Source organism: Paenibacillus piscarius, assembly GCF_022234545.1.
In the GTDB taxonomy this organism is placed as follows: domain Bacteria; phylum Bacillota; class Bacilli; order Paenibacillales; family Paenibacillaceae; genus Paenibacillus_AQ; species Paenibacillus_AQ piscarius.
This window is the reverse complement of sequence record NZ_JAIEUI010000002.1, coordinates 230,687-286,226: the sequence shown is the minus strand read 5'-3', so window position 1 is coordinate 286,226 and position 55,540 is coordinate 230,687. Positions and strand designations below refer to the sequence as shown.

At 55.6% G+C, this 55,540-nt stretch carries 54 protein-coding genes (1 of these 54 only partly in view); 30 read left to right on the top strand and 24 right to left on the bottom strand.

From position 1 onward, the window contains the following. The coding region (locus tag K1558_RS04960) for a hypothetical protein (protein ID WP_420800404.1) at nt 1–572 on the top strand (572 nt) is incomplete at its 5' end. A gap of 109 nt (nt 573–681) precedes the next feature. Beyond that, nucleotides 682–3,921, top strand: a complete 3,240-nt coding sequence (locus K1558_RS04955) for an alpha-mannosidase (RefSeq protein WP_238650288.1) — start codon at nt 682–684, stop codon at nt 3,919–3,921. A gap of 182 nt (nt 3,922–4,103) precedes the next feature. On the opposite strand, the gene K1558_RS04950 is transcribed toward K1558_RS04955, so the two are convergent. Further along, nucleotides 4,104–5,849: an ABC-F family ATP-binding cassette domain-containing protein gene (locus K1558_RS04950; RefSeq protein WP_238650287.1), complete on the bottom strand. Its 1,746-nt coding sequence runs from the start codon at nt 5,847–5,849 to the stop codon at nt 4,104–4,106. 138 nt (nt 5,850–5,987) lie between these two features. Between K1558_RS04950 and K1558_RS04945 the strand changes: the two genes are divergently transcribed. The 4 genes from K1558_RS04945 (at nt 5,988) to K1558_RS04930 (ending at nt 10,850) form a co-directional block, all read left to right on the top strand. Further along, complete coding sequence (locus K1558_RS04945; RefSeq protein WP_238650286.1) at nt 5,988–8,672, top strand: glycoside hydrolase family 78 protein; 2,685 nt, start codon at nt 5,988–5,990, stop codon at nt 8,670–8,672. Nucleotides 8,673–8,736: 64 nt separating this feature from the next. Continuing rightward, the gene (locus K1558_RS04940; RefSeq protein WP_238650285.1) at nt 8,737–9,141 is read left to right on the top strand and encodes an RrF2 family transcriptional regulator; all 405 of its coding nucleotides are present in this window, start codon (nt 8,737–8,739) and stop codon (nt 9,139–9,141) included. 174 nt (nt 9,142–9,315) lie between these two features. Beyond that, nucleotides 9,316–10,248 (top strand): methyltransferase domain-containing protein, encoded by a 933-nt coding sequence (locus K1558_RS04935; RefSeq protein WP_238650284.1) that lies wholly within the window; start codon nt 9,316–9,318, stop codon nt 10,246–10,248. 173 nt (nt 10,249–10,421) lie between these two features. After that, the gene (locus K1558_RS04930) at nt 10,422–10,850 is read left to right on the top strand and encodes a GreA/GreB family elongation factor (protein WP_238650283.1); all 429 of its coding nucleotides are present in this window, start codon (nt 10,422–10,424) and stop codon (nt 10,848–10,850) included. Nucleotides 10,851–10,938: 88 nt separating this feature from the next. On the opposite strand, the gene K1558_RS04925 is transcribed toward K1558_RS04930, so the two are convergent. Next, on the bottom strand, nt 10,939–12,876 hold the full coding sequence (locus tag K1558_RS04925) for an NAD(+) synthase (RefSeq protein ID WP_238650282.1): 1,938 nt from the start codon (nt 12,874–12,876) through the stop codon (nt 10,939–10,941). A gap of 91 nt (nt 12,877–12,967) precedes the next feature. Next, entirely contained in the window at nt 12,968–13,291 is a 324-nt protein-coding gene (locus K1558_RS04920) for an antibiotic biosynthesis monooxygenase family protein (protein ID WP_238650281.1), read from the bottom strand. Between the two features lie 212 nt (nt 13,292–13,503). Here K1558_RS04920 and K1558_RS04915 point away from each other — a divergent pair, with 212 nt between their 5' ends. Beyond that, nucleotides 13,504–14,337 (top strand): MBL fold metallo-hydrolase, encoded by an 834-nt coding sequence (locus K1558_RS04915; RefSeq protein WP_238650280.1) that lies wholly within the window; start codon nt 13,504–13,506, stop codon nt 14,335–14,337. A 432-nt stretch (nt 14,338–14,769) separates the two neighbouring features. Here the strand turns inward: K1558_RS04915 and K1558_RS04910 are convergent, their stop codons facing one another. The 7 genes from K1558_RS04910 to K1558_RS04880 form a co-directional block, all read right to left on the bottom strand. Then, nucleotides 14,770–15,612, bottom strand: coding sequence for a sugar phosphate isomerase/epimerase family protein (locus K1558_RS04910; protein WP_238650279.1), 843 nt, complete (start codon nt 15,610–15,612; stop codon nt 14,770–14,772). A gap of 36 nt (nt 15,613–15,648) precedes the next feature. Further along, nucleotides 15,649–16,344 carry a rhamnogalacturonan acetylesterase gene (locus K1558_RS04905; RefSeq protein WP_238650278.1) on the bottom strand — a complete coding sequence of 232 codons (696 nt, stop codon included), beginning with the start codon at nt 16,342–16,344 and terminating at the stop codon, nt 15,649–15,651. Between the two features lie 14 nt (nt 16,345–16,358). Next, nucleotides 16,359–17,783, bottom strand: coding sequence for a glucuronate isomerase (gene uxaC / locus K1558_RS04900; RefSeq protein WP_238650277.1), 1,425 nt, complete (start codon nt 17,781–17,783; stop codon nt 16,359–16,361). A gap of 36 nt (nt 17,784–17,819) precedes the next feature. Continuing rightward, nucleotides 17,820–19,307, bottom strand: a complete 1,488-nt coding sequence (locus K1558_RS04895; RefSeq protein ID WP_238650276.1) for a UxaA family hydrolase — start codon at nt 19,305–19,307, stop codon at nt 17,820–17,822. A 31-nt stretch (nt 19,308–19,338) separates the two neighbouring features. Beyond that, nucleotides 19,339–20,760 carry a tagaturonate reductase gene (locus K1558_RS04890; RefSeq protein WP_238650275.1) on the bottom strand — a complete coding sequence of 474 codons (1,422 nt, stop codon included), beginning with the start codon at nt 20,758–20,760 and terminating at the stop codon, nt 19,339–19,341. Between the two features lie 141 nt (nt 20,761–20,901). After that, complete coding sequence (locus K1558_RS04885; RefSeq protein WP_238650274.1) at nt 20,902–21,897, bottom strand: LacI family DNA-binding transcriptional regulator; 996 nt, start codon at nt 21,895–21,897, stop codon at nt 20,902–20,904. Between the two features lie 193 nt (nt 21,898–22,090). Further along, nucleotides 22,091–22,309: a hypothetical protein gene (locus tag K1558_RS04880; RefSeq protein ID WP_238650273.1), complete on the bottom strand. Its 219-nt coding sequence runs from the start codon at nt 22,307–22,309 to the stop codon at nt 22,091–22,093. Nucleotides 22,310–22,536: 227 nt separating this feature from the next. Here K1558_RS04880 and K1558_RS04875 point away from each other — a divergent pair, with 227 nt between their 5' ends. Continuing rightward, nucleotides 22,537–23,646, top strand: a complete 1,110-nt coding sequence (locus K1558_RS04875) for a DNA alkylation repair protein (protein ID WP_238650272.1) — start codon at nt 22,537–22,539, stop codon at nt 23,644–23,646. A 70-nt stretch (nt 23,647–23,716) separates the two neighbouring features. Here the strand turns inward: K1558_RS04875 and K1558_RS04870 are convergent, their stop codons facing one another. The 3 genes from K1558_RS04870 to K1558_RS04860 all read right to left on the bottom strand — a co-directional run bounded on the left by K1558_RS04870 (nt 23,717) and on the right by K1558_RS04860 (nt 26,403). Further along, the gene (locus tag K1558_RS04870) at nt 23,717–24,619 is read right to left on the bottom strand and encodes a manganese catalase family protein (protein ID WP_238650271.1); all 903 of its coding nucleotides are present in this window, start codon (nt 24,617–24,619) and stop codon (nt 23,717–23,719) included. Nucleotides 24,620–24,689: 70 nt separating this feature from the next. Continuing rightward, nucleotides 24,690–25,835 carry a metallophosphoesterase gene (locus tag K1558_RS04865; protein WP_238650270.1) on the bottom strand — a complete coding sequence of 382 codons (1,146 nt, stop codon included), beginning with the start codon at nt 25,833–25,835 and terminating at the stop codon, nt 24,690–24,692. A 13-nt stretch (nt 25,836–25,848) separates the two neighbouring features. Then, entirely contained in the window at nt 25,849–26,403 is a 555-nt protein-coding gene (locus K1558_RS04860; RefSeq protein WP_238650269.1) for a hypothetical protein, read from the bottom strand. An 89-nt stretch (nt 26,404–26,492) separates the two neighbouring features. On the opposite strand from K1558_RS04860, the gene K1558_RS04855 reads away from it, so the two are divergent. The 4 genes from K1558_RS04855 (at nt 26,493) to K1558_RS04840 (ending at nt 29,034) form a co-directional block, all read left to right on the top strand. Then, complete coding sequence (locus K1558_RS04855; protein ID WP_238650268.1) at nt 26,493–27,068, top strand: TetR/AcrR family transcriptional regulator; 576 nt, start codon at nt 26,493–26,495, stop codon at nt 27,066–27,068. A gap of 123 nt (nt 27,069–27,191) precedes the next feature. After that, nucleotides 27,192–27,854: a ribonuclease H gene (gene rnhA, locus K1558_RS04850; protein WP_238650267.1), complete on the top strand. Its 663-nt coding sequence runs from the start codon at nt 27,192–27,194 to the stop codon at nt 27,852–27,854. Nucleotides 27,855–27,925: 71 nt separating this feature from the next. After that, nucleotides 27,926–28,594 carry a uracil-DNA glycosylase gene (locus K1558_RS04845; RefSeq protein WP_238650266.1) on the top strand — a complete coding sequence of 223 codons (669 nt, stop codon included), beginning with the start codon at nt 27,926–27,928 and terminating at the stop codon, nt 28,592–28,594. Between the two features lie 35 nt (nt 28,595–28,629). After that, the gene (locus K1558_RS04840) at nt 28,630–29,034 is read left to right on the top strand and encodes a hypothetical protein (RefSeq protein WP_238650265.1); all 405 of its coding nucleotides are present in this window, start codon (nt 28,630–28,632) and stop codon (nt 29,032–29,034) included. A 71-nt stretch (nt 29,035–29,105) separates the two neighbouring features. Here K1558_RS04840 and K1558_RS04835 read toward each other — a convergent pair whose 3' ends face one another. After that, nucleotides 29,106–30,248 (bottom strand): AI-2E family transporter, encoded by a 1,143-nt coding sequence (locus K1558_RS04835; protein WP_238650264.1) that lies wholly within the window; start codon nt 30,246–30,248, stop codon nt 29,106–29,108. A gap of 161 nt (nt 30,249–30,409) precedes the next feature. Here K1558_RS04835 and K1558_RS04830 point away from each other — a divergent pair, with 161 nt between their 5' ends. After that, a complete protein-coding gene (locus K1558_RS04830) occupies nt 30,410–30,883 on the top strand; it encodes a general stress protein (RefSeq protein WP_238650263.1) in 474 nt (157 codons plus the stop codon). Between the two features lie 38 nt (nt 30,884–30,921). Here K1558_RS04830 and K1558_RS04825 read toward each other — a convergent pair whose 3' ends face one another. Continuing rightward, complete coding sequence (locus tag K1558_RS04825) at nt 30,922–31,209, bottom strand: hypothetical protein (RefSeq protein ID WP_238650262.1); 288 nt, start codon at nt 31,207–31,209, stop codon at nt 30,922–30,924. 307 nt (nt 31,210–31,516) lie between these two features. Here K1558_RS04825 and K1558_RS04820 point away from each other — a divergent pair, with 307 nt between their 5' ends. The 5 genes from K1558_RS04820 to K1558_RS04800 all read left to right on the top strand — a co-directional run bounded on the left by K1558_RS04820 (nt 31,517) and on the right by K1558_RS04800 (nt 36,851). Further along, nucleotides 31,517–32,278 (top strand): DeoR/GlpR family DNA-binding transcription regulator, encoded by a 762-nt coding sequence (locus K1558_RS04820; protein WP_238650261.1) that lies wholly within the window; start codon nt 31,517–31,519, stop codon nt 32,276–32,278. Nucleotides 32,279–32,313: 35 nt separating this feature from the next. Further along, on the top strand, nt 32,314–33,225 hold the full coding sequence (gene pfkB / locus K1558_RS04815) for a 1-phosphofructokinase (protein WP_238650492.1): 912 nt from the start codon (nt 32,314–32,316) through the stop codon (nt 33,223–33,225). Nucleotides 33,226–33,270: 45 nt separating this feature from the next. Then, nucleotides 33,271–35,196 (top strand): PTS fructose transporter subunit IIABC, encoded by a 1,926-nt coding sequence (locus K1558_RS04810; RefSeq protein WP_238650260.1) that lies wholly within the window; start codon nt 33,271–33,273, stop codon nt 35,194–35,196. 151 nt (nt 35,197–35,347) lie between these two features. Next, nucleotides 35,348–35,848, top strand: a complete 501-nt coding sequence (locus K1558_RS04805; RefSeq protein ID WP_238650259.1) for a Crp/Fnr family transcriptional regulator — start codon at nt 35,348–35,350, stop codon at nt 35,846–35,848. A 316-nt stretch (nt 35,849–36,164) separates the two neighbouring features. After that, nucleotides 36,165–36,851, top strand: coding sequence for a YitT family protein (locus K1558_RS04800; protein ID WP_238650258.1), 687 nt, complete (start codon nt 36,165–36,167; stop codon nt 36,849–36,851). Nucleotides 36,852–37,050: 199 nt separating this feature from the next. On the opposite strand, the gene K1558_RS04795 is transcribed toward K1558_RS04800, so the two are convergent. From K1558_RS04795 to K1558_RS04780, 4 genes are all read right to left on the bottom strand, one after another. Then, complete coding sequence (locus K1558_RS04795; RefSeq protein WP_238650257.1) at nt 37,051–37,785, bottom strand: class I SAM-dependent methyltransferase; 735 nt, start codon at nt 37,783–37,785, stop codon at nt 37,051–37,053. Nucleotides 37,786–37,843: 58 nt separating this feature from the next. Further along, nucleotides 37,844–38,113 carry a PQ-loop domain-containing transporter gene (locus tag K1558_RS04790; RefSeq protein ID WP_238650256.1) on the bottom strand — a complete coding sequence of 90 codons (270 nt, stop codon included), beginning with the start codon at nt 38,111–38,113 and terminating at the stop codon, nt 37,844–37,846. Nucleotides 38,114–38,240: 127 nt separating this feature from the next. Next, nucleotides 38,241–38,675: a MarR family winged helix-turn-helix transcriptional regulator gene (locus K1558_RS04785; RefSeq protein WP_238650255.1), complete on the bottom strand. Its 435-nt coding sequence runs from the start codon at nt 38,673–38,675 to the stop codon at nt 38,241–38,243. A 107-nt stretch (nt 38,676–38,782) separates the two neighbouring features. Next, nucleotides 38,783–39,811, bottom strand: a complete 1,029-nt coding sequence (locus K1558_RS04780; RefSeq protein ID WP_238650254.1) for an NADH:flavin oxidoreductase/NADH oxidase — start codon at nt 39,809–39,811, stop codon at nt 38,783–38,785. 220 nt (nt 39,812–40,031) lie between these two features. Between K1558_RS04780 and K1558_RS04775 the strand changes: the two genes are divergently transcribed. Next, on the top strand, nt 40,032–40,892 hold the full coding sequence (locus K1558_RS04775; protein WP_238650253.1) for an undecaprenyl-diphosphate phosphatase: 861 nt from the start codon (nt 40,032–40,034) through the stop codon (nt 40,890–40,892). A gap of 166 nt (nt 40,893–41,058) precedes the next feature. Then, nucleotides 41,059–43,359 carry a 5-methyltetrahydropteroyltriglutamate--homocysteine S-methyltransferase gene (gene metE, locus K1558_RS04770; RefSeq protein WP_238650252.1) on the top strand — a complete coding sequence of 767 codons (2,301 nt, stop codon included), beginning with the start codon at nt 41,059–41,061 and terminating at the stop codon, nt 43,357–43,359. Between the two features lie 176 nt (nt 43,360–43,535). Here metE and K1558_RS04765 read toward each other — a convergent pair whose 3' ends face one another. Next, on the bottom strand, nt 43,536–43,688 hold the full coding sequence (locus K1558_RS04765; RefSeq protein WP_238650251.1) for a DUF1540 domain-containing protein: 153 nt from the start codon (nt 43,686–43,688) through the stop codon (nt 43,536–43,538). A 328-nt stretch (nt 43,689–44,016) separates the two neighbouring features. Between K1558_RS04765 and K1558_RS04760 the strand changes: the two genes are divergently transcribed. Further along, entirely contained in the window at nt 44,017–45,153 is a 1,137-nt protein-coding gene (locus tag K1558_RS04760; RefSeq protein WP_238650250.1) for a DUF4349 domain-containing protein, read from the top strand. 149 nt (nt 45,154–45,302) lie between these two features. Here the strand turns inward: K1558_RS04760 and msrA are convergent, their stop codons facing one another. Then, nucleotides 45,303–46,289, bottom strand: a complete 987-nt coding sequence (gene msrA / locus K1558_RS04755) for a peptide-methionine (S)-S-oxide reductase MsrA (protein ID WP_238650249.1) — start codon at nt 46,287–46,289, stop codon at nt 45,303–45,305. 89 nt (nt 46,290–46,378) lie between these two features. After that, complete coding sequence (locus K1558_RS04750) at nt 46,379–46,990, bottom strand: TVP38/TMEM64 family protein (protein ID WP_238650248.1); 612 nt, start codon at nt 46,988–46,990, stop codon at nt 46,379–46,381. A gap of 132 nt (nt 46,991–47,122) precedes the next feature. Between K1558_RS04750 and K1558_RS04745 the strand changes: the two genes are divergently transcribed. From K1558_RS04745 to K1558_RS04735, 3 genes are all read left to right on the top strand, one after another. After that, nucleotides 47,123–47,452 (top strand): hypothetical protein, encoded by a 330-nt coding sequence (locus K1558_RS04745; RefSeq protein ID WP_238650247.1) that lies wholly within the window; start codon nt 47,123–47,125, stop codon nt 47,450–47,452. Between the two features lie 125 nt (nt 47,453–47,577). Beyond that, a complete protein-coding gene (locus K1558_RS04740; protein ID WP_238650246.1) occupies nt 47,578–47,895 on the top strand; it encodes a winged helix-turn-helix transcriptional regulator in 318 nt (105 codons plus the stop codon). Nucleotides 47,896–48,208: 313 nt separating this feature from the next. After that, nucleotides 48,209–48,931: a hypothetical protein gene (locus K1558_RS04735; RefSeq protein WP_238650245.1), complete on the top strand. Its 723-nt coding sequence runs from the start codon at nt 48,209–48,211 to the stop codon at nt 48,929–48,931. A gap of 76 nt (nt 48,932–49,007) precedes the next feature. On the opposite strand, the gene K1558_RS04730 is transcribed toward K1558_RS04735, so the two are convergent. Continuing rightward, nucleotides 49,008–49,454: a hypothetical protein gene (locus tag K1558_RS04730; protein ID WP_238650244.1), complete on the bottom strand. Its 447-nt coding sequence runs from the start codon at nt 49,452–49,454 to the stop codon at nt 49,008–49,010. Beyond that, a complete protein-coding gene (locus K1558_RS04725) occupies nt 49,441–49,653 on the bottom strand; it encodes a helix-turn-helix transcriptional regulator (RefSeq protein WP_238650243.1) in 213 nt (70 codons plus the stop codon). Before K1558_RS04725 ends, K1558_RS04730 begins: the two co-directional genes overlap by 14 nt. A 195-nt stretch (nt 49,654–49,848) precedes the next feature. Between K1558_RS04725 and ric the strand changes: the two genes are divergently transcribed. The 6 genes from ric to tmk form a co-directional block, all read left to right on the top strand. Next, nucleotides 49,849–50,577 (top strand): iron-sulfur cluster repair di-iron protein, encoded by a 729-nt coding sequence (gene ric, locus K1558_RS04720; protein ID WP_238650242.1) that lies wholly within the window; start codon nt 49,849–49,851, stop codon nt 50,575–50,577. A 122-nt stretch (nt 50,578–50,699) separates the two neighbouring features. Continuing rightward, nucleotides 50,700–51,389, top strand: coding sequence for a hypothetical protein (locus K1558_RS04715; RefSeq protein WP_238650241.1), 690 nt, complete (start codon nt 50,700–50,702; stop codon nt 51,387–51,389). A gap of 212 nt (nt 51,390–51,601) precedes the next feature. Beyond that, nucleotides 51,602–54,028 (top strand): nitrite reductase large subunit NirB, encoded by a 2,427-nt coding sequence (nirB, locus tag K1558_RS04710; protein WP_338019669.1) that lies wholly within the window; start codon nt 51,602–51,604, stop codon nt 54,026–54,028. Nucleotides 54,029–54,054: 26 nt separating this feature from the next. Next, a complete protein-coding gene (gene nirD, locus K1558_RS04705) occupies nt 54,055–54,399 on the top strand; it encodes a nitrite reductase small subunit NirD (protein ID WP_238650240.1) in 345 nt (114 codons plus the stop codon). 19 nt (nt 54,400–54,418) lie between these two features. Further along, a complete protein-coding gene (locus K1558_RS04700; protein ID WP_238650239.1) occupies nt 54,419–55,237 on the top strand; it encodes a formate/nitrite transporter family protein in 819 nt (272 codons plus the stop codon). 254 nt (nt 55,238–55,491) lie between these two features. After that, a protein-coding gene (tmk, locus tag K1558_RS04695) for a dTMP kinase (protein ID WP_238650238.1) crosses the window boundary here: on the top strand, nt 55,492–55,540 show its 5' portion. The gene runs 596 nt beyond the window's last position; only the first 49 of its 645 coding nucleotides appear in the window; the start codon lies at nt 55,492–55,494; the stop codon falls past the right edge of the window.

Sequence of the window (55,540 nt, the reverse complement as noted above, 5' to 3'; positions counted from 1 at the left end):
CGGGAATGAGAGGGATAAATCCCTCTGGCCCGGCTGAAAGTGGGCTGGATGCGGGAATGAGAGGGATAAATCCCTCTGGCCCGGCTGGAAGTGGGCTGGATGCGGGAATGAGAGGGATAAATCCCTTTGAGTCGGCTGAAAGTGGGCTGGACGCGGGAATGAGAGGGATAAATCCCTTTGAGTCGGCTGAAAGTGGGCTGGACACGGGAATGAGAGGGATAAATCCCTCTGGCCCGGCTGAAAGTGGGCTGGATGCGGGAATGAGAGGGATAAATCCCTCTGGCCCGGCTGGAAGTGGGCTGGATGCGGGAATGAGAGGGATAAATCCCTTTGAGTCGGCTGAAAGTGGGCTGGACGCGGGAATGAGAGGGATAAATCCCTTTGAGTCGGCTGAAAGTGGGCTGGACACGGGAATGAGAGGGATAAATCCCTCTGGCCCGGCTGAAAGTGGGCTGGATGCGGGAATGAGAGGGATAAATCCCTTTGAGTTGGATGAAAGTGGGCTGGACGCGGGAATGAGAGGGATAAATCCCTTTGAGTCGGCTGGAAGTTGCCTGGAAAAGTTACTTTAAGTAAGTGAGCTAGGCGAGCCAGTGAGGTGCATAAGTGCGCCTGATCTCAGCCCGCCCACCACTTTTGCCCGTGTAATAACACGTGTTATAACATGAGAGGAGAATGTTAATGTTCTGGACAGAAGAAAAGCTTGGCGCGAGGTTGAGGGAGCTTACGGGGTACAGGTACCGTGAGCAGTTTACTCTTGAGGAGTGGCAAGTTACTGAAGATCTTGAAGGGGCGAACGGTGCTTATCCGCCTGCGCTTGAGGGGGGCAGGATGCTGCGGACCGGGGAGTATTGGACCGGCTATGATGCCTACCTGTGGCTGCACCGCAAGGTAACCGTGCCAGCGGACTGGCAGGGGAAGCGTGTTGTCGGGCTGTTCGATTTCGGGCGCACCGGCGGGGGGAATAACAGCGGGTTCGAATCGCTGCTCTACCTGGACGGGAAGCCGTATCAGGGGGTGGATTCCAACCATCAGGAGGTGTTCCTGGAAGATGACGCGGCCGGCAGGGAGCTGGATTTCACCTTCCGCTTATGGTCAGGCCTGAACGGCGACGGCCAGCTGATTCCGCAGGAGCACAAAATCAAACGGGCAGAGCTGGCCTATCTGGATGAGTCCGCCGACAACCTCTATTATACCGGGCGGGCAGCGCTTGGGACCATCAAGCAGCTTCCGGACAGCCAGACCGAGAAGCATGAGCTGCTGGCGGCCTTGAACAAGGCCTTCAACAGGCTGGACTGGTCCAAACCCGGAAGTGCGGCGTTCTATACTTCGGTTCAGGAGGCCGAGTCAAGCCTGCTCGCAGACCTCGCCCGCCTGGAGCGGAAGCATCCGGTGACGGTAACCGCTATCGGCCATACCCACATTGATGTGGCCTGGTTATGGCGCTTAACTCACACCCGGGAGAAAGCGGCCCGCTCCTTCTCCACCGTACTGCGGCTGATGAAGGAGTTCCCGGAGTACATTTTTTTGCAGACCCAGCCTCAGCTCTATGCATACATCAAGCAGGATTACCCGGAGATTTATCAGGAGATTAAAGAGCGGGTAGAAGAGGGCCGCTGGGAAGCCGGAGGGGCGATGTGGCTGGAAGCAGACTGTAATCTGACGAGCGGCGAGTCGCTGGTGCGGCAGATTCTGTACGGGACGAAGTTTTTCCGCGAGGAGTTCGGGGTGGACTGCAAATACCTGTGGCTGCCGGATGTATTCGGCTATAGCTGGGCGCTGCCGCAGATTCTGCGCAAGTCGGGCATTGACACGTTCATGACCACCAAAATCAGCTGGAGCCAGTACAACCGGATGCCGCATGATACATTCCAGTGGAGAGGGATTGACGGCAGCGAGGTGCTGACCCACTTCATCACGACGCCGGAGGGCCCGGAATCGGGGGCCTGGTATTACACCTATAACGGGCTGATCGAGCCTTTCTCTGTGCAGGGCATCTGGGAGCAGTACCGCGACAAGAATCTGAACCGCGAGCTGCTGCTGTCCTACGGCTACGGGGACGGGGGCGGCGGCGTCAACCGCGAGATGCTGGAGATGCGGCGGCGGCTGGATACGATGCCGGGTCTTCCCCAAGTGAAGACGGGCCGGGCAGCGGAGTACTTCGAGCGGCTTCATGAGACGATCGACGCTACGGAAGAGTATGTGCACACCTGGGACGGGGAGCTATATCTGGAATACCACAGGGGAACTTATACAAGCCAGGCTTATAATAAAAAAATGAACCGCAAGCTGGAGCTGCTCTACCGCGAAGCGGAATGGCTGCAGATGCTCTGGGCGGCGGAGAGCGGGAGATTGGACCAGTATCCGGCTGACTCGCTGCAGGAAGGCTGGCAGACCATTCTGCGCAACCAGTTCCACGATATTATTCCCGGCTCCTCCATTCATGAGGTGTATCAGGATTCCCGGGTAGAATACGCCGAAGCGGAGCAGCTTGGTCTGGCAGCGCGGACGGCTGCGGTGGAGGGGCTTGTCGGTCTGCCGTCTGCGGATTCACCTGCCGCGCATGCCGGTCTCCCTGTGGCGTCTGCCGAGGGTTCGCCTGTGTCACAAGCTGGCCTCTCTCCAGCACAAGCCCCGCTGCGCACCGAATATACGCTGTTCAACAGCGCCTTCTTCACCGCTCCCCGGCTGGCAACTGTGCCTCACGATGCAGAGAACGCCGTCTGGACGGATGCCGAAGGCAACCGGCTGAACGCACAGCGCTCCGGCGGACAGTGGCTGGTGGAGACAGCAGCGGTTCCGGCGATGGGCAGTACAGTGATTGTTGCCGCTGAGCCTCACGATTCCGAAGCCGCTCAGCCAGAACCCTCGGTTCCGTTCCGCTGGCAGGATTCCACACTAACCACTCCTTATTATATTCTGGAGTGGAATGCGGACGGACAGCTGAGCCGGGTCTTCGACCGCAGCGCGGCACGCGAGGTGCTGGCACCGCGCGAATGCGGCAATGTGCTGCAGGTGTTCGAGGATAAGCCGAAGATGTTCGATGCGTGGGATATTGATTTATTTTATCAGGAGAAAATGCAGGTCATCAACGATCTGCGCTCCGTCAAGCTGACCGAATGCGGCCCGCTCCAGGCGGTGCTGGAATTCATCTGGAGCTACATGGATTCTACTATCATCCAGAAGGTTAAGGTGTATGCCGGAAGCGCGCGGATTGATTTCGAGACCTACGTAGACTGGCATGAGCAGCATCAGCTGCTGAAGGCGGCATTCCCGGTGGCTGTGCGGGCGACGGAAGCCACTTATGATATCCAATTCGGCAACGTGAAGCGTCCGACGCACTGGAATACAAGCTGGGATTATGCACGGTTCGAGAGCGTGGGCCATCAGTGGGCGGATCTGTCGGAGCGGGGCTACGGTGTCAGCCTGCTGAATGACTGTAAATACGGCTATGACATTAAGGATCATACGATGCGTCTGTCGCTGATCAAATCGGCCACCAGCCCCGACCGGCTTGCGGATCAGGGTGAGCATCACTTCACGTATGCCTTGCTGCCGCATGAAGGGGATTGGGTGGCTGCAGGCACGGTACAGGAAGCATGGGCACTGAACCAGCCGCTGCTGGCTGTGGAAGGAGCCTATACCGCCGGAAGCGGCAAATCCTTAATCACTTGCGATGCTCCGAACATTGCCATCGATGCTGTAAAGCTGGCTGAGGACGGAAGCGGATGCATCGTCCGGCTGCATGAGTATACCGGCACACGCTGCACAGCGGGTGTCAGCAGTGATTATGGCGTCTCCTCCTGGCAGCTGCGCGATCTGATGGAGCGGCCGCTGGACGCGGAGACGGTGGACGGACCTGCCATCCGGCTTGAATTCAAGCCTTATGAGATTCATACGGTTCATTTGACTTTTGCCTGATTCTTAGGCTACATCTGCCGTCAAGGCAGGTTAATACACATCTAAAAGACCGCCATTTCGGCAGGGGAGTTTTCACAACACCCTGCCGGAATTGGCGGCCTTTTTTATGGGCCGAATATATACGGAAAACAGCATATAATTACTGGGGTCAGGTGTTCTAATGTACCACGGTTCCCGCGTACTTACATCCGTTTAATCAGCTCTTCCAACTCAACTACCAGACTTTTGGCAAGCTCAAAATTGTGTTCCTTCAGCGCCAGTTCTACTCTGGTTTCGGCCGCTTGCTTCTGCTGCTCCAGCTCCAGATAATCCTTGTCGAAATGCCGGGCATAGATCATCTTCTTGAACTTCTTGATCGTCATCTTGCGGACCGTCTTCCCGTCAATAATCAGCACGTAGTCCATTCCGTTGACCACGGAATAGAAGTCATGGGAGATCATAAGCACCGCACCCTTGTACTCCCGGATCGCCTTGTCCAGTGCAATTTGTGTGTAGGTGTCCAGATGGCTGGTCGGCTCATCGAGCAACAGGACATTGGCTTTGAGCGCAGATACCTTGGCCAGCTGCAGCAGATTCTTTTCGCCGCCCGACAGGGCTGCTATCCGCTGGTTCAGGGTCTCGCCTTCGAAGCCGTAGCCGGCCAGGTGCAAGCGGATCTCATCATACGTAGCCATCCCGGCCTCGATGAATTCTTCGAGCAGAGTGTTGGAATCGTTCAGCACCTCGCCTTGAAGCTGGGACAGATAAGCAACTGTGGCATCCGGGCTGAAGGCTATAGCATCGTGCCGGCCCCGTGCAATATCGCGCAGCAAGGTGGTCTTCCCGGTACCGTTGGGACCGATCAGGGCGATTTTATCATTAGCCTTCATCTCGAAGCTAACCTTGTCCAGCAGCAGCTCATCGAAGGCGGCCCGGTAATCCTGGACCGTCACAACAGGAGCGTCAGCGTCCTGCGGCTCATGCTCCAAGCCGAAATGAATCTGCGGCTGCTTAATCGCAACGAATGGTGCTTTGATCCGGCGGGCTTCCAGCCTTTCCTGGAACTTCACTCTCGCCTTCAGCGCCCGTCCTCTGGAGGCTTCGGCATTATAGGTTGCGATTGCCCGGAGATTATCGATGATTACATCGTTACGCTCAATCTCTTCCTGTTCGGCGAGGGCCAGCTCCTGCAGCTCGATCTTCGTCTGAAGCAGGGAGAGGTTGTACTCCAGATAGCGGCCGTCGAATTCCTGAAGCTCCTTATTTTCGAGGTGAATGATTTTGTTGAAACAATGGTTAAGCAGATAACGGTTGTGCGTTACAACCAGCAGGATTCCCTTATGAGCATTAATCAGCTGCCTAAGCGCGTTCAGGTTCTCGAAGTCCAGGAATACATCCGGCTCATCCATAATCAGGACGTCGGGATGGGTCAGCATCTCCTTCATGACCTGCACCAGCTTGAATTCCCCGCCGCTCAGGCCGGAGACCTTAAGGTCCCTGTGCTTCATCAGGTCAGCCAGATTGAGCTGCTTGTGAATGATACTCTCGTAATCATCCCCGCCCAATGCCTCCAAAGCGTCAAGAGCTAGCTGATACTTCTCCAGCAGCGGCTCAATCTCTGCCGAAGTCTCCATCTCGGTGCAGATGAGCTGTATTTCATGCTGAAGCTGGAGGAAGGGTCCGGCTATATATTCAAACACGGTGGTGTCCGGAGACAGGTCCGGCTTGGCGAACTGGCTAACGTACCCCATGGTGCAGCCAGGCTCCACCTCAACGCTGCCGTCGAACAGATATCTGTCCCGGTCCATGAGAATGTCGATCAGGGTGCTTTTTCCGCTGCCGCTGGTTCCGATAAACGCGCAATGCTGCGCTTCTTCGAGTGTAAACGAAATGTCATTGTAGAGCTCCTTGTGCGGGAAGGAGAAGCTCAGGTGTTGAACTTTAATCATAGGACTACCTTTCTGTGTTGCTGGAATAGTGACTCTTTCCTATTATACAGGTTACAGGGGCAATCGGGGGTTCTATAATTGGAATGGAATGCGTTTCCTATGTATAAGGCCAATCTTAGAATAGGGCGGGTGGAGACCATGATCACTGTTCACAAATTGCGTGTGGAATACAAGGAGAATCCGCTGGGGCTGGATACACTGAGTCCAAGAATCAGCTGGCAGGTGCGGGCGGATGAGCGGGATGTGATGCAGCAGGCGTACCAATTGCAGGTGGCAGACGGGGCGGAATTCACGAATGTATGGTGGGATTCGGGCAGAGTGGAGTCCGGGGACTCCCTGCATATGGAGCTGAAGGAGCTGGAGTTGAAGTCCAGGGGGCGTTACTACTACCGGGTTAAAATATGGGACCAGCACGACCGTCCCACGGAATGGTCCGGTGCGGCCTGGTGGGAGATGGGGCTGCTCTCACCGGAGGAGTGGCAGGCGGAATGGATTACGGCTCCTCTGGCCTGCCTTGCGGAAGATGCAGAGCAATGCCCGCTGCTGCGCGGGAGCTTCCGGGTGGACCGGCCGGTTGCCCGTGCCCGAATCTATGTGACCAGTCTCGGGCTGTATGAGCTGGAGCTGAATGGTGAACGGGTCGGCGATGCTTATCTGACACCCGGGTGGACCAGCTACAGCCACCGCCTGCAATACCAGACGTATGATGTCACTCCGTTGCTGAGAGCGGGGGACAACGCGGCCGGTGCTTGGCTCGGGAACGGCTGGTACAAAGGGAATCTCGGCTGGGAGCATCAGAAGCATATCTATGGCATTCGGACGGCGCTGCTGATGCAGCTTCATCTTACCTATGAGGACGGCACAGAGCAGATCATAGGGACCGGCCCGCAGTGGAAGGTACTGCCCGGCCCGCTGCTGATGTCGGAGCTGTATCACGGCGAGACCTACGATGCCCGGCTTGCGCAGCACGGCTTCAGCACGCCGGGTTATGATGACACGCTGTGGACAGCGGCCGAGATTCTTCCGTATACCAAAGATACTCTGCTTGCCCAGGAGAATGTTCCGGTCAGGGCGGTCCAGGAACTGGCCCCTGCCGCCCTCATCCGCACCCCGGCCGGAGAGACGGTGCTGGATATGGGGCAGAATATGGTCGGCTGGCTGCGGTTCACCGTGGCAGGCGCGGCCGGACAGGAATATCAGCTGCGCCATTTCGAGGTACTGGATCAGCAGGGAAATGTATATACCGATAACCTGCGGACAGCCCGGCAGACCGTTACGTATATCGCCGGAGGCGGGGGGCGGGAGAGCTTCCAGCCGCGTTTTACCTTCCAGGGCTTCCGGTATGTCCAGCTGATTGGCTTCCCGGACACGCTGGATCTGCAGAATTTCACAGGTGTGGTGTTACATTCGGATATGGAGCCGACCGGCACCTTTACCAGCTCCAATGCACTGCTGAATCAGCTCCAGCACAACATCCTCTGGGGGCAAAAAGGGAATTTCGTCGATGTGCCAACCGACTGCCCGCAGCGGGATGAACGGCTCGGCTGGACCGGCGACGCGCAGATGTTCATCCGTACGGCAGCGTATCTGATGAATGTAGCACCTTTGTTCAGCAAATGGCTTAAGGATCTGTCTGCTGACCAGCGGGAGGACGGCGGCGTTCCTTACGTGATTCCGCAGGTGCTGGGGGAGGAGGCCCATTCCTCAGCGGCCTGGGGCGATGCGGCGGTTATCTGTCCATGGACAATCTACCAATGCTACGGCGACAAGCGGATTCTGGAGCAGCAGTACAGCAGCATGAAGGGCTGGGTGGAGTATATCCGCCGCGAGGGAAGCGGGGGATTGCTGTGGAATACCGGCAACCACTTTGGCGACTGGCTGGGACTGGATAGCAAGCCGGACAGTCACGTTGGTGCGACAGACAAGAGCTATATTGCAACGGCTTTCTATGCCTATTCGGTCCAGCTGCTGGCGAAGACGGCGCAGGTGCTGGGATGGACAGAAGACGTGCAGGAATACTCACAGCTGCATAGCCGGATCAAGGATGCGTTCAACCTGACGTATATCCTACCGGCGGGACCGGAAGGCCCAGCTACCCAGACAGCTTGTGTGCTGGCGTTAATGTTCGGACTGGTGGAGGGGGAAGTGAAGGATCGAACTGTTGCAAGGCTGATCGCACTGCTGGAAGCGAGTAATTACCATCTGACTACAGGCTTCGTCGGGACGCCATACTTAAATCTGGTGCTGGCGGAGGCAGGCCGTTATGATGCTGCCTACAAGCTGCTGCTCCAGACGGACTATCCGTCCTGGCTGTATCCAATTACCCGCGGGGCTACTACGATCTGGGAGCATTGGGACGGGATTAAGGAGGACGGCAGCTTCTGGAGTGCATCCATGAATTCGTTCAATCATTATGCTTACGGGGCAATTGGTGATTTCCTGTACCGCCATGTGGCGGGGATCGAGCAGACAGAGGAGGTGCCGGGCTACAAGCAGTTCGTGATCCAGCCGCATCCGGGAGGCGGACTGACCTCGGCTGCCGCCGGACTGGAATCGATGTACGGGCTGATCCGCTCCGAATGGGTGCTTAGCTCCGGGCGCATGGAGCTGACCGCTGTTATTCCCCCGAATACCACAGCTACGGTGCTATTGCCTGACGCTTTGCTGGCGGAAGTATCGGAGAGCGCAATGGCGGCCGGACAGCCGCTTGAGCAGGTCCGTGGGATTCATTCCGCCGAACAGCTGGCACAGGCCGTTAAGATTACACTCGGCTCCGGGGAATACAGATTTGCTTTTAACTGCACTTGCATTTCCGGGAGATAAAATATATTATAGACAAATGAAGTCTATAATTCGAAGTAAAGCTTATTCGTAAGGTGGCAAAGACATGAAGTATTCGAAAGCGACGAACTACGCGCTGCACACGATGCTGTTCCTGGTTGCGCACACACCAGATAAGCCGATAGGGGTCCAGCAGCTGGCCGACCGCCAGAATGTATCTCCTACCTACTTGTCCAAGATCCTGACTAAGCTGGTTAAGGCAGGACTTATCGAGTCCGCCTCCGGGGCGAACGGCGGGTACCGCCTGCGGCGCAAAGGGGAAGAAATCTCCTTCCTGGATATCATCCATGCCATCGAAGGCACGGCCTCGCTGTTCGACTGCACTCTGGATCATCCCAGCGAGTGCCTGATCCAGCAGGAGATGGTCAAGGCCGAAGGGCAGATGGAGGACTATCTGCGGAGCAAGATGATGTCTGAGCTGGCGGATAAGATGCGGGCATGGCAGCAGTAAGAACTGGCGGATGAAATGTGGTCATGTCGGTATGAACGGGTGCCGGGCTGTATTCTGCGTGGTTCCCGCCGAAACGGCTACCGTCTCTCTATGGGCGGTAACGCCGTTTTTGCCGGGCGTATTGAGGATATTCAGAGTCTGTTAAGTCTGTATTAAAGAGAGGATGAATCAGAGATGAATAATGGATTATTTGATGCAGCGGTATGGGAGAAGGCCTGGCAGGAGGACCCCAAGGCGATGGCCAACAAGTTCAAGGCGATGGGCATGAACCCGCACACAAGCTTCGACCATAAGGCGAAGGTGTTCAATGAGGAGGTATTCAGCAGTGCCGGGCGGGAGCGAAGCGAGCGGATCATTACCTGGATGGAAGGCCAGGGGGTGGACTTTAACGGCCTTACTGTGCTGGACGTGGGAGCGGCCTCGGGCGGCTTCACGGTGCCTTTTGCCAAGAGAGGGGCTAAGGTTACAGCGGTAGAGCCTAATGTTCCCTTATCGGAGCTGTTTCTGGAGAACACTGCCGGAGCAGCTCCCGGACAGGTTGAGCTGGTGCGCGAAGCGTTCGAGGACATCGATATTGCTGCCCGGGGCTGGCTGAACGCCTTCGATCTGGTCTTCGTGTCCATGTGTCCGGCGGTCTTCGATTGGGAGAGTGCGGAGAAGGTGATTAGCTGTGCCCGGCAGTATTGTTATATCAGCATGTCGGCAGGGGTGCAGGAGCATAGTCTGATGAATGAAGTACTGCCGCTTCTGACCGGCCGTGAGGTACATGCGGAATCGTCAGATATGGCCTATCTGCTGCAATTGCTGTATCTGAAGGGGTATAGCTACGAATCCATTATATCCCGGGAAGCCAAAAGTAAAGAGGCCGGCCCGGAAGCAGCGTTTGCTGAAGTGCTGGAGATGCTGCCTTTACACCATTTGGATGATAGTGATACTGTCCGCAAGATTGTACAAGATCATCTGCACACCGCTTATCCGGATGGGAAGGTGGTTATCCGTCAGGGCGGACGGTTCGGCAAGGTGCTGATCCGGCTGCAGGACCAGCAGATGTACAGCCGTGCAGCCGCTGCTTCATCCGGGGCTTCGAACCATTCTGCGAAGCACTGAATTCCGGTAATTTCTCCCTTGTCCATGAGATTGTCTTTCTCTGGAAAGATGCTATCATAGAGAGTAGATCCCCACGCGGGATCTATTTTACTATTTGGGAGGAATGAGGGCTATGAGCAGGAACAAGCGTGTTTTCGGGCATGACCTGATGAAGAAGGTAGGTGAAATCTACTATGAGCCATAGTCTCAAGACGATTTCACTGCGCGAGGAACTTGTACAGCAACTGGTCTATCTTGATGAGCATAAATTCGCTATTCTGGACAGGGGAACCTGGGAGTCGCCGGCAGAGCGGGCCGAGGTACAGGCGATGATTCGGAGGTACCAGGAGACGGTAGAGCAGATTCTGGCCGGTGATGACGTGCCGCTTCAGTGCTCAATGGTGCTGGTCGGGTCGCGGGTGTCGCTGCGCATCGGCCAGGAGACGCTGAAGGATGCGTACCGGATTGTGATTCCCGGGGAAGCGGAGCTGGATGAATTCTGTATCTCGCTCTGGTCTCCGATGGGACGGGGGCTGATTCTGGCCTGTCCCGGGGATACGGTGACGATCCAGACCCCGTTCGGCAGCGATGACGTGCTGATCCTTGATAATGTGTATGATTGATTGGATATGAGTGAGGCAGAGGATTGAAGAAGAGGCGTCCCCGATCATCCTGTGATGATGGGGGACGCCTCTTTGCTGTTATTAGAAACTACAATTCTTCAATTTCCTGTAGCCACAGCGCCGCCGAGGCATCGCTTGGCATCCGCCAGTCGCCGCGCGGCGAGAGGCTGACCGTACCTACCTTCGGCCCGTCCGGCAGGCAGGAGCGCTTGAACTGCTGGGTGAAGAAGCGGGTAACGAACACCTTCAGCCAGGCGATCAGCTGCTCTCTGGGATAGGCACCGCCGAAGGCGTGCTCGGCGAGATAGAGCATTTTGCCGGGGGAGGCTCCTGTGCGCAGCATGTAATACAGGAAGAAGTCATGCACAATGTAAGGTCCGAGAATGTTCTCGGTAAGCTGGACAATCTCCCCCGTCGCCGAAGGCGGCAGCAGCTCAGGGCTGATTCCGGTCTCGATGATGCTGTAGAGCAGCTTGCCCACTGTCTCATCGGCTTCGTGATCCGCATACCAGGCGACCACATACTGGATCAGCGTCTTCGGAATGCCGGAATTCACACTGTACATGGACATATGGTCGCCGTTATAAGTGCACCATCCGAGGGCGAGCTCTGACAGGTCGCCGGTGCCGATGACGATGCCGCCGTTCTTGTTGGCGAGGTCCATCAGAATTTGGGTGCGCTCGCGGGCTTGTACGTTCTCGTACGTCAGGTCATGCACCTCAGGGTTGTGGCCAATGTCCGCAAAATGCTGGAGACAGGCTGCCTTGATGTCAACGACCATCAGCGAGGCACCCAGCGCCTTAATCAAGCCGACAGCATTGTCGTAGGTTCGGCTTGTCGTGCCGAAGCCGGGCATCGTGACCGCCAGCACATCGCTGGCCGGACGCCCGAGGCGTTCCATGGCGCGGACGGCGACCAGCAGCGCCAGCGTGGAATCCAGCCCCCCGGAGATGCCGATGACCGCCTGCTTGGTCCCGATGTGGCGGACACGCTTCATCAGGCCGGAGGTCTGGATCGAGAGGATCTCCTGGCAGCGTTCGTCCCGCTGCAGCGGATTGCCCGGCACGAACGGGTTGACGCCCACTGTACGCTTCAGCGCGCGGCGGCTGCTGCCGCTGGCTGGCGAAGCGTAGAGCAGCTCGCGGTAATTGCGGCCGCCCTTGCCGGCCCGGAACGTGCCCATCACAGTGCGGGAATACTGAAGGCGCGGTAAGTCAATATCAGCGGTGACCATCCGGCTCTCATGGGTGAAGCGCTCCGATTCAGCCAGCAATTGTCCGTTCTCCGCGATCAGCGAGTGCCCGCCGAAGACGACATCGGTGGTTGATTCGCCGGTATTGCAGCTTGCATAGACATAACCGGCCACACAGGAGGCGGACTGGCTGCTTACGAGCTGGCGGCGGTAATCGGCCTTGCCGACCAGCTCATTGCTGGCTGACGGGTTGAACAGCAGCGTCGCCCCGGCCTGGGCCAGCAGACTGCTGGGCGGTACCGGCACCCAGAGATCCTCGCAGATCTCGACGCCGAAGGAGAGATTCCGGTTCCCCTTGCAGGCGAAGATCAGATCATTGCCCACCGGCACGCTGGCTTCACCGATCCGCACCTCGTCTGTCTCCAGCTCCTCCGCGCCTGCGAACCAGCGCGGCTCATAGAATTCGCTGTAACCGGGAATGCAGGTCTTGACCACAATTCCGAGAATCCGGCCCTGCTGGATGACGGCTGCGCAGTTGAACAGCCGGCTTTTGATAGAGAGAGGCAGTCCGGCAATTACAATCATCTGGTGCTCCACCGTTGCGGCCGTGATCCGCAGCAGCGCTTCTACGGCGGCGTCCTGTAGCCGTGGCTGAAGGAACAGGTCCGCACAGCTATAGCCGGTTATGCACAGCTCAGGGAGTACCAGGTACTCCACCTCCTGGGCGTATGCGGTCTTAATCACTTCAATAATTTGTTCTGCATTGAAGACGCAGTCGGCCACCCGGAGCTCCGGGGAAGCAGCCGCGACTCTGGCGAATCCGTAGTTCTGCATACTGTCACCTGTCCTTTACCTGTCCTGTTGTAGTCACACTATTTAATAATTGTACCCATCAATTGGCATTGGTAACAAGGCCGGGAGGAAGCTACTTCTCAAAGCCATAATCCCGTTCCACCTTGCACACTCTTGTCTTATAAGACTGATACCATTCCTCGATCCCTTGGCGCTGGGCGACCAGATGCCGCTCATTCCGCTTCCATTGCCGTATGGCTTCCGGAGAATCCCAGTAGGACACAGTAATCCCCACGCCCTCCCGGGCGCTCTCCATTCCGAGGAAGCCTGGCTGTGTGGCGGCGAGCTGCACCATTTCCTCGGCCATCTCCGCATAACGTTGATCTCCGTCTGTCCGTTCCGATGTGAAAATCACTGCATAATAAGGCGGTGCTGGGGTCTTGGCAATCCTGCTCATGGTCGATGTTTCCTCCAGTCGGTAATAAATACCCTAATATACTACATCTATAATGAATCTGTTGTATAGTGGCAAGGCGGTTCAGGCAGCATTGTAAAGAATAATCATGGCGGAGAGCTGTGATTCAGGCAGGGGTTCTGAAGACAACATTTGCGGACAGGGCGGTTATGCGATAGAGTTTGATAGAGAAGACAGGAAGGGAGTATGCTGATATGCCATTTGCAGGACAAGAACTGATTGAAGAAGTCCGGGCCACCAAGGTGCCCTATGGCTGTGTAGCCGTCTGGTTCCTGGGACAAGCCAGCGTCATCGTTAAAGGGGCGGAGGTGACGGTCTATATTGATCCTTATGTCTCGACGAACCCGGACCGCACCTTCCCGCCGCCGGCCGGACCTGAGGATATTACCAATATGGAGGTCTGCCTCATCACCCATGATCATTCGGATCATCTGGATGAAGAGGCGCTGCCTGTGCTGGCCGGACATAATCCAGGCGCACAGTTCATGGCTCCGGCCGTCTGCCTGGAGCGGCTGCAGGAGCTGGGAATCGGCAAGGAGCGCCTGGCTGCTGCGCTGCCTGGACAGGCGGCAGAGCCCGCGCACGGACTGAAGGTATACCCGGTGATGGCAGCGCATGAGCAGCTGGACCGTGATGAACAGGGCAATCCCAAGTATGTCGGCTATATCCTGGAGTTGAACGGGGTCACGCTGTATCATGCCGGAGACACTGTGCTGTTCCCGGAGCTGATTGAAGAGATCGGCAGCCGGACCATCGACCTGGCGCTGCTGCCGATCAACGGCCGCGACTATTACCGCAACACCCGCCACATTGTCGGCAATATGAATTACCGGGAAGCGGCAGAGTTCGCGGCCACCAGCGGCTTCGAGACCGTCGTTCCGCTGCACTATGACCTGTTCGCCGGAAACGCCGAGAATCCGGGCTACTTCGTAGACTACCTGTACCGCCACTTCCCGGAGCAGAAGTTCCATATGATGGCGAGAGCGGAGCGGTTCGTGTACGTGTCGGCGCAAGCTTTTAAGTCATAATCTTGTTGCCCCGGGCCGATATGGTCCGGGGCTTTGTGTTGTTTGGTGGGGGGATGGGCGGAGTGCGAGGGATGCATGGGCGGGATGTATGCGGGAAAGCGAATACAATTGACAGGTGCGAAGTGCGAGGTGCGCGGGCTGTGGAGAATGTATGTAGAAAACAGTATACAATCGACAGGTGCGTGGGGCCGAATGTATGTGAAAAACAGTATATAATGGGGCTGTACGGGGGTGAGCGGACCGGATGTATGTGGAAAAGCGAATACAATGACTAGGTTACTGGGAGTGTGGGCGGAATGTAGGCGAGAAACCGAACACAATGTGCTGGTGCAAGTCTCATAACGCCGAATGCGGCTCAACCTAGCAAATGAGGAGCACTAAGTGCCCCTCATGATAACAGATGCCGCTATATACGGGCGGGTGGTCCAGATTCTATAGCTCGTTATACAGGTTCCGCAGGAACTGCACACTGTCCCGCAGCTCCTCCTCTGGAGTGCTCTCCAGCAGACCCTGGAGATGCGGACGCTTGTACTTCATATAGCGGAGCAGCGGCGCGAAATTCATCAGTCCCTGTCCGGCGGGAACGATCTCAATTCTGCCGTCCTGCACCGTGAAGTCCTTCAGATGCAGAACAGCGATCCGGTTGCCGAGCAGCTCCAGGGCCTCTTCTACAATCTGCTCCTGCTGCAGGTAATTCTCCGGCGTCATCAGATTCGCGACATCCAGGATAATCTGCAGGTTGTTCGATTGCACTTCATCCAGCAGCCGCCGGACCAGCTTAGCCGTATAAAGCGGGTGGTTAACACCCGCTTCAATGCCGACGGTGACCCCGAAGCGCTCCGCCTCCGCAACCATGGCCTTCACCGACTCCACCACTTGCCCAAAAGCTTCTTCCGTGAAATTATCCTCTGTGTATCCATCCCCTAAGCTGCCCGTCTCCGTACCGACCAGGCTTGCCCCGAAGTCACGGGCCAGCCGCAGCTGCGTCTTGAATTCGTTCAGCGCCTGCGTGCGCTTGGCAGGATCAGGATCGATGATGTTCACATAGCAGCCGAGCACGGCAATCTTAATTCCCGCCTGCCTGAAGGCATCCCCATAGTACGCAGCCGCGCCGGGGCTAAGTGCACACAGCTCCGTCACGCTCTCCGGGAATGATTTATGCAGTGCAAACTGGATCGCCGGAAAGCCGTGGGCCCGCAGCTTGCCGATCAGCTCCGGCAGCGGACAGTAGTTGAAGTCATGGGCGCGCACGCCCAGTTGAAACGGAACACTCATACTGAAAACCTCCTGTGACTGTGTGATCTGACATACTCATCCCTTGATCCGCAGATAAGGGTGCAGCGCCGTGAGCACCGCACACCGGGCGAGTGCTTCAGCCACGAGTGCGGCGATGCGTCCCGCTCCGCCGGTGCAGAAATGTGTGTTATCCGCAATGCCGTCCGGGTAGTTGGGCCGCTCTCCCGGCGCGAGATGCAGGAACAGCCCCCTGGAAGCTTCGACACCCAAGTCCCGGTAGAGCTGCTGGGAGGAAGCGAACAGATCGAGCAGCGGCGTCCCGGTCTCTGCGGCCACCTCACGCATCACCTGGGGATACAGGCCGACAGCCTCCGGGTCAGGCTCGCCGTCTCCCGTGAAGCGGCGTCGGCTCACCGGAGTCAGCAGCAGGGGGAGCACGCAGCGGCTGCGGGCGGAATCGATGAAGACCTTCAGATTCAGGCGGTAGTCCGTATGCGGTTCCGAATACCGGGCCGGATCTTCGAGCTTCTGGTCATTATGGCCGAACTGGATCAGCAGGAAGTCTCCGGCGTGGAAGTCGCGTTCCATGTCGGCAAGCCTGCCTTCGGCCAGGAAGGACCGGGTGCTCCGGCCGTTCACCGCCCGGTTCTCGATCCGCAGCTCCGGACGGACATATTCATGCAGGTATTCACCCCATCCGGCCATTGGCCATTCACCGCCGCTCTTCCGGGCAGCGGTAGAATCACCAGCGATATAGAGAGTCGGCATCATCCGTATCCCTCCGGCTAGACGGTAAGCCCGGCTGCTTCGCTGCCGGCGGTCTCGAAGCCGAAATAGCGGGCGGCATTGTTGTAGGCGATATCCTCAACCATGGCGCCCAGAAGCTCAAGGTCATCCGGTGCTTCACCGCGGTCAGCGAGTTCACCGAGCAGCCCGCACAGCACCCGGCGGAAATATTCGTGCCGGGTATAGGAGAGAAAGCTGCGGGAATCCGTCAGCATCCCGACGAAGTTGCCCAGCAGGCTGCCTTCGGCAAGTGTGGTCAACTGCTGGCGCATTCCGCTGTACGTATCATTATACCACCAGCCGGAGCCGAGCTGGAGCTTGCCGGGGGTATCCTTCTGGTAGCAGCCCAGCAGAGCCAGAAGAGCAGGGTAATCGCCGGGATTCAGCGAGTACAGAATGGTCTTGGGCAGACCGCTGCCGCTCTCAGCCCGGTTCAGCAGCCGGGACAGCGCGGCGGCCAGCGGCAGATCGTTGATGCCGTCATAACCGGTATCCGGTCCGAGCTGCCGGAACATCGGCGTATTGTTGTTGCGGAAGGCATGAAGATGCAGCTGCATCGTCCAGCCCTTGTCATGGTAGAAGCCGATGAGCGCTGTCAGGAGCTCGGTCCGGTAGAGGGTGACTTCCTGCGGCGACAGCTCTGCGCCTTGCAGTCTTTTGGCATACACCGCCTCGACAGCCTCCGGTTCACCCGCCTCATAACGCAGCACATCCAGCGCATGGTCGGACAGGCGGCAGCCGTTCTCATGGAAGAACTCCACGCGGCTCTGGAGCGCCTCCAGCAGCGCAGCATAGGTCTGAATCTGCCGGCCCGCAGCCTGTTCCAGCTTGCCGATCCAGTCTGTGAATCCGTCAGCATCGATATTCAGCGCCTTATCGGGGCGGAAGGTCGGGAACACACGGAAGGCCGTCTCGCTGCTTCTAAGCAGCTTATGATACTCCAGCGTATCCGCCGGATCATCGGTGGTACAGATCACCTTGACCCCCGAGCTGCGGATCAGACCGCGCCGGGTGAAGCCGGGCTCAGCGAGTCTCCGGTTCACCTTCTCCCAGATCGCCGGGGCAGAGGCCTCGTTCAGCGGCTCATCCACCCCGAAGAAGCGGCGGAGCTCCAGATGGGTCCAGCTGTAGAGCGGATTGCCGACAGCCTTGGGAAGCGTGCGGGCCCAGGCCAGGAACTTGTCGTAGTCAGAGGCGTCTCCGGTAATATGCGATTCAGGCACCCCGTTAGCCCGCATGAGCCGCCATTTGTAATGGTCACCATACAGCCAGGCGGCAGTCAGATTCTTGAACGGCTGGTCCTCATAGATTTCGCGCGGGTCCAGATGGCAGTGGTAGTCGATGATAGGCATGGTTTTGGCGTGATTGTGGTAGAGCTTCTGTGCTGTTTCGCCGGATAACATGAAGTTTTCGTTTAGAAACATGGATAGGATCTCCCTTTAAATGAATTAGAATAAGGCCTATAAGGTAACGCCCGTTTTGAAAATAGCCAGCTCACGCACTTCATTCTGCTCGTTCCGGGTCTTCTTGCCGCTGGCGACATCAATGATATAAGTAATGAATTCCTCCAGCACCTGCTCCATCGGCGTTTCCAGCAGAGGACCGGCGTTGAAGTCCATCCAGTGGCCTTTTTTGGCAAAAAGCTCGTTATTCGTCGCCACCTTCACCGTAGGCACGAAGCTGCCGAACGGTGTGCCGCGCCCGGTGGTGAACAGTACCAGCTGGCAGTCCGAAGCGGCAAGCGCAGAGGCGGCCACCAGATCGTTGCCGGGGGCCTGGAGGAGGCTCAGCCCTTTTTTGCGTAGCTTCACGCCATATTGCAAGACATCCACTACAGGTGACGTTCCGGCCTTCTGGGTGCACCCGAGAGATTTGTCCTCCAGCGTGCTGATGCCGCCGGCCTTGTTGCCTGGCGAAGGGTTCTCATACACGGGCTCCCCGTAAGACAGGAAATACTGCTTAAAGTTGTTGATCAGCGACACGATATCCTCATAGACCTCGCGGCTCTCGGCGCGGGCCATGAGCATTTTCTCGGCACCGAACATCTCCGGCACCTCAGTCAGCACCGAAGTGCCGCCCTGGGAGATAATGAAATCGGAGAAGGCACCCAGCAGCGGATTGGCCGTAATGCCGGAGAACCCGTCAGAGCCGCCGCACTTTAGGCCGATGTTCAGCTCGCTGAGCGGCACCGGCTCACGGACATCGTCCTTCGCAGCTTCATACAGCTCCTCAAGCAGCACCAGCCCGGCCTCCAGCTCATTGCCGACTTCCTGGGCTACCAGGAATTTGACCCGCGTTTCATCATAATCCCCTAGCATAGTGCGGAATTCGGAGACGATGTTGTTCTCGCAGCCAAGGCCGAAGACGAGCACGCCGCCGGCATTGGGGTGATTCACGGCATCCAGCAGGATGCTGCGGGTCATGCGGTGGTCATCGCCGAGCTGGGAGCAGCCGTAAGGATGCTTCAACACCGTCAGGTTGTCGAACCCGCCCAGGTCGGGATGCTCGGCCTTGAACTCCTGGATCATCTGCTCGGCAATGCCGTTCACACAGCCTACCGTAGGAATGATGAACAGATCATTGCGGATGCCAACCTTGCCGTTTGCCCGGCGGTAGCCCTGGAAGGTCAGGTCGCGGCGTGGATAGGTTACCTGATGCACATCCGGCACATACTCATATTCTTCTTCGCCAACCAGGTTGGTCTTGATATTATGCGTATGAATCCAGTCGCCTGCAGCAATTGGCTCTGTGGCATGGCCGATGGGGTAGCCGTACTTGGTAATGACATCTTCCACATTGAAGTCTGTCAGTGCAATCTTGTGGCCCTGCGGAATATCCTGTGCAGCCCGCAGATCAAGCCCGTCCACCGTCAGCTCTTCTCCGGCCGTAATCGGGCGCAGTGCTACCGCCACCGTATCTCTCGGGTTCATTTTCATTAAGTTCTTCATGTTGTCCCTCCTATAATAAATTGGTAATCGTTCAGCCGACTAGCTGCTGCAATGCTGCCCGGGAGCCTTCCCGTTCAAGCTGCTGCAGATGGGCGGCGATGGCTGCCGGCAAGCCCGGCAGCAGGGTCAGATCCTGGCCCCACAGGCTGATGTCGGCCAGAATGGTATTCACGAAGCTGTCCGGCTGGCTCCAAGCCTGATCGAATGCCGCCAGCACCTCGGCGCTGTCCTGCCGGGCGATGCGGTCTCCCCGGTAGGCGAGCAGCAGGGCGGCGAGGGCCAGGGTGATCCGCTCCGGCAATCTGCCGCGTTCCTGCTGGTAGCGAAGCATTACCGGCAGCAGACGGGCTTTGAATTTGGAGATGCTGTTAAGCAGAATGGAGGTCAGCTCATGACGGATGAACGGATTGCGGAACCGCTCCTGTACGGCACCCGCGTAAGAGAGCAGCGCATCCGCAGGCAGATCGAGCATCGGAATCAGCTCTTCCTCAATTAACTCCTTCACATAACGGGAGAATGCCCCGTCATTCATCACATCCTCAACCGTGGCTAACCCGGCCAGCAGACCCAGCGGAACCATGGCGGTATGCGGACCGTTCAGCAGATGCACCTTGCGCTCACGGTATGGCGTCATATCAGGGGTAACCACGACATTCAGTCCCGCCTTGGCCAGCGGTAGCCGCTCTGCAAGCGATTCCGGCCCTTCAATCACCCAGAAAAGGAAAGGCTCGGCAGTTACCATCACCTTGTCGAGATAGCCCAGCTCCGACTCCAGCTGAGCGGCCTGCTCACGCGGGTAGCCGGGCACAATGCGGTCCACCAGGCTGCAGCAGAAGGTGTTCTCCGCCCTCAGCCATTGCAGGAAGCCCTCGCCGAGGTTCCAGTCAGCCGCGTAGCGCTCCACAATCTCCTGCAGCTTCTCGCCGTTGCGGTCAATCAGCTCGCAGGGAATAATGACGAAGCCCTGTTTGCCAAGCTCATACCGGCGGTGGAGCAGAGCGGTCAGTTTGGCCGGGAAGCTGACCGGAGGCGCGCCGTCAGCGCGGTCGCCGGGAAGATAGGCAATGCCCGCTTCCGTGGTGTTCGAGGTGATGAACTCCAGCTCATCGTTCTCCGCCAATGCGAGATAAGCCTCATAATCGGTATATGGATTGATCACCCGGCTGACCGAGCCGATAATCTCGCGGGAGTTCACCGTCTCGTTATCCATGATGCCGTTAAGCAGCACGGTGTAGAGATAATCCTGTTCGGCCATGAGATCGGCTACCCCTCCGGTGTGCTGGGCGATCGGCTGGATCAGCACGGCGCTTCCGTTGAATAGGCCCTGATTGTTCATCTGCTGCAGCTGCCAGTCGACGAAAGCGCGCATGAAATTGCCTTCGCCGAATTGGATCATCCGTTCAGGATGCAGAGTCAGCTCCGGGTGAGTGCTTCTGGATAAACGGTTTGTCATAGTGGTCATAATCTCCTTTAAGAATACAATGATAAATTGCACACGTTAACATTTTATTTTAAGCTGAATACGGATATTCCCCGATTCCAGCAGGAATTCCGTATCTGCAGAAAATAACGGCCTGTAGTTCAGGCTGCTCCGCTACACTCCGGCAACGGTATCGCGGACGACCAGTGAGGTCTTGACGAACAGCTGCTGCGGCGGGGTCTCCGGCTGCTGAAGCAACTGGATCAGCATAGCGGCCCCAAGCTCACAGATCTCGGCAACCGGCTTGCGGACCGTGGTCAGGGCAGGATTCGTATATCTTGCAAACATAATGTCGTCGAAGCCGATCAGCGAGATCTCCTCCGGTACACGAACCTTGCGGGCGTAGCAGGCATTCATCGCTCCGATTGCCATATCATCGTTGGAGCAGAAGACCGCCGTAGGCCGTTCCTCCAGCTCCAGCAGCCGGCCCATGGCCTCATATCCGCTCTCGATGCTGTAGTCACCTGAGGCGAAATAATCGGGATTCAGGGCAAGTCTTCCGGCAATCAGGCTGTCCATGAAGCCCTGCTTGCGCTCACTAGCGGACTTGAAGCCGGACTTGCCTTCCACAATAGCAAGCCTGCTGTGTCCCAGAGACACGGCATAGTCAATGGCTTCCTTTACGCCCTCGCGGTCGTTGGCGACCACATTCATAATTCCGGGGTCCTCCAGCTGGCGGTTCAGCACTACGAGCGGAATGCCCGTCTTTTTAACATGGTAGATAAAAGCATTGTCTTCGTCGCTCTGGCTCATGACCAGAATGCCGTCGAAGCGCTGGGGCAGGATATTACTGAAATGCTGCACACTGTCGATCCCGTTCACCGTCAGATTGTAATTCTCGTCAAGGATATGCGTGATGCCCTTGATGGCATCCACCAGGAAGCTGGCGGACGTTCCCTGCTCGATGCTGGAGAAGAATAGTCCGATGGTGAAGGAACGCTTGGTAACCAGACTCTTGGCGCTGTAATTCGGTACATAATTCATTTCGGCGGCGATCCGTTCGATCCGCTCCCGGGTGGCCTTCTTGATCAGCGGATTGCCGTTCAGTGCCCGGGATACGGTCGTATGGGATACACCGGCAACGCGGGCAATATCCTTAATGGTAATCATAGCTTCGCTCCGGGTATATGGAATTGTTAACGATTTCAGTGTAGTCCGCGAACTGCGGCAAGTCAATAGTTTAATGAAATGCACACGTTAAAAATTTGCCGCGATCCACGCAAACAGGACCCCAGAGCGGCTCCGGGATCTGTGTTTTTGGAGAGGCAGGTTTGGAGCATGGCCTTGCAGGACAAAACGGTCTTTAGGCTTGGTTGCGCTGAAATTTCGTAATGTCCCGGGCGTAGTGAGAGGTGGTGCCGTCATAGCGTTTCAGTCTAACATAGTCGTCGGAGAATTTCTCGACCACCCCTGCACCAACCTGTGCATACATTCCGTCAGGATCAAGCTGGAGTGCAGACACGTAGGTCTGTGAGAGGGCGGCAACGAAGAAATCAATATTTTTGGCAAGGGTCTGTGGCAAGAGTCTAAGTCCTTTCTGCGGATGGTTCGTCCGAGCAATTTACATCCTATTCTACGACAGGCGGATCGTTTTGAAAATAGATTTCTGGTTATTGAAAATATGGAAAAACCGTTTAGACACCGCCCGGCAGCAATATCCCCGGGAACATGACACCAGGCTGTCCGGTTTGGTGTGGTATGCTGTTCTCACAACTGGGGTAAGCCCAAGTGATCAGGAGGAATTAAGAAATGGCGGAACCGTTAAAAGCAATGTACAACCAGGAATTTCTGCGCGGCTTCGGCATGAAGGTTCAGGCTGCCTACCCTCCGTTTGAACCGGAGCGCTTCGTTGCGGCAGTAATGAAGGAGTCTTGGGAGGCGCTGGAGCTGAAGGGCAGGATGCGGCGGATTACGGAGACCCTGGGCAGCTTCCTGCCCCAGCGGTATGAAGAGGCCTTGGAGATCATGTATGCGATAGATGAGGAGTGTGTGGGATTTCCTTATCTGTTCTTCCCCGATTTCGTGGAAGTCTTCGGCGGAAGGGAGGAGCACTTCGAGCTCTCCATGGCAGCACTGGAGCGGTTCACGCCGAAATCATCGGCCGAGTTCGCCGTCCGGCCGTTCCTGCTGCGTGATCCGCAGCGGACAATGGCCCGGATGCTGGTCTGGGCGGAGCATCCGGGTGAGCATGTGCGGCGGCTCGCCAGCGAAGGCAGTCGTCCAAGACTCCCGTGGGGCCAGGCGCTGCCGATGTTCAAGCGCGATCCGTCCCCGGTGCTGCCGGTGCTGGAGAAGCTGAAGGCGGACCCGTCGCTCTATGTGCGCAAGAGTGTTGCCAACAACCTGAACGATATCGCGAAGGATCACCCGGATATTGTCCGGGACACCGCCCGCCGCTGGATGGGCAGCAATGCCCATACCGACTGGATAGTCCGGCATGGCTGCCGCTCGCTGATCCGCAAGGCGGACCCGGAGATTATGGCGCTGTTCGGCTATGCTCCGGAGGAGAGCGGGGCTCCGCTGGTATCCGCAGCGGTCATCGCCATTGACCCGGACGGACTGCACATCGGGGATAGCTGTGAGCTGAGGTATGCCCTCACTGTCCGGGAGGGTGAGTCTGTCCGCATCCGCGTCGAATACGGGATCGACTTCGTGAAGGCCAGAGGCCAGACCTCACGCAAGCTCTTTCTGTTGTCTGACAGAACTGTCCCCGGTGGCTCCAGACTGACCGGCACCCGCACCCACCGCTGGGCCGACCTGACCACGCGCAAGCACTATCCCGGAGAGCACCGGATCACGCTGCTGGTCAACGGGCGGGAAGCCGCCAGCACCTCACTGCTGCTTAGACCGCAGCTGTAATGATAGCACAACGAAGCGGATGTTCCGGCAGTCATATACTGGCTGCTGGAGCATCCGCTTTTGTGTACCCTTAGTCTTTAATATTTCCGGCCATTTTGAGCCGCTTGGCAATTTCCTTGAATTCCTCCTCGGAGATTCCCGGTGCGAATTCTTCTTTGGATTCAGGGGCTGCAGGAATCGGAACCCCCTCAGGCGCCCCCTTAATGACCTCCAGCGGAAGCCCGTCCTCCGGATGGGTGCCCTTCCAGATCTGGTCGATCGAGCCGAAATCCTTGTCGCTCCAGGTGTACAGCTTGGTATGAACGCCTTTCTCTTCATATTTGTGTGCTTCACTGAAGGCTTTGTTGCTGAGGGAAGGGATCGGCACCAGCTTGGTCACATTGACCCCTGTAGCGATCTCCAGCGCCTTGGCATAAGCCACCACATGTACGCCTCCGCGGACCAGCAGGAAGCCGACGACGGCACGGGCCGCAGGATGGTCAGTCATCTCGTAGACCTTCATCTTATGGGTTCTTGCCCCGCACTCCAGGAAAAAGTTATGCAGCAGATCCTCCACGAGATTGCCGCTGTTGAACACATTCGCTCCGGTCCATGGGTTACCCATGGAATCGAAAGGCATGGCCCCCTGGGCTCCGGCCAGGAAGTGATAAGAGAGCCGCGCATCCTTGGCGGATTCCAGCGGCGAGGCGTCCGGCTTCTTGTAAGCCGTTGAGCCTCTTAGACATTTGTTCACAGCATGGGAGACCAATTCAACATGGCCCAGCTCTTCTGCGGTGATGCTCATTACGAGATCATAGAAGGGCTTCAGCTTGTCCTTGGACCGGAAGTTGAAGGACTGATACAGGTAATTGTTAAGGGTTGACATTTCACCGAATTTGCCGCCGAGCAGCTCCTGTACGGCTGCCGCTGCATTCGGGTCCGGCTTCTCAACCTCGGGGATCTCAATCATAATCTCATCCATGCGTTTGAACAAAATGATCATCTCCTCAGCAATGGTGTAAGTGTACCTGTCTATTTTACACCTATTTCCAGTTATTCAAACATCACGGCTCCGCCAGCTGGACATGCAAGCGCTGGTTATTCTCCGGCATGTCCCACCCCGCTGAACGTATACGGAACTCCTGCTCACTGTTATCATTGAAATGCAGCAGCTTCGGATCAGTAATCCCCGCAGCCGCAGCCCATGGCTCCATCCCGAGTCTGGCGGTGCTGTAATCGAGTGTCCGGCCGGCGGAGGAATAGTGCAGCAGGCCGTATTCATGAGGATACACAGACAATGCGCTGCTTGCGATATCATAGACAAGCTTGCCGTCCTGATTGGATGAACTGATGTCCTGCATATGAATGTGGCCGCTGAACACTAACCGGATGCCATTCTTTACAAGAGCGTCTATAACCGCTGTATGATCCTCAACCGTGAAGCCCTCCGGAATGAAGCGGCTGTGATTCATCAGGCTATGATGCATCACGGCAATGAGCTGTGCGCCATGCTCTGCCGCCATGCGTCCGCAGGTACCGATCCATTCCAGCGTATCTGCGCTCACTCTGCCCTCAAGCTGGGGATGGCCCAGCGCTTGGTTATGCTCATACTGCGCAGTGTCCAGCATGAGCAGCCACAGCTCATCCGACGGGGCGGCCAGATAGCTGAGCGAGTCCTTGTCCGCCACCAGGGCTTCCCCGTAGCCGAAGCTGTCATAGATCCGGCGGAACTCTCCAGCGGTTACGTTATCCGCGGGATATTGCCGTCTGCCTTTGAAGCTCCGCGCCCAGGGATTGCGGATATCGTGATTGCCGGGAATCACATAGACCCGGGTTCCGCTCTCCTGCTCCAGCTTCTTCAGTTGTCCGGCCAGCTCCTTGTGGCTGGCTTCTTCACCGTTGTTGCTGAGATCTCCGCTGATAATAACAGCATCCGGCCTGCGCAGCCCGGCATCGTAGCGGAGGGCCTCCAGCATCTCGCTGCTGTATTCCAGCTGTTTGCCGTCTCCCGCCGCCAGGAACTGGCGGAAGGCCGCCCCCTTATCCGTGAGGTGCGGGGACAGATAATGGATGTCGCTTACCGTAAGGAGATTCAGATCGCGGCCGGACTGAATGCGGTATACCGGCTCACTTCCGGCATCGGGTCCGCTGCAGGAGCTGAGGAGCGGCATGAGCAAGAACAGTAAGGCGGATTTGCGGATGTTCAGCATGGAGTACCGCAGATTACTGCTTCACTTCCGTTACACCGGTTACCTTGCCCTGGTCAGCCGCCGAATAGGTCGCCTGGTATTTGGCATCGGAGAAATACACATTGCCCTCAATCGTTGCATTGACTACGGCGAAGCCGTCTGCCTCCACATAGACATCGCCGATGAACGTTCCGCCCTGTATCCGGGTATTCTCACTGCGGATTGTCAATTTCGGAGCGGTCAGCTTGAAGGAATTCGTGATGTTGTGGTCGGCATCCTGGGTGTAGAGCGCGATTTTGCGGGCAGGCTTCTCCTTGTTGATGAACTGCCCGTCCACGACAAGATCCTCGGAGAATGAGAGATCCTTCAGGGTTGCGGCGATCCAGGTACCGTCCTTGCTGATCGCTTTCTTGAAGGCTTCCCCGTTATCCACCACCGAAGCCGAGGTTACGGCGTCCGGGGCCTGTGTGGCGGCTGTATTGCCGCTGCCGGCTGCGGGTGTATTGGTATTGGCCGCTTTGTTGTTGCTGCCGCATCCGATGAGCAGCGTCAGGGTGAATACGGTAAGGATTGCTGCAATTGTTCTCATGTGAATAACCTCCTCAGGTATGTGTTGGTGCTGTAATATTTACCGGTCGTTCTATAAATGATAAAATAGACCGCGAAAGGAGCAGGATCATGGCGCGAAGCAAGGAATTTGATATCGATGATGTTTTGCTCAAAGCGATGACTATTTTCTGGCAGCAGGGCTATGAGAAAACCTCGATGCAGGATCTGGTCGCCGGCATGGGAATTCATAAGCGCAGCATGTACGACACTTTTGGCGACAAGCATACTTTATATATAAAAGCGCTGGAGCGCTTTGCTTCCATTCAAAGCTCCAGGCTGGAGGCGCGGGTGGAGGGAGTTGACTCTGCTGCCGCTGCTATCCGTCTGCTGTTCGAGGCGACGATTCACCGGAATGACGCAGAACCGAAGGGCTGTATGCTGGTCAATACAGCTGTCGAGCTGTCGGGTTATGACCCGGAGGCTGCCGCCAGAGCCAATGAAGCTTTTGAGGACACTGAAGCCTTGATAGAGCGGCTGGTCCGGCATGGACAGGCAAGCGGTGAAATCTCTTCCCGGCACACGGCCCGGGCCCTGGCCGCCTCGCTGCATAATGCCCTGATCGGGCTCAGAGTTATGGTCAAAACTGTCAAGGACAAGGACAAGCTTGAGATGATTATGAATACTACACTGGAAATGCTGGAGTAAAGTTGCTGTCATAGTATGAACGCGCCAGCGGGGATTTATCCAAGTAGAACATACAGATCATGCTTCATTATCGTTAGGGTTTGAATTACAATATGATTTTGGGGCAGAAAGGAGCTGGCTTGGTTGGCTAAGCAGAAATACTACGTAGTATGGGAAGGCAAGCAGCCCGGCGTCTACAGCACCTGGGCGGAATGCCAGGCGCAGACGGATCATTATACGGGAGCAAAATATAAGTCTTATGAGAGCAAGGCAGCTGCGGATGCCGCCTACAGGGCAGGCTGGAAGGGGAACTGGGGAACAGGTGGGGCGTCATCGGCCGCCGCCAAGGGTAAGCCTGCCTTTTCGCGGGGGCGGAGTGCTGGTGTGGATACTTCGGAGGAGATCGATTATGACAGTATTTCAGTAGATGTCGGGACCCGGGGCAATCCCGGACCGGTGGAATACAAAGGGGTGGACACGCAGACCGGGGATGTAATCTTCTCCTGCGGTCCAATCCGCAAAGGAACGAACAATCTTGGCGAATTCCTGGCCATTGTCCATGCTCTGGCTCTGCTGAAGAAGGAGGGCAGCAGTAAGACCGTCTACAGCGATTCTGTGAATGCAATGAAATGGGTCAAGCAGAAGAAGGTGGCGACGACACTGCCGCGGGATGCGTCCACAGAGGAGATCTGGACACTGATCGACCGGGCGGAGAACTGGCTGCGTACCCACACCTATGACAACAAGGTGCTGAAATGGCAGACCAAGGCCTGGGGCGAGATCAAGGCGGACTACGGCCGCAAATAAATTCCCCGCTACTTGGTTAATAACGGGTAATGGAACAATACTAATCTTAAGGCACACGGGAGGAGAACCGGATGTTTGACAATGATTGGGATAAAGTGCTGCAGGAGGAGACGGAGAAGCCTTACTTTCAGGAGCTGCGTTACGCTCTGGCACGGGAGTACAAGCAGTATAACGTGTATCCGCCGAAGGACAAGCTGTTCTCGGCGCTGAAGCTGACACCTTACAGCAAGACCCGGGTCGTTATCTTGGGACAGGACCCTTATCATGGCGCAGGACAGGCTCATGGCCTGAGCTTCTCGGTAGAGCCAGGCGTCAGAGTCCCTCCATCTTTGCGTAATATTTACACCGAGCTACATAGTGATCTGGGCCTTGCCATTCCGAACCACGGTTCGCTGCTGCACTGGGCGGAAGAAGGGGTGCTGATGCTCAATGCCGTACTGACGGTGCGGGAAGGCCAGCCGAATTCACATAAGGGGCTGGGCTGGGAGACCTTCACCGACGCCATTATGGAGAAGCTGAATGAACGGACAGAGCCGATGGTCTTCATCCTCTGGGGCAGCCATGCCCAGCTTAAAGGGGCAGCCATTGACCGCAGCAGGCATATGGTGATCCAGTCACCGCATCCAAGTCCCTTCTCTGCCCACCGGGGATTCCTCGGCAGCCGTCCGTTCTCCCGGGCCAACCAGTTTCTGGAGGAGCACGGTCTGAGAGGAATTGACTGGTCCATACCGAATGTATAAGTAGCAGCATAGACTTAAGCGAGAGGAGCGGGGCCATGAAGCATTGGGTAGGCAGACCGGTCATTATGTACTGTGGAGAGCAGCCGTATACGATTATGAAAGGCGTTCTCCGCCGTTGGGACCCGGCCGCTTCGGTGGCTGTCATCGGACATCAGGAGATTGCTGTTCCTTTTCGCGATATTGTATTCATTAAGGCTCTGGCTCCCAAGGAGAGGGCGTTGCCCCCGGTCCTCCATTCGGTAGGGTATGTCATGCGGGCCCGCCTGCAGTTCGACAATGCCGTCTATTTCAAATCCGCCGTAACGGTCTGGCGGGGAGACCAGCTGGTGGCATACAATGCGGTCATCGTCGCGCATACCAAAGGCTCCGTCACACTGAAGGACGGACAGAATCTGTCCAAGAGCGGTCATATATTTGTGGTCCGTTCCCTGAGGGGATAGAGCTATTTATAACAGCAAGACGGGCAGGCCTCCAGAGTGGAGACTTGCCCGTCTTGCTGTTATGCGCGAGGTTATACCGGATCATCCTTGCCAGGCTCGGATGCAAGGTCCAGATCCGTGAGAGCAGCGGTCACTGGAGCGGCCGGGTCCGTCCGCTCCGCGATAATGATCTCATAGATGCGCAGGAACAGGATTTTGACAATCATATATACCGGAAGTGCAATAAGCACGCCAATCAGTCCGTAGAAATCGCCGCCCACGAGAACGAGCAGCACGGTCGTCAGCGGATGCACATCCAGCGACTTGCCGTAGATAATCGGAGACAGCACATTGTCCTGAATCTGCTGGGCAATGAGGATGACAACCAGCGACCAGATGGCCATAGAAGGGGATTCGATGAACCCTACGATGACTACGGGGACCGCCGCCAGCACAGAACCGATGTAAGGAATAAAGTTCAGCGGAATGGAGATCACCGCAAGCAGCAGGGAGTACGGCAGGCCGATCAGCAGGAAGCCGAAATAGAGCAGGACGCCCAGCACAACATTGAGCAGAACCCTTGTCACAATGAAGCCGCTCAGTGCACTGTCGATATCCTTTAGCGTCTCCTGGCCTTCCTTGCGGTACTTCCTTGGAATCAGGCTAAGCAGAATCGGCGACAGCTTGTGTCCGTCCTTCAGCATGTAATAGAGGATAATCGGCAAGGTGGCAATCAGTACAACAATGTTGGAGACAACCGCAATCAGATTGGACATGGAGTTAGTCACCCAGGTGATGGCGTTGTTCACATACTCGGTGAGGCGTGTGGTCACATCACTCTCACCGCTGAAGAAGCGGGAGAAGGTAGGGTCATTCCGCAGCTGATTGAACTGATTCTGAATTCCCTCAACCAGATATGGGGTATTCTCAATGAAATTCTGAATCTGCTCGCGCAGCGTCGGCCAGACCAGTACCCAGAACAGGACGAACAGTCCGGTGAAGACAAGATAGATCAGCAGGACAGAGAGTCCGCGGTTCACATTCCGGGTTCCCAGATAATTGACGATCGGGCGCAGCAGATAATACATGAAGCCCGACAGCATCATCGGCACCAGCAGCAGGTTAATGACAGACAGGACCGGAGTAATCAGGAAGGCAACCTTGGAGCCTAAGTACAGAATGGTCAAAAAAGCGATAATTGCCAGGCTTGTCCGGAAATATTTGCTGTCCAGCATAGCAGCCTCCCCTTTCTCTATCAATATGTTTATGTATTCATCTCATTCTATCTTTATAACCGAAATAGAAGAGATTGATTCACTCCGCAGGCCGCGGCGAACTCCGCCGGGTTCAAGCACCGGGCATCGTGGTAATAGCGCAGTAACAGGAGGGATGCCGCATGCCTAGATTAGTATTCGGGATCTTCGGGCACCGGAGTGATGCTGCGCTGGCGATCAGCGGGCTGAAGGAGCACGGAATTCCGGCGAAGCAGATCTCAGCGGTCACGAAGCAGAAAAATACGCTGGAAATCATCAGCCACGATACCGGAATCGGAGAGACACAGAGCGGTGCGGGAAATGAGGGCTTGTTCGGCACTGCCCGCGCACTTGGCGTAGGCCTGGATATGATCGGCGATACAGCCGTCGCCGCAGGTCCCGCTGCACGCAAGCTGGCCGGCGCGGAAACCGCGGGCGATGGCCTGGCTGTCAGTCTGATCGGGATGGGCGTCCCGCAGGAAGATGCGGAAGCCTATGCCAGACATGCCGATCTGGAGCATATTATTGTCATTGTGCTGCTGAAGGAGGAGGATTCCCGCGAGAGTGTGGAAGCGGTTCTGGCCAGTCATGACGACTTGCCGCTGAATCCGGTATAAGGCTATGCTGCGGTGAGCAGTATTAGGAATATGAAGAGTTAACGCGGCCGGCGGGATTTTCGTCTGGCTGCTTTTTTGTATCTGGATTGAACGAACAGAACCGGGTCCAGGCCTATTCCTACCTGACCTCCGGTTTCTTTGGTGACCTGCTTGGCCTTGACCAGGGACAGAAAAGCGAAGATCTCGCCCAAGGCGCCCAAGCCGGCGGCAATGATTGCATAATCCTCGGCACTCAGCTCTTCCGTCTCCGCAGGTCCGCCGCTGCCTGCGCCGCTTCCGGCTACGCTGCCCGAATTGCTATTCCCATTGTTCCTGTTATAGGCCATCTCTTGTTCACCCGCTTTTTCCCATATGTATTATAAAATATGTCGCCATCTCCCAATATGAAATAGGCAATCGGGAGGTTATTTGCGTGTGACGGAAATGAAGCCGAGCTAGGGCTGATCCCGGGTGCAAATTAAGCAGTAAATACTCTTTACAGTTAATGAAAACGCTGTTACAATCATAAATGAGCAGAAATAATCACAATCGGTCATAAATGACTTTGATTCAGTCAAATGATAGAACCCATACAAACGATGTGCACTCAGGAATCCCTTGACGGACAGCTGCACATCCTAAGGAGTGTGCGGCATGTTTGAAGAAGAACGCAAACGGATGATCCTGCAGTTTGTAGAGAAGCATACAAGGGCATCGGTACAGGAACTTAGCCAGGAGCTGTCAGTCTCTGAATCGACTATCCGCCGGGATCTCAAGGAACTGGAAGAGGCGAGGCTGCTGAAGCGTACGCATGGCGGAGCGGTATCGCTGCAGAGCGTGAACTTTGAAGCGGCTGTAGCCGATAAGGAGGACCGGTTCCTGGAGGAGAAGCTGCGGATTGCCCGCAAGGCTGTGGAGATGATTCAAGAAGGCGATGCCATTCTCCTTGACGGGGGAACCACAACGCTGCAGATTGCCCGGGAGCTGAGAGCATTCCACAATCTGAAGGTAATTACCAACTCGATAATGGCGCTTAATGAGCTGAAGGATTGCCGCCATATCGAGGTATCAATGACCGGAGGAATGCTGCGCCCGGATACAATGGCCTTCGTCGGGCCGATGACCGAGCGCTCGCTCGATATGGTAAGAGTTGACAAGGCATTCCTCGGAACCAACGGGCTGGATATCCGCGAAGGCATCACGACGCCGAATATGCTGGAGGCTGCCACCAAGCGTAAGATGATTGCGGTTGCCAAGCAGACCATTCTGCTGGCTGACCACAGCAAAATCGGGCAGATCTCCTTCTGCAAGGTGGCGGATCTGCAGGAGATGGATCACTGCATACTTGATACCGAAACACCGGAGAGCTTCCGGCGGCAGCTGGAGAAGCTGAATGTGGATTATACGCTCGTATGAGGGCTGAAGACAACATGATAAATGAGGGATGAATGATGATCTATACTGTGACGCTTAATCCGTCTGTCGATTATATCGTCGAGGTGGAGGAGCTTGCACTGGGCGGATTGAACCGGATGAAGCGGGATATGAAGCTTCCCGGAGGCAAAGGGATCAATGTCTCCCGCGTGCTGAAGCAGCTTGGCGTAGACAGTACCGCGACCGGATTCCTGGGCGGATTCACCGGCGGCTACATTGAAGGCTGGCTGCGCCAGGAGAAGATCGCCAGCGATTTCGTTCAGATCGTGGGCGATACCCGGATTAATATCAAGCTGAAGGCGGGCGAAGAGACAGAGATTAACGGAGCCGGACCGGAGATTACAGATTCCGAGACAGCTGCTCTGCTGCAGAAGCTGGATGCACTTAAGCCGGGTGACATTGTGGTCTTGTCCGGCAGCGCCCCGCCCTCGCTGGGCGGAGAGATTTATGCCCGGCTGATTGCGGTATGCAAGCGCAAAGGTGCAGAGTTCGTCATTGATACTACGGGTCAGGCACTGAAGGATGCACTCCCCGGGGGGCCGCTGCTGGTCAAGCCGAATCACCATGAGCTGGCAGAGCTGTTCGATACGGAAATCAGCACGAGAGAAGAGATTATTACGTACGGGCGAAAGCTGCTGGAGGGCGGTGCCAGATATGTACTCGTGTCCATGGCCGGCGAAGGCGCGTTGTTCATAACGGAACAGGGTGTCTACCATGCCAGCGCTCCGGCGGGTCAGGTGAAGAATTCAGTCGGCGCGGGAGATTCAATGATTGCCGGCTTCGTAGGCACCTTGTCGCTAACCGGGAATGCTCTGGAAGCGTTCCGTGCCGGAGTAGCCTCAGGAAGTGCTACAGCGTTCTCCGATGATCTGGCAGACAGGGAAATGATCGAGCAGCTCCGGCCGCAGATTACGGTCTTTCAAGTATAAAGAGCAAGTCAAGAAGTTCAAGTTAATCCGGGGAGTTGAGTTCTCATGAAAATTACAGATTTGATGATACAGGATACAATGATTATGGAGCTGCGGGCGACAACGAAGGAGGAGGCGATCGACGAGCTGATCGCCAGTCTTGCAGACCATGGGCGCATCAGTGATGTGAAGCTGTTCAAAGAGAAGATTATGGACCGGGAAGCCCAGTCCAGCACAGGTATCGGCGGGGGCATAGCAATGCCTCATGCCAAGACCAAGGCCGTGAAGGAAGCAACGGTGGTATTCGCGAAGAGCAGCGCCGGGATTGATTTTGCTTCCCTGGATGAAGCGCCGGCCCATTTGTTCTTCATGATCGCGGCTCCGGACGGGGCTGGAAATATGCACCTGCGAACTCTTGCTGCACTGTCCAGGCTGCTCATTGAAAGCGAATTCACCACGCAGCTGATGAATGCCAAGACTCCCGCCGAGGTTACCGCTCTGTTCGATACCAAGCAGGCAGAAGCGGAAGCGCAGGCTGAAGCAGAGGCGAAGGCAGCCGCCCCGAAGGCTGAACCGGCGAAGGTCATCACCGGCAATCCTGAATCTCAGAGCTTCGTAGTGGCGGTTACGGCTTGTCCGACTGGCATTGCCCATACCTTCATGGCCGAGGATGCGCTGAAGAAGAAGGCTAAGGAGATGGGCATTAACATCCGTGTCGAGACGAATGGCTCAGAGGGCGCACAGAATGTGCTGACTGCCGATGAAATTGCCCGGGCCAGCGGTGTCATTATCGCTGCCGACAAGAATGTGGAGATGGATCGCTTCAACGGCAAGCCGCTGCTCCAGCGTCCGGTCAGCGACGGTATCCGCAAGCCGGAGGAGTTAATCCGCATTGCAGCGCAGGGCGATGCCCCGGTCTACCGCAGCTCCGGAAGGAATGAAGCTGGAGCCGCAGAAGTGAAGTCCGGCTCTATTGGAAGCCAGATCTACAAGAACCTGATGAACGGCATCTCGCATATGCTGCCCTTCGTTGTCGGCGGCGGGATTCTACTGGCCGTCTCCTTCCTGATTGAGCAGGTGGCCGGTGTCGACAACCCGCTGGTGAAGCTGCTGCAGTCTATTGGCGGAGGGGATGGAGCATTCCATTTCCTGATTCCGATTCTGGCCGGATTCATTGCGATGAGCATCGGCGACCGTCCGGCGCTGATGCCCGGTATGGTCGGTGGTCTGATGGCTCTCAACTCCAACTCCGGCTTCCTCGGAGGTCTAGCCGCAGGGTTCCTGGCCGGTTATGTAGTGATTATGCTCCGCCGGGTCTTCTCCGGCCTGCCGCGCACGCTCGACGGTCTGAAGCCGATTCTGCTGTATCCCGTCTTCAGCCTGCTGATTACCGGCAGTGTCATGTACTTCCTCTTCGATCCGGTATTCAGCTGGATTAACGGAGGTCTGACGGATGTGCTGAACAATCTGGGTACCGGCAACAAAGTCCTGCTCGGCCTGGTGCTTGGCGGCATGATGGCGATTGATATGGGCGGCCCGTTCAACAAGGCAGCCTACACCTTCGCGATCGGGGTCTTCACCTCCAGCGGCAACACGAACGGGCTGATGATGGCCGCCGTGATGGCCGGAGGGATGGTGCCTCCGCTGGCGATTGCGCTGGCAACCACGTTCTTCAAGAATAAATTCACAGAGACGGAACGCAAATCCGGGGTCACCAACTATGTGCTGGGCCTCTCGTTTATCACCGAAGGTGCTATCCCGTTCGCTGCCGCAGATCCGCTGCGCGTCCTGACCTCCTGTATCATCGGCTCTGCCGTAGCCGGAGGACTGACCCAGCTGTGGAACCTCAATGTTCCTGCTCCGCACGGCGGCGTGTTCGTTGCCTTCCTGTCCAGCAATGCTGCGCTGTTCCTTCTGGCCGTGCTGATCGGCTCCGTCATCTCTGGACTGATGCTGGGGCTGTGGAAGAAGCCGGTTGATGTGAAGGTGTAAGTATGATCCGTCTGGGAAGCCGCCTGAAAGCAGAGTGATCTCTGCGGCCAGGCGGCTTCTTTACGCTTCTTTCGGCATGCCCCTCCAATTCGGTGTCGTATTTCGGTATAATTAGAAATACATATACATAGAAGGCAAAGGAGAATGCGAAATGATTCTGCACAGAGGTGAAGTTTTGTTCCGGCAAGGCGACGGCGGCCAGAACCTGTTCCGGGTAAAGAGCGGGCTGTTCAAGGTGACAAGACTGCATGAGAACGGGAATATGGTGCTGTTCAATCTGCTCTATCCGGGCGAGACGGTTCCGCATCATTCCCTCATTTCGCCGAAGGAGGCGCATGGAACCGCGGTGGCGATGATGAAGAGCGAGGTCGAGCTTATTCCGGCTGCGGAGTGGTACCGTGAGCTGCGGGAGAAGCCGGAGAAGGTGATGGAGGTCGCCCTGCTGCTGCAGGAGAAGGTGCGGTTCATGCAGACCCGGCTGGACCACCTTACTGTCGGCACCCCCGGGGAACGCATGGCGCTGCTGACCCGCTGGCTGAACGAATATTCTCATGGCGCACCGCTTACAGATTTGCTGACCCAGGAAGAGATTGGACAATTGATTGGTGTACGCCGCGAGACGGTCAACCGGCTGCTGCGGAATCCGGGCTGATTACTCATTTTACAGTGAAGGTGTTTAGAGTTGCCCTTCCGCGTGGTATAATCTATTCAGAAACTATCACACAAAAGAAAGGATCAGGATACCATGTGTCCCCGAAGGACGATTCCCCAAAGGACGATTTGGAAACGTTATGATCTGTCTTATACTTAGCTTCCCTGCAGAGTATGTGCGAACCGTTATGCATTGACGAAGCCGCCTCTGCGAGGGAAGGAGTAATGTTATGCGAAGGAGTAACACCTCCGGTTTAACCCGTCGTAGAGGCTGGTGGGACGTCTAGCCGCCATATACGATAAGGGGAGACCAAGTCATGAAGAAACAAGACAGTGGCAGGAATATGCTGCTCCGGCTGGCGCTTATTTTGACCGGAACACTACTGCTTGCATTTACGTATTATCACATCAATTATCAGAACCAGTTGACCGAGGGCGGATTCGTAGGCTTATCGCTGCTCGGCAAGTATATTCTAGGCATTTCACCATCACTAACCATTCTGATTCTGGACATTCCGGTCCTCATCATCGCGATGATCTTCAAAGGACGGTCATTCGTGGTCAAAACCTTCATCTCCGTAGTCGCCTTCACGGTATTCTACGGGCTGATGGAACGGTATTCCGGCTTAGTGCTTAACCTGCAGGATAATCTGCCGGTTGCGGCGCTGCTGTCCGGTGTGCTGACCGGTCTGGGAGCAGGAATGGTCCTGCTTGGCGGCGGGGCGAGCGGCGGGGATGATATTTTGTCGCTGCTGATCAGTGAATGGAAAGGCATTAAGGTAGGCACCGTATTTATCCTGATGGATGTCAGCGTACTGGCCTTATCACTTTTCTACATGCCGGTAAGAGAGACCTTGTACACAGTAATGGCTGTGGTTGTGGCGGGTTATGTGATCACCTTCACCACCTCTCTCGGCAGACGGAAGCTGGTCCAGGCACCGAAGATCCAAACGGCATTGGCCAAGACCCAGGACGTGCCGGTGAAAGTGAAGAATGCAATGTGAACCCTGCAGCTGCGGGGATAATGAAAGGTCAGCGGACGCATGTCCGGCTGGTCTTTTTTTTGGGCAAAAATTTGGGGGCAATAGCATGGTGAGTGCGGGGGGTGTGCGGGCCGGATGTATGCCAAAAAGCGAATACAATGGCCGGGGCAGCGCAGTTCTGACCAAATTGCATGTGTGGTGCGGGGAATTGGGGGGCAGTTCAGTTCTTCACCGCCGAGAGCAGCAGGAACATCGGACGCCGGGTCTCCTCCTGCCAGGCCGGATTCTGCTCCAGCATCTGCGGGGTCGGCTGCAGCTCGGAGATGCGCTTCAGACTGAAGCCGGAACCAAGGAGCGTATTGAGATAAGTTGCAGTGGTCCGGTGATATTTGGCAACCTCATGGCCGAGAAATTGAGCCAGCCGCAGCCCCTCCAGATGATAATTGTCCACCGGCCAATGCTGCTTCTCCCCCTCGGGACCGTAATGCCAGTCCTGCGCTGCCAGTGCGGTGAAGATCGGATGCTCTACCGAGAAGACGAACGCTCCGCCCGGCTTCAGGCAATGCACCACCTGACGGCAGAGACTGCCGAAATCTTCAATATAATGGATCGCCAGCGAGCTGAGTACAGTATCGAACATATCTGCATCGAATACGGTATCTTCCATTGCCAACTGACGGTACTCGATTCCGGCATCATCCGTCATTACACGGGCACGCTCCAGCATATTCGCCGACAGATCGATGCCCAGAACAGAAGCCGCTCCCTGCTCCCGGGCATACCGGCAGTGCCAGCCGAACCCGCAGCCGAGATCCAGCACCCGCTGGCCCTGAAGCTCCGGCAGCAGAGCGCGGAATTCCTGCCATTCCCCGGCAGCCTCAAGCCCTCCGGTGGAGCGCGGCATCACACTGTAATTTGCAAAAAAGCTGGCCTCGTCATACTTGTTCTCCTTCATAGCTGTCCCTCCGTATAGACTTTCCCGTTTGCTGTTAGTATACCGTATTTCAGCTCTGTTAGCTGCTCCGGTAACGGATAATCAGCAGGACAACTAAGGTCACAACCGCCAGCGACAAGGAATTAGTGATCAGAAAAGCGAGCCCAACCCCCTGCACAGCCAAATTCACTGCATAAGCTTCCATAAGAGCGATGCCCAGCAGCATCAGCAGATAAGATTTCAGACTAAGGTCTGCAACAGACCGGGTCCTGACGATCTGTACAATCTGCGGTATCCAGCCAACCGAGAGAATGATACCGCCGATCAGCTGCATAATTGTAAATACCATTTGCACACCCCTCTAAACTTCTGTTCGTTTAGTATGATGTATGCCCAATGGTTCACAGAGGTTCAGCAAAAAACCCGCCGCCCCTAAGCAGGGACGGCGGGTTCACCCGGCAGGCAGCTGCCCGGGCCTAGGACTGCTTCAATTGGAGCAGCTGCTCCAGCAACTGCTGCGTGTCCGCCACAGGAAAGGCTTCCTGCAGCACTTCGGTAACGGTCTGCCGCGCCCGGTCGACCTTGTTCTGTCCGATCGGAGTCAGGGAAGTATAGATGCTTCTGCGGTCCTCCTCGCAGGACTTGCGCTCAAGCGCTCCGCAGCCCTTGGCCTCGAAACGGCTGACAAGCCGGGACATCGCGCTCTGGCTCAGCCCGACCATGGATTCCAGCTGCAGCAGCTTCAGCTTTTTCTCGGGAGCTTCGGACAGAAACAGCAAGACATAGAACTCCTTGAGCGATAGCTGATAGTTCTCGGTCAGCTTCGCTTCAAGGGCTGCGGCTACATTCATCTGTATATGAGTGAGAGACAACCAGCTGGTTATCAGGTCATTGGCAGGGGGGATCGTCATGTCTTTCATCCTTCCGTTGCATAGCTGTGATGAATATTAATTGTTATACAGTATACCACCCGCAAGAAGTGAAGGACACCCTGGCCCAGGCTGCTGACAAGCTGTCCTTAACGCGGGAACCCTAATTTATATTGCTTAGGAACGTCTGCATCTTTGCCCAGCTTCACACCAGCCTCCAGTGTCCAGTAAGGGTTACGGAGCATTCCCCGGCCAACCGCCACCAAGTCAGCTTCCTCATTGCCTATTACTGCATCGGCTAATACGGCTTCATCCAACCGGCCCACAGCAATGACCGGCACATTCAGCTCCTGCTTGATTGTTCTTGCCAGTGATACTTGATAGGCCGCCTGAGTGCCTGGTCCGCCCTCAGCGCCAACCGGTCCCTCACCTCCTGAACTGATATGGAAAATATCCGCTCCTGCTTCCTTATAGGCTCTGCTGATCTCCAGACTCTCGCGGATGCCGTATCCGCCATCCACATACTCCCGGGCTGAAATCCGCATGATCAGCGGCATGTCCTCCGGCATAACGCTTTTGGCGGCAGCGATAACCTCCCGGCCGAACAAGGTCCGATCCTGGCCGTACTCATCGGTCCGCTTGTTGGTCAGCGGTGAGTGGAACTGGTGAATCAGATACCCATGGGCACCATGCAGTTCAATGGTATCGAACCCGGCCTGGACTGCGCGCTGCACGCCCCGCTTGAATTTCTGAACCATCTCCTTCACTTTCTCTGTCGTCAGCGCATGGGGCGTCTTGGATTTGCTGTCATAAGGAATGGCGGAGGCGGAGACAGGATGCTCGGCATCCTCTGCCTTGCGCCCGGCATGGGCCACCTGAATTCCGATCTTGGCACCATGGGCGTGGCTGGCTTCAACAATCCGCGCCAGCGCCGGGATCTGATCATCAGACCAGAGGCCCAGATCATAATCTGTAATCCGGCCATCCGGTTCCACATCAGCCATCTCGACAATGATCAGTCCGGTGCCGCCGACTGCGCGGCTGACATAGTGGTTGTAATGCCAGTCTGTAGCGATTCCATCTTTATTATCAACTGAATATTGGCACATGGGCGGCATGACGACCCGATTCTTCAGCTTCAGGCTTTTGTAAGTATAAGGGGTGAAAAGATCATTCATCTAGGTCTCGCTCCTTCATTCTGTCTGGGATTGGCATGCGGAAGATCTGGATAGAACAACTATTCCGGATTTAAAATGCATGCACATGCATGTAATTATAGATTGTGAATTTCGGCCTGTCAACTTTAAGCATTAACATCTGCAACTGATCTGCAAGTTTCAGAAATACCTGAGAATGTTTACAGATTGATTAGAAGTGACCAATCAAAGGGGGTTAATTATGGAGCTGCTGACCATTATCAAAGCAATTATTCTGGGCATTGTAGAAGGGCTGACGGAGTTTGCTCCGGTATCCTCAACGGGCCATATGATCATCGTGGATGATATGTGGCTGAAATCGCAGGAATTCCTCGGCAAGTACACCGCCAACACGTTCAAGGTTGTGATTCAGTTAGGCTCGATACTCGCCGTAGTGATTATTTTCCGCAACCGGTTCATTGATCTGCTGGGACTCCGCAAGCTTAGCCGTAAGGATATGGCGGTTGTGCCGGAAGGGCAGCCGCAGGTGGTTACAGAGGGGAAGCTGAAGCTGACCCATATCATTGTGGGCTTGCTTCCGGCGGGCGTGTTCGGATTTCTGCTGGAGGACTACATCGATGAGCATCTGTTCTCCACTTCGACCGTGCTGATCGGTCTTGTCGTTGGAGCGGTATTCATGATCTGTGCGGACCGTTTCGCTCCCCGCAAGCCCAGAACTGAGAGCATCGACCAGATTACATATAGACAGGCGCTATCGGTCGGATTGATTCAATGTATCTCCCTCTGGCCGGGCTTCTCGCGGTCCGGTTCAACGATCTCCGGGGGAGTCCTGCTGGGCATGAGCCACCGGGCGGCAGCCGACTTCACGTTCATTATGGCCGTGCCGATTATGGCTGGAGCGAGCCTGATCTCCCTGCTGAAGAACTGGCAGTATTTCACGCTGGATGCCCTCCCTTTCTTCATTGCCGGCTTCATCAGCGCCTTCGTGTTTGCACTCATATCGATGCGGTTCTTCCTGAAGCTGATCAACCGGATCAAACTGCTGCCCTTCGCCATCTACCGGATTGTACTTGCGGGTGTGGTCTATCTGGTGTGGTTCTAAGGGGCTAGACACAAGGGCTTAAGCTGTTCCTCTTTCACAGGGGGACGGCTTTTTTGGCATTCTGTTATAGGGAATCTGTATAGCGGAAATCCCCGGAATCTGTTGCCCGCCGCCGGGGGAGTCCAGTAAGATGGCATCAGAATTCTTAATCAGAGGAGTGGACACGATGAGTACAGGAATCAACACAAGCAGTCTCGGGTATCCGAGAATCGGCAAGAACCGTGAATGGAAAAAATTACTGGAAGCCTACTGGGCCGGCAAAATCGACGAGCAGAGCTTCCGCTCGCAGATGGAGGAGATTCAGCTTCAGCATTTACAGACCCAGCAGCAGGCAGGCATTGACCTGATCCCGGTTGGCGACTTCACCTTCTATGACCATGTGCTGGATACCGCCGTTATGTTCGGCATTGTCCCTGAGCGTTACGGATACAAGGGCGGCGATATACCGCTGGATCTTTACTTCGCCATGGCCCGCGGCAATGCTGAAGCCCCGGCCTGCGAGATGACCAAATGGTTCAACACGAATTACCATTACATCGTTCCTGAGATCGGCCGTCTGACGCCGACGCTGACCGCGAACAAGCCGCTGGCCGCCTACCGGTTCGCCAAGGAGCGGGCAGGGATTGAAGGCAAGCCTGTTATAGTCGGATTATATACCTTCCTTAAGCTGTCCAAGGGATTCCCGGCAGCAGAAATAAACGGAGTTGCCGCCCGCTTCCTCCCGCTCTATGTACAGGTGCTGCAGGAGCTGAAGGCGGAAGGTGTAGCCTGGGTGCAGATCGACGAACCGGCTATTGTCACCGGCCTGACTGCAGAGGACCAGGCGCTGTTGCAGCATATCTATAGTGAGATCAGTGCTGCTGTTCCCGGTCTGAACCTGATGCTGCAGACGTACTTTGAAGCTGCCGAGCCGCTTGAAGCACTGCTGGCACTGCCGGTGCAGGGTCTGGGCCTTGACTTCGTTCATGACGGAGGCAAGAATCTGGAGTCGGTTACCCGCCTTGGCTGGCCGCAGGACAAGACGCTTGGCGCAGGGATTCTCGATGGACGCAATATTTGGCGGGCCGATCTGGATGCCAAGCTGGCACTGGTTGCTGAATTGCAGAAGCATGTACCGCAGGGGCAGCTGATTCTCCAGCCATCCTCCAGCCTGCTGCATGTTCCGGTAACGGTTGAAGGGGAAGTCAAGCTGAAGGCTACCGTGAAGAACGCCCTGGCATTCGCCAATGAAAAGCTGGCGGAGCTGGTGCTGATTGCAGCCGCAGCGAATGAGGGGACAGAGCGGTACGCTGCTGAACTGGCCCGCAGCCGCGAGGTGCTGGCAGAGTTCCGTGCCCTCCCGGAACGCGGACGCGCGGATGTGGCCGAGCAGGTGCAGGCCCTTGCCTTGCTGCCGGATTACCGCAGCCTGCCCTTTGCCGAGCGGGTGAAGGTGCAGCAGGAGAAGTGGCGTCTGCCGCTGCTGCCGACGACGACCATCGGCAGCTTCCCGCAGACGGCAGAGGTGCGCCAGGCCCGGCTGAAATGGCGCAAGGGAGTCTGGAACCAGGAGCGTTATGACGGGTTCATCAAGCGGCAGATTGCCGAGGCGGTTACGATTCAGGAGGAGCTGGGTCTGGATGTCCTGGTGCACGGGGAATTCGAGCGCACGGATATGGTAGAATTCTTCGGGGAGAAGCTGGCCGGGTATCTCTTCACATCAGGCGGCTGGGTGCAGTCTTATGGCTCACGCTGCGTGAAGCCGCCGGTGATTTACGCGGATGTAGCTTTTATCGAACCGATGACGGTCAAGGAAAGTGTATATGCCCAGTCGCTGACGAAGCTGCCGGTGAAGGGGATGCTGACCGGTCCCGTGACGATTCTGAACTGGTCCTTTGTCCGTGACGACCTCAGCCGCGAAGCAGTGGCGGGGCAGATTGCGCTGGCCCTCCGCCATGAAGTATCCGCGCTGGAGGAAGCCGGCATCGAGATGATTCAGGTGGATGAGCCGGCGATCCGCGAAGGCCTGCCGCTCAAGGCAAGGGATCATGCCCATTATCTGAACTGGGCGGTGAAGGCCTTCCGTACGGCTACGAATCATGTCCAGGCCACTACCCAGGTGCACACTCATATGTGCTACAGTGAGTTCAACGACATGATTGATTCGATCTCGGCAATGGATGCGGATGTGATCTCGATTGAGACCTCACGCAGCCATGGGGAGCTGATCGTCAGCTTTGAGGAGCAGGAGTACGACAAAGGAATTGGCCTCGGCGTTTATGATATCCATAGCCCGCGTGTGCCTGTAGTCGAGGAGATGACCTCGGCCATTGAACGGGCGCTGCGCGTACTGGAGGTGCAGCAATTCTGGATCAATCCCGACTGCGGACTGAAGACACGCGGCTGGGAAGAGACAATAGCAGCACTGCGGAATATGGTGAAGGCTGCAGAGCTTGTCAGAGAGAAGAGCGGGGCTGTCCGTAAGTAAGCAGCTATAGGCTGCAAACCGCACCATGAACAACCGCTGTGACCGGGATAAAATAAACCCTGGCCGCAGCGGTTGTTTGTGTATATACAAAACACTTGATAATAATTCTCATTCTTGCTAGAATGAGAAAAGAAAGAAGGAACCGTGGAGGGTCCCTTCATTCAATAAGTGATTTATTATTTTCTTTCGAAGGTTTTGCAGTCTGTTTCTTCAGCTTCTGTAGGCTGCTTGGAGCTGTGGTAAGCAACAAAGATCGACTCGGCGTTGCATTTGTTCTCTTCAGCCCAGTAGGTACAGCTGTTTACTGCACACAATACGTCTTTTGCCATGAGGTTCACCTCCTCTGCCCGTTGATAAGCCTCCGGACAAGGTGGAGCTTGTCCGGCCACGCCTTACCCTTATTCATGATGAATAGGGGTATTTGGTGTGTTTTTTGCGTTAAATCAACCTCATTGTAACAAAAGCAGACCCGTTTCGCAAACCGTTCTATTGCAGCAGCAGAGCGGGGTTGATTATTTTTCCAGATCCCTGCAACCTTCCAGCTTCTGGAACGTCAAAGGGATAAGCGCGGAAGAGACTTGAAGATATAACAGCCTTCCGCAGCGGAAGCCCGGGCCTTCGGGGCGGATACCATAACACATACTTGGAGGAATGAACATGCGCAAATGGGGTCTGCATTACTTGTTGTGTATATTGGTTGCGGCGGTTGTTCTGGCAGGTTGCAGTTCGTCTGATAAAGATTCTGGTTCGGCAGACAGAGCAGTGGAGAATGCCTTCACCTCTGAATCGTCGGTAGAAGGATCGGCGGCCAGCCTTCCTGATGCTAAGGTAGCAGATGAAGACAAAAGCCTCAGTAACAATGCGGCTGCTGCCAATGGTACGCCAGCCCAGCAGGGAGACGGCGCCGATCCGGCAGCAGGAGGTTCCGAGACGGGGCAGACACCGGCCGGGTTCACCGGCACCGATGTTGTGGCGGGACTGAACAAGAAGCTGATCTACAAGGCTAACCTCAGTATGGAGGTTGCGGATTACGGGGCAGCACAGACTGAAGTGCGGAATTTGGTTACTCTTGCAGGCGGATATATTATTGAATTCACCGAGAGCATGTCCGAATACGAGAAGGGCGGAACCTTCGTCATGAAGGTACCTGCGTCGGGCTTCTCACCCTTCCTGAACAAGCTGGAGAAGGTCAAGCATGAGGAGCTGCAGCGGAGTATTCAGGGGCAGGATGTATCAGAGGAATACGTCGATTTGGAGTCACGCCTCAAGGCGAAGCAGCTGATGGAGACCCAGTACATTGATTTCATGAAAAAAGCGACCAAGCCAGCTGACCTCGTGCAGTTCGCCAACCAGCTTGGCGAGATCCAGGAGTCTATTGAACGGATCAAGGGCAGAATGCGCTATATTGACCAGAATGTCTCTTTCTCAACCGTAGAGCTCCGTCTTTACGAGACAGAGGAGAGCCTGGCCGCTACTAAAAGCAAGACGCAGGGACCGCTGGGAGCAAGGGCGTCAGAAGCGCTGCAAGGCAGCTTAAAGGCCTTATCTGTCATGTTCCAGTGGCTGGTGGTTATTCTGGCGGCTGCACTGCCGGTACTCATCATCGCTGCGGTGGTGGCAGTGGTTGTAATCTGGCTGCGCAGAGCGGTCAAACGCCGCCAGCCTGCCCGGCCGGATCAGATTCGCTTGGGCAACCGCCTGCCGGACGTGGATGTACAATATCCGTCCGATCCGCCTCCGCCGCCTGCGGCACCGCCCGTTGTAGCAGATAATCCGGATAAAGATAATAAATAATAGACGGCAAAAAAGCCTCCAGCCCCGGAGTTCAGGGCTGGAGGCTTCTTGATAGATAAGAAATTACATGTTTTGGGGTCCCCGCAAAGTACCTGAGTCACCATCTACGCTAAAGCTTCACTTTGTGGGGTTATTTTGTCGCTGCTGAATTAGACCGTCTGGAAAAGCACGCGGTACTCGCCGTACCCTTCCTTCTCCAGGTCTTCCTTGGGGATAAAGCGCAATGCTGCCGAATTAATGCAGTAACGCAGCCCGTTCGCCCCCGGCCCGTCGTTAAAGACATGGCCGAGATGGGAATCCGCTGAAGTGCTGCGCACCTCCGTACGGACCATCATATGGCTGAGGTCGGTCTTCTCCTTCACGGCAATGTCCCGGATCGGCCGGGTGAAGCTCGGCCAGCCGCAGCCGGAATCGTATTTATCCTGCGAGCTGAAGAGCGGTTCGCCGGATACGATATCCACATAGATTCCATCCCCGTGATGATCCCAGAATTCATTACGGAAAGGGGACTCGGTGGCACTATTCTGCGTCACCTCGTATTGCAGCGGAGTCAGGCGGGCCTTGAGACTCTGCGGGTCCTCCTTGTGGGTCCAGTGGGCTTCAATGAAGGCTTCACGGCCGGAGCCTTTGCGGTAACGCTTGTAATGCCCGGGATTCTTGCGGTGGTAGCCCTGGTGGTATTCCTCGGCAGGGTAGAAGGGCTTGGCCGGAAGAATCGGAGTGACGATCGGCGCGGAGAATCGCCCGCTTGCGGCAAGTGCAGCCTTCGAGGCTTCAGCCTGCTCCCGCTGCTCCTCGGAATGGGTGAAGATGGCCGTTCCGTAAGAGGTGCCGCGGTCATGGAATTGTCCTCCGGCATCCGTCGGGTCGATCTGCTGCCAGAATAACTCCAGCAGCTTGCGGTATGGAAAGATCTCCGGGTTGAAGGTAATCTGCACAGCCTCCACATGTCCCGTGGTCTCGGAGCAGACCTCCTCGTAGGTCGGATTAACGGTATGTCCGCCTGTATACCCGGAGACGACCTCAATAATCCCGGGAAGCTCTTCAAACGGGGATACCATACACCAGAAGCATCCGCCGGCAAAGGTAGCCTTTTCGGTCTTGGTGTTTATAGAATCAGCTTGAAATTCACTCATTGTTATCCCTCCATTTGCGAATATGCAATTAAATAGATCACAATTTAATTATAAATCAAATGAAGTCCTCCCGCCAGTTCACCCGGACTTCACCGTCCGGCAGAGGAGCGCGGACGCAGAGAGAATCCGGCAATGGCCAGCACGGCAGCATACACAAGCACCGCAATCACCGCACTGCGCGGATGCTGGAGCATCTGTCCGCCCAGGAAGGCGTAGAGGGCGATACCGGGGATTTTGCCCAGAGCGGTTGCGCCGAGATAGCTCCAGAAGGGCAGTGCGGCAGCTCCGGCATAGATGTTCACGGCCATCTGCGGAATGACAGGCGCCAGCCGGGCAAGGACGACCGACGCAAAGGGCCGCTGCTGCACAGCGTAGGTGAACTTCCCCAGCACCGCAATAGAGCTAAGATAAGTGATAGATTGCTCACGGAACAGATACTTTACACCGCCGTACACCAATGCTGCCGCGATCGTGGTGGCACTCCAGCACAGGATCGCCCCGCCCAGACTTCCATATGCATAACCGTACAGACCGATAATCAGCTTATATGGGAGTACAGGAAGCAGCGCCAGCACCGTGGCGGCCAGCAGGGAGAGATATAGATTATGATCCTTTTTGAGCCAGCTCAGAATCTCTTCCCTGTAGACCCATGCGAGTATGATACACAAGATATACACAATTACTGTCAGCCATTTTCTCATATACTATGCCCCTTCTTCACACTATCCATTTCATGATACTCAAAAAAAGGGGATTATTGAAGCAAAGATCATTGTCCCCGCAGCTTGTCGCGGTATAATACATCTTATAGGATCAGCAGAGAGGAGAACAGCATGGAGGATTACGATTACAGCAAGTCTATGGAAGAGAGGATTATTGAGAGCTATAAGCGGGATGAGGAGATGATGATCCTGGTCTTTGCCCAGTGGTGTGTGAACAACAAGCTTGACCCGCACGCCCTGTATCTCCAGGCTTACCCGCAGCAGGAGGGGAATCAGGCACTTGGCCGGGCGCTGGCGCTGACCGTATCCGAGGAAGAGGCCGGGTTCATCTCGGATGATACGGTGCTGGGCGTACTCTCCTTATACGGCAACGATGATCTCGCCTATGTGGTGACTGAGGCGATTCAGCGGCGCGGGCAGGCGGAAGGAACCAAGGATTGACAGCGTGGATATAATAGTTAGGGGACATGAACTTTTTTATGGTAAACGATGTTCAATCCGGATTAAATGTGGTAAAATTATATATACTAACTTATCGTAAGCTTCAAGAGTGAGAGGTGAGAATAATGGAAGAACATCAACTGACGATGTGCCCGCGGTTTGAAACAGCGTTTTCGTTTCTGGGCAAGCGTTGGAACGGACTGATTATTCAGACATTGATGAGCGGCCCGAAGCGGTTCAAGGATATTTCCGGGCTGATTCCGTCAATGAGCGATAAGATGCTGTCCGAGCGGATGAAGGATCTGGAATGCGAAGGTATTCTGGTCCGTCACGTCTACCCGGAGACGCCGGTCCGTATCGAGTATGAATTAACGGTTAAGGGCCGCGCCCTGGAGCCGGTGATGCAGCAGATTCAATCCTGGGCCGAGAACTGGGTAGAGTAATTCCGTTCATATTTCAGATGAGCACCCCTTGCCGATTGCGGTGAGGGGTGCTTCATTATGGGCAGCTGCCAGGTATATTTGGCATTGTAATCCGTCCATAATAACACCACACGAACCAATTTTATGGCGTGCTCAGACAAATAAATCTTGCACTTCGGCCAAACCTGTGTAATATAATAGAACAAACTAATATTGCGGATGAGTGGAAGCGTTAACAAAAGTAGGAAAAGCCCAAAGGTATGCTTCGTATGCAAGTTTTGTCGCAGTGAGTTCAGGCTGGAGCACTAACAAAACTTTTTGGGAGGCGAAGATCATGACCATCACCCTGTTTTCCCGGGAAATAACCTATGGAAAGAAGGATGTCGCCGAGCTGGAGACCGCATCGATCAGAGTACAGCTGATGTATGACAAGGTGCTGTTCATGCTTCATAGCCATCTGCCCGCTTCGCTCTGGGATGCGTGGATTGGTGTCCCGTACGAGATTATCTCTTCGTTATACAAGGGGGATAATGACAGCGGCAGCGTGTTTCAGAAATGGATTCAGAGCCCGTCCGGCTGGAAGTGCATCGGCTGCGAACGGCATTGCCTGGAGCCGGTTACGGTGGAAGGAGATGCCCCTATAGGCCCGCAGCGCCGGTTCACCTTTCATAACGGCATCAGCCAGAGCATGGTTCTGCAGGCGGTAATCTGGTCCATGTATGAGAATACGCTGTTGTTCGAGCCTTATCTGGGAGACGAGGCGTTCTTGAGCGGGGAGGATCTGGAGCTGATTGCTGCCTATTTCGTGCCTACCTATTTGACCCCGGTTCCGCTGCAGGAAATGAACAAGCCGTCCAAAGAATATAAAGACAAGAAGATCAGAGTCTATCAGGAATGGATCTCGGCCCCTGATCTGGTGCTGCAGTGGAACGGGGGACTGACCGAAGGGCGGTGGATGACGGGGGTATATGTGGATCATTCGCGGTTTGCCGGACTGGGCCCTTATCTGAAGGATGCACAGGGCAAGCGGACTTATATGCAGGCGACGGTCCGGTAGACCCGGGAAATGCAGCTTCCATCCCAAAGTGCTGCTGCCTTAAGAGTGAATCCCTGCAGCAGCACTCCTCTCTGCCTTATTCCGCCCGGTTGTTTCTCCGTCTGATTAAATACACTGTGCTCAAGATAATCAGCCCTGCCGCCAAGGCGATGATCAGAATAACCGGCCCGTTGGCTCTGCCGTCAGAGGCTTCCTGAACGGACGGGTTCACGAATGTCACAATAATGATACAGGCAGCGACCAATATTGCCAGCGCAGCACCAGCAACACTTCTTCCGTACCCTCCGCTCTGTCCTCCGCCCGGCCCTACATACGCACCGCTCCAGATCAGCCGTACCAGATAGGAACCTACGCCCAGCATGAAGATCATGTAATTGCTGAGCGGGTACTCCAGCCACACAATACCGTAATTCTCCAGACCCATGTCAGCCAAGAGCAAGAAGGCCATAAACAGAAAAGCCTGATTCCCTGCCTTGTGCCGCTGTTGTAATTGTCTCTCATCCAGATTACTATTGCCCACCATTCGTTCCCTCCCAAAAAAGTTCATCAAGTGTCTTCCCAAGCGTTACGCAAATGTCAATACATAACCGGATGGTGGGGTTGTAGTCACCATTCTCAATAGCAATAATCGTCTGTCTGGTGACTCCCACAGCATCGGCCAGCTGCTTCTGCGACATGTCTTTTGCCGCTCTGGAGGCCTTGAGCCTCAGATTCTTTCCCATTCTCTCACCTCATCTGTATTGTAAAATATATATAACAAAATGTCTAGTATATTTAACATTGGGGACAGATAATGCTTGTTCATTAAAATTTGTTATATTTCGTGCGTACAATCACAAGTTCGGATAATCTCCGGTGTTAAGGTGTAGAAGTGATAAGCACAGTAACCTATAACCTTAACATGAGGAGGGGCCAACATGGCGTCCAATCAATTCAACGATACAACTGCAGTTCATCCAGGATTCACCCCGGAAGCAATGGTAAGAGATATTGTCCTTCAGTTCCCCAAGGCAGCCGATTATTTCAAGGCACAGCGAATCGATTTCTGCTGCGGAGGTGCGAAGCCGCTGGCTGAAGCCGCCGCCGAGAAGGGGCTGGATGCAGTGGCGGTGGTACAGGAGCTGAATCAGCTTCAGCAGCAGCACCCGGTGCTGGAAGAGGATACTGCGTGGAACGATGCTTCTTCTGAGGAACTGGTGGAATATATCGTGAACAAGCATCACCACTATCTGCGTCAGGAGCTTCCGCTGATCAGCCAGAATGTAACCAAGGTGTTCCGTGTCCATGGAGAGGATTCCCCGCACCTGGGTGAAATGCACCGTCTGTTCAACACCCTGCGTGAGGAGCTGCTGCAGCATACGGCGAAGGAAGAGGAGAGCGAGTTCCCTAAGATGCTGGCTTACTCCCGGAATCCGAGCGAAGAGGGGCTTGCCGAGCTGCGCGGGCTGCTGCAAGGCCTGGAGGCAGAGCATGACGGGGCAGGGGAAATCCTGCGTGAGCTGCGCCGGGTGACCAATGACTACACGCCGCCGGCTCACGCCTGCACAACCTACCGCCTGACCTATGCCCGGCTTGAAGAACTGGAAGCGATGACCTTCGAGCATGTGCATCTGGAGAACAATATCCTGTTCCTGCGGTATCAATAAAATGGTTGCTGAGATAAGTCCCTCCGGGGACTTTTTTTCCACACAAAGGAATTGAGAACACGCCTTCAATGCGGTATCCTTAAAGAGTATGGGAGAATACATATTGAAGGCGGTGCCATGCAATGTCCGCGAGGTGGATGCGCCTGTTGCTGTGCCTGTTCCTCCTAGTTCCGGCGGGCGGCTGCAGCCTGGGAGCAGGGAATGCCGGCAGCAGTAACGGGGGCAATGGAATAGCGTTGTCGGTTCTGGTGGGTGAACGTGAGATGGCGGGAAGCTCGGCCAGACTGCTGAATGAGGCCTATGTTGACGGTATAACGGTCATCGAACTGTTTAAGAAGAGCGGCGTTGCGGAATTTTCAGCAGATGGCAGGCTGACTGAGGTGAATAAGATCTTGCTTAGCCCCGGGATGGCCTGGAATATCGAAGTGAACGGCAAGAAGCCCCAATCCTTGGACAGTGCGCTCGATCCGGGGGCGTCCATTATGATCTCCGTGGATCCGGGTAACGGCGGGACAGCGCTTCAGCCTGTCATCATCATGGTGAACGGGGGGAGCGAGCAGCCGGAGCTGACTCATTGTCATGTGCTGCCTTTTACCGAGGATCTCTCCGTCAAATTGCTGATGAAGAACAGCGGGATGGTTCAGCTTGCCGAAGATAACCGGACACTGCTGAATGTGATGGAGTATACTCCGCTCAGTAATGAGGAATGGAGACTGAAGGTCAATGACAAGGCTCTGCTGGGGAATGGCGTGGATATGAAGCTAAAGCCGCTGGACATGCTGGAGATTGCCTTAGTGCTGAGAAATTCTTGATTTATAGGGAAGTATAGAGCTTTAGATGGTTGAGGAGAGGCGGATTTCTGTGCGTATAGCATGGGGATCCGTCTTTTTAATAGCCAATTTTATTGTGAAAAAATTCACATCCTGTGTGACTGTGGTCACACTTGCCCGGGAATTAGGAACAGTATAATTTTCCTATCAAGCAAGGGAATGAAGAAATCATAGTCTCTAAGGAGGGTCTACCAGTGGCAGCAGAAAGACAGAAGTTAGTGCTGATTGGCAATGGCATGGCGGGAGTAGGCACTATTGAGCAGATACTTAAGCTGGGCGGCGCTTATGATATTACGATCATCGGCAGCGAGCCTCACCCCAATTATAACCGGATCATGTTATCCTATGTCCTTGAAGGCAGCAAGACTATTGAAGATATTATCCTGAATGACCGTCAGTGGTATGAAGATAATCAGATTACATTGCATACCGGAATGACTGCTGTGCGGCTGGATGAGAATGTGAAACAGGTGATTACAGATACGGGCCTTGCCGTTCCTTATGACAAAGCCATTATCGCTACAGGCTCGAATTCTTTCATTCTGCCTGTACCGGGCAGCACTAAGGAAGGCGTTGTCGGCTTCCGTGATATTGCAGACTGTGATGCCATGCTGGCGGCGGCGAAGCAATACCGGACGGCAGCGGTCATCGGCGGCGGACTGCTCGGTCTCGAAGCGGCGAAAGGGCTTGTCAATCTGGGTATGGATGTTACCGTTGTGCATCTGCTGGAGGATCTGATGGAGCGGCAGCTGGATCATACGGCCTCATCCATGCTGCAGGCTGAGCTTAAGCGCCAGGGCGTGAAGTTTGCTATGGGCAAGCAGACGGTTGAACTGACCGGTGATGAGCGGGTGAGCGGACTGCGCTTCAGTGACGGCAGTGAGCTGCCGGCTGAATTCGTGGTCATGGCCGTAGGGATCAAGCCTAATGTTCAGCTTGCCAAGGACAGCGGTATTACCGTGAACCGCGGGATTGTCGTAGATGATTATCTGCAGACCTCCATTGCGGATGTATACTCTGTCGGCGAATGTACAGAGCACAGAGGCATCTGTTACGGGCTTGTCGCCCCGCTGTTCGAGCAGGGGATGGTGCTGGCCAAGCACTTGTCGGGTGTACAGACAGCCGGATATGAAGGCTCGGTTGTCGCTACCAAACTCAAAATTTCCGGCGTAGATGTATTCTCTGCGGGAGAGTTCACTGAAACGGCGGAGCATACGGTCATTGCGGCGAAGGATGAATGGAAGCGGACCTACAAGAAGATTCTGCTGAAGGACAATCGGATTGTCGGCGCAGTTCTGTTCGGTGATGTGACGGAATCAGCCAGTCTGCAGAAGCTTGTGAAAAATGGCACGGAGATGACCGACGAGATCTACGCTGAGGTGATGGGCACAGGCTGCTGCGGCGGAGGTGAAGCTAAGAAAGGACTATCCGTTGAAGCCATGGCCGATGAAGAAATTGTCTGCGGCTGTAACGGGGTGACTAAAAAAGCGATTGTAGATGCCGTTACCGAGAATGGCTTCACGACAGTTGATGAAATTAAAGCCTGCACGGGTGCAACCCGCTCCTGCGGCGGATGTAAGCCAGTTGTTGAGCAGATTCTGCAGTTCGTTCTGGGTGACAGCTTCCAGCAGAGCGCCAAGCAGGGAATCTGCACCTGTACCTCGCTGAGCCGGGATGAGATCGTGGCCGAGATTACGGCGAAAGGCCTCCGCACCACGAAGGAAGTCATGCACGTGCTGGACTGGAAGCAACCGGAGGGCTGCTCGAAATGCCGCCCTGCCGTCAACTATTACCTGGGCATGATCTATCCGGACACCCATGAGGATGAGAAGGAATCGCGGTTCGTCAATGAACGGATGAGCGCTAATATCCAGAAGGACGGAACCTATACGGTCATTCCGCGGATGTACGGAGGGGTCACCACTCCAGAGGACTTGAAGCGGATTGCGGATGTATCTCTGAAATATGATGTGAAGGTCGTGAAGGTGACCGGCGGACAACGACTGGACCTGATCGGGGTCAAAAAAGAGGATGTACCGAAGGTGTGGGAGGAGCTGGATATGCCGTCCGGCTACGGCTACGCGAAATCTCTGCGCACAGTCAAGACTTGTGTAGGCTCGCAGTTCTGCCGCTTCGGCACACAGGATTCCATGGGCATGGGCGCAATGCTGGAACGCAAGTACGAACGGCTGGATATGCCGGCCAAGTTCAAAATGGCTGTGAACGGCTGCCCGCGCAATTGTGCAGAATCCTGCACGAAGGACATCGGCATCGTGGGCAATGACGGCGGCTGGGAAGTATTCATCGGCGGTAACGGCGGGATCAAGCCGCGTATCGCAGATGCCTTCTGTAAGGTCAAAACCGATGAAGAGCTGGTTGAGGTCTGCTCCGCTGTAATTCAGTATTACCGTGAGACCGGGAATTACCTGGAAAGAACCTCAGAGTGGGTAGAGCGGATGGGTCTGGAGCAGATCAAGACGGTAATTCTGGGCAGTGATGACAACCGTAAGGAGCTGGCCGCACGGATTGATTTTGCCCTGGCCCAGGTTAGTGATCCATGGAAGAGAATGCTGAATGACCAAGGCACACGCACCGCATTGTTTGAACAGACGCAGGTATAAGTCTAAAGGGAGAGGGAGAGAGCATCATGGAACTGGGTAACCGCGAATATACCGTAGGAGCAGTAGAACATTTCCTGCCGCAGATCGGCCGGGTAGTGACTGCAGGAGAGGTGGAATTAGCCATATTCCGCACATCGGACGGTGAGGTCTATGCCGTCCGCAATCACAGTCCCCATCCGAAGGGCGGTCCGCTCGCCGAGGGAATCGTCTCCGGCTTTTACTTATATGATCCGCTGTATGACTGGAAGATCGATCTGCGTACCGGTGAGGTTCAGGCACCGGACCGGGGCCAGGCTGAGGTCTATCCGGCCACAGTAGAGGATGGAGTGGTTAAAGTCACTCTGCCGACAACAACAGCAACCCTAAATTAAAGGAAGAGCAGGTGCGGATATGTTTACGCAGAGCGTAGAGAATATCGTTGAGACAGCTGTAGGCAAAAGAGACAAAATGAATGAGAGCCTGCCCAAGTATTTTCTGGCGGCCCTCCTGGCAGGAGCTTATGTAGGTATTGGTATTATTCTGATCTTCTCGCTGGGGGCGCCGCTGGCTGCCATTAAGTCTCCGTTTCAGCCGCTGATTATGGGCGCATCCTTCGGAATTGCCTTGACCCTGGTGGTGTTCGCCGGCTCGGAGCTGTTCACTGGCAATAACATGTTCTTCACTGTAAGCACACTGGCCGGCAGAACCACCGTCCGGGATACGGTGAAGAACTGGGTTCTCGTCTTCCTCGGCAATGTAGCCGGCGCTGTGGTGCTGGCGCTGCTGATTCAGGGCTCGGGTCTCTTCAAGGCAGCGCCTGCCGAGCATCTGATCTTCGCGGCCGCCGCCAAGAAGATGAGCCTGCCGTTCTCGGAGCTGTTCTTCCGCGGCATCCTCTGTAACTGGCTGGTCTGCCTGGCGCTATGGATGTCCTCCCGGGCCAAGAGCGAAACCGCCAAGCTGGTGCTGATCTGGTGGTGCCTGTTCGCCTTCATCGCCAGCGGCTATGAACACAGCGTTGCGAACATGACACTGCTCAGCGTAGCGGTGCTGCTGCCGAATCATCCAGAGACCGTCAGCCTCGCCGGCTGGTTCCACAACATGATTCCGGTCACGCTCGGCAACATCATCGGCGGCGGTGTCTTCGTCGGGATGGCGTACTGGTTGATCTCGCCTGTACGGACTCCGCGTAACATATCAGCTCCTCCTCAGACGAAGAAGGCAAGCTAAATAAGAATGGCCCCGCAGCGGATAGATGGCTGCGGGGCTTTTTTCGTGGAGGAAATGTATGCGGAAAACCGGATACATTTTTCATCCATTAGGATGATTTTTTCTGTGCCTATAGAGAAGATTTCTTGTGGGGAAGCCATCATACCAACAGGCTGTATATTAAAGCAGCAAGCTCATGTTTTACTATTCACTGTATTGAATTTAATGGTATATTTATACGTATTTAGCCAAACAGTTCAAAGGAGGGGGAGTCCATGCTTCCAGCGCTCAATCCAATTTCTGCGGAAGAATATGAGGGCAGAT

Bases quoted from the DNA above. Each gene is read 5' to 3' on its own strand.
- K1558_RS04955 (WP_238650288.1), top strand. From the start codon at position 682: ATGTTCTGGACAGAAGAAAAGCTTGGCGCGAGGTTGAGGGAGCTTACG.
- K1558_RS04950 (WP_238650287.1), bottom strand. From the start codon at position 5,849: ATGATTAAAGTTCAACACCTGAGCTTCTCCTTCCCGCACAAGGAGCTC.
- K1558_RS04945 (WP_238650286.1), top strand. From the start codon at position 5,988: ATGATCACTGTTCACAAATTGCGTGTGGAATACAAGGAGAATCCGCTG.
- K1558_RS04940 (WP_238650285.1), top strand. From the start codon at position 8,737: ATGAAGTATTCGAAAGCGACGAACTACGCGCTGCACACGATGCTGTTC.
- K1558_RS04935 (WP_238650284.1), top strand. From the start codon at position 9,316: ATGAATAATGGATTATTTGATGCAGCGGTATGGGAGAAGGCCTGGCAG.
- K1558_RS04930 (WP_238650283.1), top strand. From the start codon at position 10,422: ATGAGCCATAGTCTCAAGACGATTTCACTGCGCGAGGAACTTGTACAG.
- K1558_RS04925 (WP_238650282.1), bottom strand. From the start codon at position 12,876: ATGCAGAACTACGGATTCGCCAGAGTCGCGGCTGCTTCCCCGGAGCTC.
- K1558_RS04920 (WP_238650281.1), bottom strand. From the start codon at position 13,291: ATGAGCAGGATTGCCAAGACCCCAGCACCGCCTTATTATGCAGTGATT.
- K1558_RS04915 (WP_238650280.1), top strand. From the start codon at position 13,504: ATGCCATTTGCAGGACAAGAACTGATTGAAGAAGTCCGGGCCACCAAG.
- K1558_RS04910 (WP_238650279.1), bottom strand. From the start codon at position 15,612: ATGAGTGTTCCGTTTCAACTGGGCGTGCGCGCCCATGACTTCAACTAC.
- K1558_RS04905 (WP_238650278.1), bottom strand. From the start codon at position 16,344: ATGATGCCGACTCTCTATATCGCTGGTGATTCTACCGCTGCCCGGAAG.
- uxaC (WP_238650277.1), bottom strand. From the start codon at position 17,783: ATGTTTCTAAACGAAAACTTCATGTTATCCGGCGAAACAGCACAGAAG.
- K1558_RS04895 (WP_238650276.1), bottom strand. From the start codon at position 19,307: ATGAAGAACTTAATGAAAATGAACCCGAGAGATACGGTGGCGGTAGCA.
- K1558_RS04890 (WP_238650275.1), bottom strand. From the start codon at position 20,760: ATGACAAACCGTTTATCCAGAAGCACTCACCCGGAGCTGACTCTGCAT.
- K1558_RS04885 (WP_238650274.1), bottom strand. From the start codon at position 21,897: ATGATTACCATTAAGGATATTGCCCGCGTTGCCGGTGTATCCCATACG.
- K1558_RS04875 (WP_238650272.1), top strand. From the start codon at position 22,537: ATGGCGGAACCGTTAAAAGCAATGTACAACCAGGAATTTCTGCGCGGC.
- K1558_RS04865 (WP_238650270.1), bottom strand. From the start codon at position 25,835: ATGCTGAACATCCGCAAATCCGCCTTACTGTTCTTGCTCATGCCGCTC.
- K1558_RS04860 (WP_238650269.1), bottom strand. From the start codon at position 26,403: ATGAGAACAATTGCAGCAATCCTTACCGTATTCACCCTGACGCTGCTC.
- K1558_RS04855 (WP_238650268.1), top strand. From the start codon at position 26,493: ATGGCGCGAAGCAAGGAATTTGATATCGATGATGTTTTGCTCAAAGCG.
- K1558_RS04845 (WP_238650266.1), top strand. From the start codon at position 27,926: ATGTTTGACAATGATTGGGATAAAGTGCTGCAGGAGGAGACGGAGAAG.
- K1558_RS04840 (WP_238650265.1), top strand. From the start codon at position 28,630: ATGAAGCATTGGGTAGGCAGACCGGTCATTATGTACTGTGGAGAGCAG.
- K1558_RS04835 (WP_238650264.1), bottom strand. From the start codon at position 30,248: ATGCTGGACAGCAAATATTTCCGGACAAGCCTGGCAATTATCGCTTTT.
- K1558_RS04830 (WP_238650263.1), top strand. From the start codon at position 30,410: ATGCCTAGATTAGTATTCGGGATCTTCGGGCACCGGAGTGATGCTGCG.
- K1558_RS04825 (WP_238650262.1), bottom strand. From the start codon at position 31,209: ATGGCCTATAACAGGAACAATGGGAATAGCAATTCGGGCAGCGTAGCC.
- K1558_RS04820 (WP_238650261.1), top strand. From the start codon at position 31,517: ATGTTTGAAGAAGAACGCAAACGGATGATCCTGCAGTTTGTAGAGAAG.
- pfkB (WP_238650492.1), top strand. From the start codon at position 32,314: ATGATCTATACTGTGACGCTTAATCCGTCTGTCGATTATATCGTCGAG.
- K1558_RS04810 (WP_238650260.1), top strand. From the start codon at position 33,271: ATGAAAATTACAGATTTGATGATACAGGATACAATGATTATGGAGCTG.
- K1558_RS04805 (WP_238650259.1), top strand. From the start codon at position 35,348: ATGATTCTGCACAGAGGTGAAGTTTTGTTCCGGCAAGGCGACGGCGGC.
- K1558_RS04800 (WP_238650258.1), top strand. From the start codon at position 36,165: ATGAAGAAACAAGACAGTGGCAGGAATATGCTGCTCCGGCTGGCGCTT.
- K1558_RS04795 (WP_238650257.1), bottom strand. From the start codon at position 37,785: ATGAAGGAGAACAAGTATGACGAGGCCAGCTTTTTTGCAAATTACAGT.
- K1558_RS04790 (WP_238650256.1), bottom strand. From the start codon at position 38,113: ATGGTATTTACAATTATGCAGCTGATCGGCGGTATCATTCTCTCGGTT.
- K1558_RS04785 (WP_238650255.1), bottom strand. From the start codon at position 38,675: ATGACGATCCCCCCTGCCAATGACCTGATAACCAGCTGGTTGTCTCTC.
- K1558_RS04780 (WP_238650254.1), bottom strand. From the start codon at position 39,811: ATGAATGATCTTTTCACCCCTTATACTTACAAAAGCCTGAAGCTGAAG.
- K1558_RS04775 (WP_238650253.1), top strand. From the start codon at position 40,032: ATGGAGCTGCTGACCATTATCAAAGCAATTATTCTGGGCATTGTAGAA.
- metE (WP_238650252.1), top strand. From the start codon at position 41,059: ATGAGTACAGGAATCAACACAAGCAGTCTCGGGTATCCGAGAATCGGC.
- K1558_RS04765 (WP_238650251.1), bottom strand. From the start codon at position 43,688: ATGGCAAAAGACGTATTGTGTGCAGTAAACAGCTGTACCTACTGGGCT.
- K1558_RS04760 (WP_238650250.1), top strand. From the start codon at position 44,017: ATGCGCAAATGGGGTCTGCATTACTTGTTGTGTATATTGGTTGCGGCG.
- msrA (WP_238650249.1), bottom strand. From the start codon at position 46,289: ATGAGTGAATTTCAAGCTGATTCTATAAACACCAAGACCGAAAAGGCT.
- K1558_RS04750 (WP_238650248.1), bottom strand. From the start codon at position 46,990: ATGAGAAAATGGCTGACAGTAATTGTGTATATCTTGTGTATCATACTC.
- K1558_RS04745 (WP_238650247.1), top strand. From the start codon at position 47,123: ATGGAGGATTACGATTACAGCAAGTCTATGGAAGAGAGGATTATTGAG.
- K1558_RS04740 (WP_238650246.1), top strand. From the start codon at position 47,578: ATGGAAGAACATCAACTGACGATGTGCCCGCGGTTTGAAACAGCGTTT.
- K1558_RS04735 (WP_238650245.1), top strand. From the start codon at position 48,209: ATGACCATCACCCTGTTTTCCCGGGAAATAACCTATGGAAAGAAGGAT.
- K1558_RS04730 (WP_238650244.1), bottom strand. From the start codon at position 49,454: ATGGTGGGCAATAGTAATCTGGATGAGAGACAATTACAACAGCGGCAC.
- K1558_RS04725 (WP_238650243.1), bottom strand. From the start codon at position 49,653: ATGGGAAAGAATCTGAGGCTCAAGGCCTCCAGAGCGGCAAAAGACATG.
- ric (WP_238650242.1), top strand. From the start codon at position 49,849: ATGGCGTCCAATCAATTCAACGATACAACTGCAGTTCATCCAGGATTC.
- K1558_RS04715 (WP_238650241.1), top strand. From the start codon at position 50,700: ATGTCCGCGAGGTGGATGCGCCTGTTGCTGTGCCTGTTCCTCCTAGTT.
- nirD (WP_238650240.1), top strand. From the start codon at position 54,055: ATGGAACTGGGTAACCGCGAATATACCGTAGGAGCAGTAGAACATTTC.
- K1558_RS04700 (WP_238650239.1), top strand. From the start codon at position 54,419: ATGTTTACGCAGAGCGTAGAGAATATCGTTGAGACAGCTGTAGGCAAA.